At 53.6% G+C, this 57671-nt stretch carries 47 protein-coding genes and 1 pseudogene (1 of these 48 running past the window's edge); 31 read left to right on the plus strand and 17 right to left on the minus strand.

The window, feature by feature from the left end:
- Positions 1-30: 30 nt before the first annotated feature.
- Together tssI and N5C09_RS15730 are read right to left on the minus strand one after the other, a co-directional pair.
- Positions 31-2115, minus strand: coding sequence for a type VI secretion system tip protein TssI/VgrG (gene tssI, locus N5C09_RS15725; protein ID WP_279749388.1), 2085 nt, complete (start codon positions 2113-2115; stop codon positions 31-33).
- A gap of 69 nt (positions 2116-2184) precedes the next feature.
- A complete protein-coding gene (locus tag N5C09_RS15730) occupies positions 2185-2703 on the minus strand; it encodes an Hcp family type VI secretion system effector (RefSeq protein ID WP_063451218.1) in 519 nt (172 codons plus the stop codon).
- A 619-nt stretch (positions 2704-3322) separates the two neighbouring features.
- Between N5C09_RS15730 and tssB the strand changes: the two genes are divergently transcribed.
- The 16 genes from tssB to N5C09_RS15810 are packed head-to-tail and all read left to right on the plus strand — an operon-like array spanning position 3323 to position 23157.
- Positions 3323-3817: a type VI secretion system contractile sheath small subunit gene (gene tssB, locus N5C09_RS15735; protein WP_063451217.1), complete on the plus strand. Its 495-nt coding sequence runs from the start codon at positions 3323-3325 to the stop codon at positions 3815-3817.
- 23 nt (positions 3818-3840) lie between these two features.
- Complete coding sequence (tssC, locus tag N5C09_RS15740) at positions 3841-5328, plus strand: type VI secretion system contractile sheath large subunit (protein WP_107533754.1); 1488 nt, start codon at positions 3841-3843, stop codon at positions 5326-5328.
- Complete coding sequence (gene tssE, locus N5C09_RS15745) at positions 5325-5759, plus strand: type VI secretion system baseplate subunit TssE (protein ID WP_279749389.1); 435 nt, start codon at positions 5325-5327, stop codon at positions 5757-5759. Before tssC ends, tssE begins: the two co-directional genes overlap by 4 nt.
- A gap of 5 nt (positions 5760-5764) precedes the next feature.
- Positions 5765-7642, plus strand: coding sequence for a type VI secretion system baseplate subunit TssF (tssF, locus tag N5C09_RS15750; protein WP_279749390.1), 1878 nt, complete (start codon positions 5765-5767; stop codon positions 7640-7642).
- On the plus strand, positions 7606-8652 hold the full coding sequence (gene tssG / locus N5C09_RS15755) for a type VI secretion system baseplate subunit TssG (protein WP_107533759.1): 1047 nt from the start codon (positions 7606-7608) through the stop codon (positions 8650-8652). Before tssF ends, tssG begins: the two co-directional genes overlap by 37 nt.
- A gap of 24 nt (positions 8653-8676) precedes the next feature.
- Complete coding sequence (tagH, locus tag N5C09_RS15760; protein ID WP_279749391.1) at positions 8677-9969, plus strand: type VI secretion system-associated FHA domain protein TagH; 1293 nt, start codon at positions 8677-8679, stop codon at positions 9967-9969.
- A complete protein-coding gene (gene tssJ / locus N5C09_RS15765) occupies positions 9966-10499 on the plus strand; it encodes a type VI secretion system lipoprotein TssJ (RefSeq protein ID WP_279749392.1) in 534 nt (177 codons plus the stop codon). The genes tagH and tssJ overlap by 4 nt, the downstream gene beginning before the upstream one ends.
- A gap of 2 nt (positions 10500-10501) precedes the next feature.
- On the plus strand, positions 10502-11845 hold the full coding sequence (tssK, locus tag N5C09_RS15770) for a type VI secretion system baseplate subunit TssK (protein WP_107533763.1): 1344 nt from the start codon (positions 10502-10504) through the stop codon (positions 11843-11845).
- A 39-nt stretch (positions 11846-11884) separates the two neighbouring features.
- On the plus strand, positions 11885-12604 hold the full coding sequence (gene icmH, locus N5C09_RS15775) for a type IVB secretion system protein IcmH/DotU (protein ID WP_245167754.1): 720 nt from the start codon (positions 11885-11887) through the stop codon (positions 12602-12604).
- Positions 12605-12613: 9 nt separating this feature from the next.
- On the plus strand, positions 12614-15316 hold the full coding sequence (gene tssH / locus N5C09_RS15780) for a type VI secretion system ATPase TssH (protein WP_279749393.1): 2703 nt from the start codon (positions 12614-12616) through the stop codon (positions 15314-15316).
- A gap of 26 nt (positions 15317-15342) precedes the next feature.
- On the plus strand, positions 15343-15984 hold the full coding sequence (vasI, locus tag N5C09_RS15785; RefSeq protein ID WP_279749450.1) for a type VI secretion system-associated protein VasI: 642 nt from the start codon (positions 15343-15345) through the stop codon (positions 15982-15984).
- Positions 15985-16003: 19 nt separating this feature from the next.
- Positions 16004-17410: a type VI secretion system protein TssA gene (gene tssA / locus N5C09_RS15790; RefSeq protein ID WP_279749394.1), complete on the plus strand. Its 1407-nt coding sequence runs from the start codon at positions 16004-16006 to the stop codon at positions 17408-17410.
- A 19-nt stretch (positions 17411-17429) separates the two neighbouring features.
- Positions 17430-20969, plus strand: a complete 3540-nt coding sequence (tssM, locus tag N5C09_RS15795) for a type VI secretion system membrane subunit TssM (protein ID WP_279749396.1) — start codon at positions 17430-17432, stop codon at positions 20967-20969.
- 43 nt (positions 20970-21012) lie between these two features.
- Positions 21013-22365 (plus strand): VasL domain-containing protein, encoded by a 1353-nt coding sequence (locus N5C09_RS15800; protein ID WP_279749451.1) that lies wholly within the window; start codon positions 21013-21015, stop codon positions 22363-22365.
- Between the two features lie 18 nt (positions 22366-22383).
- A complete protein-coding gene (locus tag N5C09_RS15805; protein ID WP_107533775.1) occupies positions 22384-22863 on the plus strand; it encodes an Hcp family type VI secretion system effector in 480 nt (159 codons plus the stop codon).
- A 15-nt stretch (positions 22864-22878) separates the two neighbouring features.
- Entirely contained in the window at positions 22879-23157 is a 279-nt protein-coding gene (locus N5C09_RS15810; protein ID WP_279749397.1) for a hypothetical protein, read from the plus strand.
- A 139-nt stretch (positions 23158-23296) separates the two neighbouring features.
- Here the strand turns inward: N5C09_RS15810 and N5C09_RS15815 are convergent, their stop codons facing one another.
- The 4 genes and pseudogenes from N5C09_RS15815 to N5C09_RS15830 all read right to left on the minus strand — a co-directional run bounded on the left by N5C09_RS15815 (position 23297) and on the right by N5C09_RS15830 (position 27000).
- Positions 23297-24028, minus strand: a complete 732-nt coding sequence (locus N5C09_RS15815) for a hypothetical protein (RefSeq protein WP_279749452.1) — start codon at positions 24026-24028, stop codon at positions 23297-23299.
- A 202-nt stretch (positions 24029-24230) separates the two neighbouring features.
- A pseudogene (locus N5C09_RS15820) lies at positions 24231-24359 on the minus strand (GNAT family N-acetyltransferase); the annotation flags it as partial.
- A 227-nt stretch (positions 24360-24586) separates the two neighbouring features.
- Positions 24587-26371 carry a hybrid sensor histidine kinase/response regulator gene (locus N5C09_RS15825; protein WP_279749398.1) on the minus strand — a complete coding sequence of 595 codons (1785 nt, stop codon included), beginning with the start codon at positions 26369-26371 and terminating at the stop codon, positions 24587-24589.
- The gene (locus tag N5C09_RS15830) at positions 26368-27000 is read right to left on the minus strand and encodes a response regulator transcription factor (RefSeq protein ID WP_112793091.1); all 633 of its coding nucleotides are present in this window, start codon (positions 26998-27000) and stop codon (positions 26368-26370) included. Before N5C09_RS15830 ends, N5C09_RS15825 begins: the two co-directional genes overlap by 4 nt.
- A 175-nt stretch (positions 27001-27175) precedes the next feature.
- Between N5C09_RS15830 and N5C09_RS15835 the strand changes: the two genes are divergently transcribed.
- Positions 27176-27490: a lipoprotein gene (locus N5C09_RS15835; protein ID WP_063451200.1), complete on the plus strand. Its 315-nt coding sequence runs from the start codon at positions 27176-27178 to the stop codon at positions 27488-27490.
- Positions 27491-27606: 116 nt separating this feature from the next.
- A complete protein-coding gene (locus N5C09_RS15840; RefSeq protein ID WP_279749400.1) occupies positions 27607-30654 on the plus strand; it encodes an autotransporter outer membrane beta-barrel domain-containing protein in 3048 nt (1015 codons plus the stop codon).
- Positions 30655-30715: 61 nt separating this feature from the next.
- Here N5C09_RS15840 and N5C09_RS15845 read toward each other — a convergent pair whose 3' ends face one another.
- Complete coding sequence (locus N5C09_RS15845) at positions 30716-31243, minus strand: LuxR C-terminal-related transcriptional regulator (RefSeq protein ID WP_063451244.1); 528 nt, start codon at positions 31241-31243, stop codon at positions 30716-30718.
- Between the two features lie 669 nt (positions 31244-31912).
- Here N5C09_RS15845 and pgaA point away from each other — a divergent pair.
- From pgaA to pgaD, 4 genes are read left to right on the plus strand one after another with little or no spacing between them, the layout of a single operon-like run.
- Entirely contained in the window at positions 31913-34351 is a 2439-nt protein-coding gene (gene pgaA / locus N5C09_RS15850; protein ID WP_279749401.1) for a poly-beta-1,6 N-acetyl-D-glucosamine export porin PgaA, read from the plus strand.
- Between the two features lie 8 nt (positions 34352-34359).
- Positions 34360-36297 (plus strand): poly-beta-1,6-N-acetyl-D-glucosamine N-deacetylase PgaB, encoded by a 1938-nt coding sequence (gene pgaB, locus N5C09_RS15855; RefSeq protein WP_279749402.1) that lies wholly within the window; start codon positions 34360-34362, stop codon positions 36295-36297.
- Complete coding sequence (pgaC, locus tag N5C09_RS15860; protein ID WP_279749403.1) at positions 36290-37621, plus strand: poly-beta-1,6-N-acetyl-D-glucosamine synthase; 1332 nt, start codon at positions 36290-36292, stop codon at positions 37619-37621. The genes pgaB and pgaC overlap by 8 nt, the downstream gene beginning before the upstream one ends.
- Positions 37618-38052, plus strand: coding sequence for a poly-beta-1,6-N-acetyl-D-glucosamine biosynthesis protein PgaD (gene pgaD / locus N5C09_RS15865; protein WP_279749404.1), 435 nt, complete (start codon positions 37618-37620; stop codon positions 38050-38052). Before pgaC ends, pgaD begins: the two co-directional genes overlap by 4 nt.
- Positions 38053-38103: 51 nt before the next feature.
- Here the strand turns inward: pgaD and gss are convergent, their stop codons facing one another.
- Positions 38104-39966: a bifunctional glutathionylspermidine amidase/synthase gene (gene gss, locus N5C09_RS15870; RefSeq protein ID WP_279749406.1), complete on the minus strand. Its 1863-nt coding sequence runs from the start codon at positions 39964-39966 to the stop codon at positions 38104-38106.
- 182 nt (positions 39967-40148) lie between these two features.
- Here gss and yghU point away from each other — a divergent pair, with 182 nt between their 5' ends.
- Both yghU and fucR read left to right on the plus strand, forming a co-directional pair.
- Complete coding sequence (yghU, locus tag N5C09_RS15875) at positions 40149-41015, plus strand: glutathione-dependent disulfide-bond oxidoreductase (RefSeq protein WP_279749407.1); 867 nt, start codon at positions 40149-40151, stop codon at positions 41013-41015.
- 91 nt (positions 41016-41106) lie between these two features.
- Complete coding sequence (gene fucR / locus N5C09_RS15880; RefSeq protein ID WP_063867940.1) at positions 41107-41841, plus strand: L-fucose operon activator; 735 nt, start codon at positions 41107-41109, stop codon at positions 41839-41841.
- 2 nt (positions 41842-41843) lie between these two features.
- Here fucR and N5C09_RS15885 read toward each other — a convergent pair whose 3' ends face one another.
- Complete coding sequence (locus N5C09_RS15885; RefSeq protein WP_064909947.1) at positions 41844-43391, minus strand: methyl-accepting chemotaxis protein; 1548 nt, start codon at positions 43389-43391, stop codon at positions 41844-41846.
- A 330-nt stretch (positions 43392-43721) separates the two neighbouring features.
- Here N5C09_RS15885 and N5C09_RS15890 point away from each other — a divergent pair, with 330 nt between their 5' ends.
- Positions 43722-44762: an aldo/keto reductase gene (locus tag N5C09_RS15890; RefSeq protein ID WP_063867782.1), complete on the plus strand. Its 1041-nt coding sequence runs from the start codon at positions 43722-43724 to the stop codon at positions 44760-44762.
- Between the two features lie 67 nt (positions 44763-44829).
- Here N5C09_RS15890 and N5C09_RS15895 read toward each other — a convergent pair whose 3' ends face one another.
- Positions 44830-45318: a TIGR00645 family protein gene (locus N5C09_RS15895; RefSeq protein ID WP_003862473.1), complete on the minus strand. Its 489-nt coding sequence runs from the start codon at positions 45316-45318 to the stop codon at positions 44830-44832.
- A gap of 43 nt (positions 45319-45361) precedes the next feature.
- On the minus strand, positions 45362-45865 hold the full coding sequence (locus N5C09_RS15900) for an RNA helicase (RefSeq protein WP_131636393.1): 504 nt from the start codon (positions 45863-45865) through the stop codon (positions 45362-45364).
- A 102-nt stretch (positions 45866-45967) separates the two neighbouring features.
- On the opposite strand from N5C09_RS15900, the gene N5C09_RS15905 reads away from it, so the two are divergent.
- Positions 45968-46372, plus strand: coding sequence for a hypothetical protein (locus tag N5C09_RS15905; RefSeq protein ID WP_063867777.1), 405 nt, complete (start codon positions 45968-45970; stop codon positions 46370-46372).
- A gap of 1 nt (position 46373) precedes the next feature.
- A complete protein-coding gene (locus tag N5C09_RS15910) occupies positions 46374-46802 on the plus strand; it encodes a cytoplasmic protein (protein WP_279749408.1) in 429 nt (142 codons plus the stop codon).
- Between the two features lie 92 nt (positions 46803-46894).
- Here the strand turns inward: N5C09_RS15910 and exbD are convergent, their stop codons facing one another.
- Positions 46895-47320, minus strand: a complete 426-nt coding sequence (gene exbD, locus N5C09_RS15915) for a TonB system transport protein ExbD (RefSeq protein ID WP_001251472.1) — start codon at positions 47318-47320, stop codon at positions 46895-46897.
- Between the two features lie 4 nt (positions 47321-47324).
- Entirely contained in the window at positions 47325-48056 is a 732-nt protein-coding gene (gene exbB / locus N5C09_RS15920; protein WP_063451187.1) for a tol-pal system-associated acyl-CoA thioesterase, read from the minus strand.
- Between the two features lie 250 nt (positions 48057-48306).
- On the opposite strand from exbB, the gene metC reads away from it, so the two are divergent.
- Positions 48307-49494, plus strand: coding sequence for a cystathionine beta-lyase (gene metC, locus N5C09_RS15925; protein ID WP_063867770.1), 1188 nt, complete (start codon positions 48307-48309; stop codon positions 49492-49494).
- Positions 49495-49636: 142 nt separating this feature from the next.
- Positions 49637-50296: a DedA family general envelope maintenance protein YghB gene (yghB, locus tag N5C09_RS15930; protein ID WP_023323743.1), complete on the plus strand. Its 660-nt coding sequence runs from the start codon at positions 49637-49639 to the stop codon at positions 50294-50296.
- Positions 50297-50341: 45 nt separating this feature from the next.
- On the opposite strand, the gene N5C09_RS15935 is transcribed toward yghB, so the two are convergent.
- Positions 50342-51241 (minus strand): AraC family transcriptional regulator, encoded by a 900-nt coding sequence (locus tag N5C09_RS15935; protein ID WP_112793100.1) that lies wholly within the window; start codon positions 51239-51241, stop codon positions 50342-50344.
- A gap of 195 nt (positions 51242-51436) precedes the next feature.
- On the opposite strand from N5C09_RS15935, the gene yqhD reads away from it, so the two are divergent.
- On the plus strand, positions 51437-52600 hold the full coding sequence (gene yqhD / locus N5C09_RS15940) for an alcohol dehydrogenase (RefSeq protein ID WP_279749409.1): 1164 nt from the start codon (positions 51437-51439) through the stop codon (positions 52598-52600).
- A gap of 105 nt (positions 52601-52705) precedes the next feature.
- The gene (gene dkgA, locus N5C09_RS15945; protein ID WP_063451183.1) at positions 52706-53533 is read left to right on the plus strand and encodes a 2,5-didehydrogluconate reductase DkgA; all 828 of its coding nucleotides are present in this window, start codon (positions 52706-52708) and stop codon (positions 53531-53533) included.
- Between the two features lie 32 nt (positions 53534-53565).
- On the opposite strand, the gene N5C09_RS15950 is transcribed toward dkgA, so the two are convergent.
- From N5C09_RS15950 to plsC, 3 genes are all read right to left on the minus strand, one after another.
- Positions 53566-55737: a YgiQ family radical SAM protein gene (locus N5C09_RS15950; protein WP_063867763.1), complete on the minus strand. Its 2172-nt coding sequence runs from the start codon at positions 55735-55737 to the stop codon at positions 53566-53568.
- 151 nt (positions 55738-55888) lie between these two features.
- Complete coding sequence (gene ftsP, locus N5C09_RS15955) at positions 55889-57301, minus strand: cell division protein FtsP (RefSeq protein ID WP_063867761.1); 1413 nt, start codon at positions 57299-57301, stop codon at positions 55889-55891.
- 60 nt (positions 57302-57361) lie between these two features.
- Positions 57362-57671, minus strand: the 3' end of a protein-coding gene (gene plsC, locus N5C09_RS15960) for a 1-acylglycerol-3-phosphate O-acyltransferase (protein ID WP_063451180.1). It continues 428 nt past the right edge of the window; only the last 310 of its 738 coding nucleotides appear in the window; its start codon lies off the right edge, out of view; the stop codon is at positions 57362-57364.

Consider the following 57671-nt stretch of genomic DNA (forward strand, 5'->3'; position numbering starts at 1 on the left):
TGGTTTTTATGTTCTGGTCCTGTCAGGGCTTCACGACTCCGGCGCGTCCGGTGGCGTTTTTGCCGCCCCGCAGTTCCAGTTAATCACCGGCCCGTCGCCGCTGATGGTCTGTGCCCCCTGAAGGTTTATCGCCGTACCGTTCAGGAAGATGCCGCCGTCCTGCGTCAGTACCAGCCTGGCCTGGCCACAGACCAGCTCAAGATGTTCTCCGGCGCTGTAGACCGCCACTTTCCCAGCACTTTCCCTACGAGTTTTTCCCACCGTGAAGTTGACGTTTTCCCCCACGCTGACGTCATACCCTTTACCAACCAGAAGGGATTTCTGAATACCGACCTGCGAGGACTGCATCAGCGCCACGGAGGTATTCATCACCCCCCCTACAGTGGTCTGATATGCCACCCCTACGCTCAGGGCGCGGACGATACCCACCGTTTCTGCTTGATTCAGCCCGACGGTGACAGACTGGTTCTGCCCGATGGTTTCCTGCTGGTTCTGTACCACCGTCTGGGTCTGATTCTGCTTAACGGTAATCACCTGATTGGCACCGATAGTTTCGGTATGATTCACCTTCACATCGGTGGTGCGGTTGTTCAGCACCTCGGTGTCCATATTTTTCTGCGCATGGATATAGACCTGCTCATTGTCTGTCGCATCCTCAAACCGCAGTTCATTAAACCCGCTGCCTTTATAGGTTTTCGAGCGGATGGTCATCTGTGTTTTCGTGCCCGGCAGACGTCCCGGGGAGCGGTTATTCTCGTGGTAAGCGCGACCCATAATAATGGGCTGGTCCGGGTCGCCGTTGAGAAAGTCGACAATCACTTCCTGACCCACTCGCGGAATGGCAAGATTGCCGAAGCCCGTTCCCGCCCATGCCTGCGACACTCGCACCCAGCACGAACTGTCCTGGTTCGCATTGTTATAGCGGTCCCAGGCGAACTTCACCCGCACGCGACCGTATTCATCGCAGAAAATTTCCTCGCCTTCCGGCCCCGTTACCGTCGCGGACTGAGGACCATCCACCCGGGGTTTAGGCAGCGGCGCAGAATGCCATGTTCTGTCTGCCGGTATCACATGAACCTGATTTTTGAGCGTGGTGCCTTCACCCGTGGAACCCGGCACAGCCTGTGGCTGTTCGCCGCGCATATCGCAGCTCACTACCTGCCATGTGGTATTCAGGCTTTCCAGCGGATGCCCCGTCATCGTAAAGCGCATCCCCGGCCATAACTTCGGTGAACCTGTATTGCACAGGGCTGTCTCAGCACCGTTACGCAGACCTGCCACCTGCCTGCGGACAAATTCCTGACCGTGCTGCTCATCCTTGAAACGCCCCGGATAGTCAAAGATTTCGTACTGGTCACGCTGCCAGCCGATATTTTCTCCGGCATGATCAAATCGCCCGCGCCATTTTGGTCGTTTAAACGTGTAATCCTGCGAGACCACAGAGGAAGGACGAACCTGGAAACTGTGACTGAACTGGTCAATATGGTCGGTGGTCGTCCCGGAAGACTTATCCGGGTTATACGGGATTTCTATAGGATCAGGGAGGTATGCCACGTTATCAGCAAGAATAAGCCACTGACTGACACCATCGTCAGCATACTCTTCATAAAAAAAGATACCCTCCTCCGCCATCAGCCGGAGCAGGAAATCATAATCCGTTTCGCCATACTGGACACAGAATTCACGCGACGGATGGGCATCTCCCAGCAGAGGGCTGTACTCGGTCACGCCATTCTCGCCCAGCAGCGTGGTGATAATGGTTTCGATATCCTGATTCTGGAAACTGCGAAAATTCTGCCGCAGGGCGCTGCGCCAGAACGGGGGGTGAATTTCCAGCCAGTAATCGGTCCGCTGACCGTCTGACTCTCCCCGGCTGAAGCCGGTAACAATACCTTTCACGTGGCGAAGAAGAGATTCTCCTTCCCAGATTTTCAGGCTGGCGGTTTTTTCCGTCACCATCTCATGACTCAGGGAGGTGAAGTATTCACTGGATACGCTCACGTCAAGGCGAAAAAGGGAAGATAGCGACTCGTTCAAGCAAAAATCGACCACCGGGAACATATTCGATGGGAGCCCTTCAATATCCAGCGTAAAACGCAGTCCTTGTGACGACATAGCAACCTTCCTGATCCTACAAAATATTAAGGCACTCCATAAAACGAAGTGCCTTTCCTGCTAAAAAGATTACGCTTCCAGCGGGGCCCGCCAGTCGTCAGCACCGGAAGTACCCGCAGTAACGTGCTCCCATTCGATCTTACGATAAGCTAAAGACACTTTAATTAGTTGGGTGAATTCACGCTTTTCCGCATCCTGGCAGTGCGGCATAGTGCAGTCGATATCCACAATAGTGGAGTCAGTAAGGCGGGTGGTGAAGAAGTGCTCCTGCTTCCCTTCAACAGACGTTCTGTACCAGTGCAATTCTGTCTTTGGCAACATTTCTCCAGAAGCCAGCGCGTTATATAACAACGGAACTGATTTATTCAGTGCAACGGTGAAAATAAACGGCTTATGTGCGCGCTGCCCAGCAGGCTGACCGGATTGAGGATCGGTTGGTACTGTGACAGTATGCTGAAATTCCTGTACCAGCATCTCATCTTCATGCCCCTGAACGTAGATATTACCCACAGATTCCGCAGTAAACGCGCCCTGTGTAATATTTCCCTGGGTCTTGCCGGTAATAGAGATATAGCACGGTGTTGGCATTTGTAAACTCCTTTACAATTTTGATTACATATAAATAACAGTTATTTGCTGAAGAACACATCATCAGTATCAATTAATCACTCAACTCATTAACACCTGACAAATATTATCCAGCACCCATAATCACTGTATGATCGCAAAAATAAGACACAAGTATCACCCGAGTAATACTAATAACTCACTTGATGCCCCGCAATAGTAGGGAATCGGACCTATAAAAAACAAACCATCGCATAAGCAAGAATCCACACCTTCCATGCGTCGCAGCCTGAAAATCATTGAAAAAGAGAAAGGCAAGTCTCTAAAAAACGCACGCCCTTTACTCAAAGCTCTCCTTTAAAATTCATTTGAGTATCTAACAACAGCCAAGTAATATACATGATATGGATCACGCAAAATTATTTTCAATGATCTATCTTTGGAAAGACATCACAAACAAAAACAGTGCGCACACCAAAGATATCAATCATAATTTACTGAAAAACAAACAATTAAGAGTTGTTATCGCAGTTTTCTCTTATTTATTATCATTGAAATGAATTAATCGAAGCAATTAAATAATGGGAATCTATTATACCACTCGGTTTGCCAATATATTATTCACAAGGATTATATTCATATGAATAGCAAAAAAAACGATGGAAGCGTTGCCCCAAAAGAGAGAATTAATATCCGTTACGTACCCAAAACGGATGGTCAGCAATCCGAAATCGAACTTCCGCTCAACCTGTTAATCACGGGCGACACGGGAAAATCGGACAACTCATCTTTAGATGAGAGACATGCTGTCTCCGTTAACAAAAACAATTTCAATTCGGTTATTTCCGAGACAGGAATAAATCTGAATTTTAATGTCAAAAACCGGCTCAGCGAAACACCTGATGACGAGCTATGTGTCCACATGGATTTGAAATCGCTGGATGATTTTTCTCCCGACAGCATCGCAAAGCAAGTGCCCGAATTGAAGAAGCTTCTGGATCTGCGTGAAGCGCTGGTCGCACTTAAAGGTCCGATGGGAAATATCCCGCAGTTCCGCGCGCAGCTTCAGGCATTGCTGGAGAACGAAGAAACTCGCGAACAGCTTCTCAAAGAACTGGATATTGTTAACAAGTAAATCTAAACAGGGAGGTATTTAGTATGTCTTTACAGGAAGAAACTCTCGTTGCCGACCATGCAAAACAGCACAGCGAGTCTACCTCACTGCTGGACCAAATCATGGCGCAGACTCGTATTCAGCCGGAATCAGAAAGCTATGATATCGCCAGACAGGGCGTAACCGCATTTATTGCCAGTATTTTGCAGGGAAACCATCAGGAAGAACCCATTAACCGGTTTGCCATCGACAGTATGATTACTGAAATCGATGAAAAGATGAGCAACCAGATGAATGAAATAGTTCATTCAGATAAATTTCAGCGCGTGGAATCCTTCTGGCGTTCTCTGAAACTGCTGGTTGACCGCACCGATTTCCGTGAAAACATTAAAATCCATGTACTGCATGCAACGGAAGAAGAGCTGCTGGACGATTTTGAATTTGCACCAGAAATCACACAGTCTGGCTACTACAAACATGTCTATTCTTCTGGTTTCGGACAATTTGGCGGAGAGCCAGTGGCGGCGGTGATTGGCGCTTATGCGTTCAAAAACACCACGCCCCATCAGAAACTGATGCAATACGTTACAGCGGTCGGAGCTATGGCGCATGCGCCTTTTATTTCTGCTGTATCCCCAGAGTTTTTCGGTCTCAACTCATATACAGAACTGCCGAATATCAAGGATCTTTATGCCATTTTTGAGGGGCCAGCCTATTCAAAATGGCGTTCTTTGCGTGAATCCGATGATTCACGCTACCTGGGGTTGACTACCGTTCGAACCCTGCTCCGCCAGCCTTACTCCGCGACTGAAAACCCAACGAAGTTATTCAATTACAGAGAGGATGTTAGTCAGTCCCATGAACACTTCCTCTGGGGAAACAGTGCGTTTGCGCTTGCTTGCAACATCACGGACAGCTTTGCTAAGTACCGCTGGTGTCCGAACATTATCGGGCCGCAAAGCGGTGGTGCGGTAAGAGACCTGCCGGTACATTTGTTTGAAGCTATGGGACAAATTCAGTCCAAAATCCCGACAGAAGTACTGATTACTGACAGGCGTGAATACGAACTTGCTGAAGAGGGCTTTATCACCCTCACCATGCGTAAGGGCAGCGATAACGCGGCGTTTTTCTCCGCAAGTTCGGTTCAGAAAGCCAAAAAGTTTCCTAATACGCCGGAAGGCAAAGCTGCGGAGACAAACTTCAGGCTGGGTACGCAGTTACCATACCTGTTTATCATCTCCCGCCTGGCGCACTATATCAAGGTTCTGCAACGTGAGCAGATCGGCTCATGGAAAGAACGCGGCGATCTGGAAAGAGAACTGAACACATGGATCCGTCAGTACGTTGCCGACCAGGAAAATCCGCCGGCAGAAGTTCGCAGTCGTAAGCCGCTCCGCGCTGTCAAAATTGAAGTTCAAGATGTGGAAGGCGAACCAGGCTGGTATCAGGTGGCCCTCTCTGCACGCCCCCATTTTAAATACATGGGTGCCAGCATCGATCTGTCGCTTGTCGGACGGTTGGATAAGGAATGACCGTAATGTTACCGGGCCGGGGAATATATGCAGGTACGCTGTTTGAGCGTATCCGTAACGCTCATGCTGGGATGGAGCGCAAAACCAGCGCGACAACGCTCAGGCAGTCTATTTTCAAGAATCTGCAAAATATACTTAATACCCGGCACGGTAACTGTCAGGGCACGCCTGGCTTAGGCATCGTTGATTTCAATGACGCGGTCACCCTCACCACCGATTTTTATCAGGTAATCACGAACACGATCCGTGACTGTATTCTGCATTATGAACCTCGGATCTCCGCCGTCGAAGTATCCGCGGTCATGGCAGAGAGTAACACCCCGCTGGATTTGCGTTTTCATGTTGTAGCCACGGTGAACTTCGGGGGTATTAGAGATGCGATGGAATTCGACATGTCTATGAGTACTCACCAGCATTTCAAAATGGACTGACTGCTATGGCATTTGATGAAAGTTATTTCCGGCAGGAACTGGATTATCTTCGACAGCTGGGCAAAATGCTGGCAAAGGAAAAGCCGCAACTGGCCAGTTTTCTCGCAGAGAAAGAGGCCGACCCGGACATTGAGCGCCTTCTGGAAGGTTTTTCACTTCTGTCAGGAAAACTGAGACAAAAAATTGAGGACGAATTCCCGGAATTCACCTACAGCCTCATAAATCTGCTGTTGCCCAATTATCTCCGTCCGGTTCCCAGCATGACGGTGATAGAGTACACGCCGGATGTCCATAACCTGACCACAGAGATTCTGATCCCCCGGAATGAGACGGTGCTGTCCGCACCGGATAAAGACCATTCTTTTAACAATGTATTTACCCACGGGAACGAAGAGCAGGATCTATCTCTTTCGTGTACGTTTACCCTATGCCGTGACGTATGGCTGCTGCCCGTCAGCATCAGCAATGTGGAAAATCATAGCAGCCATAAATATGGCGTAATTGATATAACTTTTGCAGTCAACCCGAACGCCGATCTAAGCAAAATAGACCTCAACAAGCTGCGCTTTTGGCTGGGAAATGATGATAACTATACCCGATATCAGCTTTATCTGTGGCTAAACGAGTACCTGCTGGATGCTGAAATCCTTGTCAATGAACAGCATATCGCTTTGCCTGATTTCATGCCGATACCTGTCGGATTTGAAAAACAGGATACCCTTCTGCCGTGGCCGAAAAATACCTATAGCGGTTATCGTATCTTGCTGGAATATTTTTGTTTTCCGGAAGGTTTTTTCTTTTTTGACATCAAGGGGATCCGGCCTCTTCCAGCTAATTTGTCGGCCTCTGCTTTTACGCTGCGGTTGCGTTTTTCCCGTCCTTTGCCACTGGATATCAAGCTCCGTAATGATTCACTGCGCCTGTTCTGTACGCCGGCAGTTAATCTCTTCAGCCATCAGGCAGAACCCATCTCTCTTGATGAAACCAATCGTGAATATCCGCTACGCGCCAGCCGCAGATTCCCTGACGCTTACGATATTTTTTCTGTTTGCGATGTCTACAGTCAGAGCAAAGAGTCCCGCAGAGGCTCGCATAAGACAAAGGGAGATTTTTCTGTCAGCACACGTCCTGAACTGGCACAAGGCGTTTACCACTGGCCCAACTTTGAAAGTTATAACCACCAGGCGGAATATGGCCAGCATAATGAGGTCGTTTATTACCACCACAGGACAAAATCATCGCTGTTCCGGAAGGGGATGGATCATTCTCTTTCTTTTGTTCATGCGGACGGTAGCCAGCCGGAAAGCACATTACTAAAAAATGAAACTGTCTCAGTTTCCCTACTTTGCACGAATCGGGAACTCCCCACACATTTGCGCGTGGGAGACATTAATACCGCTACGGGGAAAAATGCAGCGGTGGCATCCCTTCGTAACGTGACACACCCGACACAGCCTCTTCCCCCCGTAGAGAATGGGAAGCTGCACTGGGCGCTTATATCCAGCGTCAGTCTGAACTATTTCTCACTGCTGGATAAGAACGCACTGGTTCAGGTTTTAAGAACTTATGACCGCCACGGAGCAGGAAGTCCTCAAAAAGCCCGTTTATCCCAGCTGAAACTGGATGCAATTCAACGTCTGGAGACTCATCCGGCAGACAGTCTTTTCAATGGCGTACCTGTGCGCGGACTGACATCAACCCTCTGGATCGATCCACAACCTTTTACCTGTGCAGGAGAAGTGTATTTGCTGGGTTCGGTACTGTCGCATTTCTTTTCTTTGTATGCCAGCGTCAATTCATTCCATGAACTGACCGTCGTTAATACTGAAAATCAGGAGACCTGGGAATGGCAGGAAAAAATGGGCCAGCACCCACTGATCTGAGCGAACCAGAAGCGTTTTCTTCAGCAAATATCCGCCGGTATAACTTCTTTACGCTGGCAGAAATACTGCGCAGGAAAAAATCGATTCCGGATCCCAACTTTCCTCTGCGGACAGAGCCCTCGCAGGAAGCGATTCTGTTTCATTCTGACAGCAGCATCGCGTTTCCTGGAAGTGACGTTAATCATCTGACTAAAAATCAGAATGATCAGTATGTGGTGACAACAGCATTTCTTGGACTCACTGGAAGCCAGTCGCCCCTGCCGGGCTATTACCTGGAAGATATGGCTTACGAAGCCGCACATGAAGGCAGCCCTGTTGCAGAACTTCTTGATCTGTTCAGCCATCGCTGGACGCAGTTTGTATGGCAGATCTGGCGTAAATATCGCTATCACATCTGTTTTCGACATGGCGGCGTAGATGTTTTTTCCCAACGCATGTTCGCTCTGCTCGGTCTGGGAAGCCAGGAAGAGCGAAGTAAACTAACTGTTAATCACTGCAAAATGCTGGCCTATGCCAGCATACTGGCCAGTCCCGGACGTTCGCCAGAAGTGATCTGCAATCTCATCGCACACTGTTTCGATTTGCCCGACGTGACGTTACAGAGCTGGCAGTTACGCAAAATGGATATTCCCTCTGGTAAACAAAATCGTCTGGGTATGGTGGTAAAAAAAGGCCACCGCATTTCCGGGCAGAAATCCACGCTGGGCCGCAACTTCACTCTTGGGGCACGAGTACCTGACCGGAGCGGAAAATTTCTCTTATGTATCAATAACCTCTCACGGGAGCGCTTTCTTTCTTTCCTTCCGTCAGGTGAAAATTTTGAACCGTTATCCATGTTTGTTGCGTTCATCCTGCGCGACCAGCTTGCATGGGATCTCCGGCTGGGTCTGGCACCGGATCAGGCCGAAGGAATGCGGCTCGGGGACAAGAAAAGCGCGCGCCTGGGCTGGACAAGTTTTATAGGCAAACCAGAAGCACAACCCTTCATAACGATTAAAGGCCGGGGATAAATAAACATTCATATGGAGCAGAGAATGCAGGAAGGAAAACAACAACACTCCCCAACCCTGTCCCTACAGGTCATTAATGGTAATGAGCTGGAGAGTGGACGTGCGGTATCGGCCCTGTTCACCACCGATGGAGGTAGCGTCGGGCATGCTGAAAGCTGCCGCTGGTCGGTCCAGGATCGTAGAAACACTGTCAGCGAACAGGCATTTACCGTCATCTGGCACGACGGCGCATTCTGCATAAAGAGTCACTCGTCAGACATCGCTATTAACCAGGCGCCGGTGCCTGTCAACTCAGGTCTGGTACGCCTGCGTCAGGGCGACGAGATCCTGTTGGGATCTCTGACGCTAAAAGCTTTTTTGCATCAGGGAGAAATCATCAGTTATGACAAACAGATGGCAACCCCGGAAACCATTGTGATGAATCGCGATAACCTGGTGAATACCCTGCTTACAACTGACGGCCAGCCGCACTATCCAGGAATGTCCATACGACATGATATTGCCCAAACCGTCGCGCACGCATTTTCAACCGATCCCTTGCAGGTGCTACAGACCGAGTCACTGACTAATATGCCTGGAGCATACAATACCTCTCCCTCCAGCACGCCGCCAATGTCGGATGTAACCGAATCAGGGGGCATCGAGCATCGTTTTATGGATCTGCCGGCATCCGATGCTCAACAAAATACCGATGAACCAGGTGATGAATTTTTTCATGAGAATATGAACCATCGTCACCTTGCTCTTTCGCCGCTAATGAGAGGACTGGGCTGTTCGCTGTCCATCCGCAATTCACAGGAGGCCGATGACTTTCTGGAAGAAGTTGGACGCGCCCTGCAAAAAGCCATCAAAGGTCTTCTCAACCTGCAACATCAGCAAAATAGCCTGTCGGATAAGCATCTGCGTCCTCTGGAAGATAACCCGCTACGCCTCAACCTTGATTACGATACGGCACTCAGCGTGATGTTTGCCGAAAATAAAAGTCCGGTACATCTTGCAGCGCCTTCCGCGATTGAAGAGAGCCTGCGCAATATTCATCACCATGAGCAGGCTAATCAGGCAGCCATAACCGAAGCATTACGTATCATGCTGGATGCCTTTTCTCCCGCCAGCCTGATGCGCCGTTTCGTCCAGTATCGCCGCAGCAATGAACAGCGCCAGGAAATGGACGACGCTTGGGCATGGCGCATGTACAGCAGTTATTACGAAGAGCTGGCATCCAGCCGTCAGCAGGGATTCGAAATGTTGTTCAGCGAAGTCTATGCCCAGGTTTACGATCGCGTACTACGTGACAAGCAACGAGCATTAGAAGAATGAGATGGCGTAACGCAGTGTTTTACGCCGCTATGTCGTTACTGTTCGGGGCGATAACAGGTTGTGAAATGACGAAGAAAATCGGAAAAGTCATCACCGATCCAGGAATCCAGGTCGGCAGCCTGGCTACCCAACCTTCAGAGCTAACAATAACGCTGTTAACTGAGCCGGACACCAATCTCAACGGTAGCGGTGAAGCGACGCCGATAGATCTCCAGTTAATTTATATGAGCGACGATTCGAAGTTACAGGCTGCCGATTACGATCTGGTCGCCACTTCACCACTTCCTGATGTGTTGGGAAAAAACTATATCGACCATCAGGATTTCACGTTGTTGCCAGACACCATCAAAACGCTGCAACCAATACAACTGGATGAAAAAACGCAGTTTATTGGAATCGTCGCCTATTTTTCAAGCGATCAGACAACTGAATGGAAGCAACTCGAAGCGGTAGAGAGTACCGGTCACCGTTACCGCATGCTGGTACACGTACGCCAGAGCAATATTGAGATAAAGAAGGAGGATTACTGATTATGGCGACAATGAAAAATAAAGTGGTCTGGCAGGAAGGGACGTTTGTCCAGCCCCAGCATTTTCAGCAGCAGCAACGTTATAACGACTATGTGCTCACGCATCGACTAAATGCGCAGGTTGAATTTGCATGGGGGTTTACCGAACTGTCGATTAACACTGAACTCCTGGCCCAGGGCAAGATCGCCCTCGACAGAGCCGAAGGCTGTATGGCTGATGGCACAGTATTCAGTCTTCCGGAACAGGATTATCTGCCTCAGCCATACCAGCCTGGCGATCTGTCCCGTCCGGGAAGCCATGACATTTTCCTGGCGCTTCCCGTTATCAGTGATGTGATTAATGAAATTGAAGGCCACTATAGTTCAGGGCAAACACAAGGACGCTATCGCCTGAACCGCGCAGACGTACGCGATTTGCATACCGATGGTGGTGAATCGCGACAGCTTGAGCTGGCTCAGCTTGCTCCCAGAATCATGAGTGGAGCAGAGGATCTGAGCGCATATACAGTACTACCGTTGTGCCGAATCCGTGAAAGGCTGGCGAATGGTGAACTGGATGTTGATTCTCATTTTATTCCTACCTGTCAGGCTATTCGCGTCAGCCCGGTGCTACAGAACGTCATCGGTGAGTTCCAGGGACTTATCAGTAATCGCGCCGACGATCTGGCAAAACGTATCGGTTCTCCAGAACAGAGCGGTATCGCCGATATTGCCGAATTTATGATGTTACAACTGCTCAACCGCAGCCGGATGCGCTTCACCCATCGTTCGTATCTCCACACTCTGCATCCGGAAACGGTTTACCTCGATCTGGCTATGTTACTGGGCGAACTGATGACATTTACAGATTCCAGCCGCCAGCCTTGTCCGCTGGAGGTTTACAATCACCGTGATTTAACGACCACATTCAAAACAGTGATCCCAGAACTACGCCGGGCGCTGAATACGGTATTGACGCCGCGCGCACAGAACCTGCCTCTGAGGTTCAACGATGGTATTTGGATGGCCACGGTCAACGATCCTTCATTGCTACAGACCGCCACGTTTATTCTTGCCGTTCGGGCCCGGATACCACATGACAAACTGCGGGTTCAGTTTATTCAGCAGTCAAAAGTTTCATCATCCTCCCACATTCGTAATGTCGTTAGCGTACAGGTTCCGGGGATTCCTCTTCGTTCACTGACAGCGGCCCCTCGCCAGTTACCCTACCATGAGGGTTACGTTTACTTTGAACTGGATAAAGCAACGCCAGCCTGGCAGGACGTTATTAAAGCCGGTGCTTTCGCATTACATATTTCCGGACAGTTCCCGGATTTAGATCTCCAGCTCTGGGCGGTCAGAGGATAAGCCATGAGCGATTTATCCCTTACTTCGCTGGAAAACGAGATGGACAGTTCTGGTCGTCAGTATCGCCTGTCGCTACGTGGCAACAGCCTAAATCCGATGGTCGACGCCGCTACACCACTGCTGGGGATGGTAATGCGCCTGCAAAATATGCACAGCCAGACGATGCCGGAACATCTGTTCACTCAGGTCGTCGCCGATATACAGGCGGTTGAGCAGTCACTTCAGGAACAGGGGTACGAGCCCGGCGTTATCGTCTCGTTTCGTTACATCCTATGTACGTTTATTGACGAAGCAGCGCTGGGCAATGGCTGGTCGAACAAGAACGAATGGATCAAACAATCGCTGTTAGTGCATTTCCATAATGAAACCTGGGGCGGAGAGAAGATATTTATCCTGTTGGAACGCCTGATTCGTGAGCCAAAGCGCTATCAGGATCTGCTTGAGTTTCTTTACCTGTGCTTTTCATTAGGTTTTCGTGGTCGTTACAAGGTTGCGGCCTCAAATCAGGACGAATTTGAGCAGGTTTACCGGCGTCTGCACCATGTCCTGCACCCAATGCGTGGCGAGGCGCCATTCCCGTTACTGCATCAGGACAAAAAACATCAAGGCGGACTCTACAGACTGAACCAGCGTCTGACCATCAAACACGTATTTTTTGGCGGGCTAGCCGTCCTGGTGCTTTTTTATCTCTTTTATCTACTGCGCCTTGACGCCCAGACGCAGGACATCCTGCAACAGTTAAATAAGTTACTCCGATAAGGATATCCCATGATCCAGATTGATTTGTCCACGCTGGTAAAAAGACTGAACGCCTTTTCAAAACAGGCGCTGGAGGCGGCTGCGCTGGAGTGCATGAACCAGCAGGCGTCTGAAATCACCACCAGCCACGTACTGCTGCAAATGCTGGGCACCCCACGTAGCGACCTGCGGGTCATAACAGAACGCGCAGGTATAAACCATGATGAGCTTCGCAAAGCGTTGACGGCTGAAAACTGGCCTCAGACACGTACGTCCGACAGCTACCCGGCGTTTTCTCCCATGTTAGTCGAATGGCTGAAGGAGAGCTGGCTGCTGGCCTCTGCTGACATGCAAGAGACAGAGCTGCGGGGCGGTACTCTTCTGCTCGCCCTGCTTCATTCTCCTTTGCGCTACATACCGGCGACGGCTGCCCGCCTGCTAACCAATATTAATCGCGACCATTTGAGACAGAATTTTACGCAGTGGACCAGTGAATCAGCAGAATCGATAGCGCTGCGCGATGCAGGTTTCTCACCTACCAGCGAAGCAAATTTAACTGACAGCGGGCTTGCACGCTATACGAAGAACATGACCGAAGACGCCCGTAACGGCAGACTCGATCCCGTACTGTGCCGTGATAATGAAATTGACCTGATGCTCGATATTCTTTGTCGCCGTCGCAAGAATAACCCTGTAGTCGTAGGTGAAGCAGGCGTTGGCAAAAGCGCGCTGATTGAAGGACTGGCGTTACGCATCGTTGCCGGCCAGGTACCGGAAAAGCTGCGCCACTGCGAAATCATGACGCTGGATCTCGGTGCATTGCAGGCAGGCGCATCGGTAAAAGGGGAATTCGAAAAACGCTTTAAAGGGTTAATGGCAGAGGTTCTACAGTTCCCAAAACCCATCATCCTGTTTATTGATGAAGCCCATACGCTGATAGGTGCAGGTAACCAGCAAGGCGGGCTGGATATTTCCAATCTGCTTAAACCCGCTCTGGCTCGCGGCGAACTGAAAACCATCGCGGCCACCACCTGGAGCGAATACAAAAAATACTTTGAAAAAGACGCTGCGCTATCGCGACGTTTTCAGCTTGTAAAGGTCAGTGAGCCGACGGCGACAGAAGCTACCATCATTTTGCGTGGCCTGGCGACGGTGTATGAGCAGTCGCACGGTGTACTCATTGATGATGACGCACTACAGGCGGCAGCAACCCTGAGTGAGCGTTATCTTTCCGGACGCCAGTTGCCGGATAAGGCCATCGACGTACTGGATACCGCCTGCGCCCGCGTGGCGATTAACCTCTCTTCACCACCGAAGCAAATCTCGGCGCTGACGACACTATGCCACCAATATGAAGCGGAAATTCGCCAGCTCGAGCGGGAGATTCGTATCGGCCTGCGTACGGACAGCGCGCGAATAGATGAGGTCCATACGCAGTACGAAACGGCACAGGCAGAACTTCTGGCGCTTGAAGACGCATGGCGTCAGCAACAAACGCTGGTACAGGAAATTATCGCTCTGCGTCAGGCGCTGCTGACGAAAGTTGCAGTAGCGGATGACAACGATGTACAGCCGGAAACTCAGGCAAATGCCGATGAGGGCGAAAAAAATGACGCGGTTTCAACGTCTCCAGTAGAACGCCTTATCGCCCTAAGCGAAGAGCTGGATGCCCTGCACCATACACAGCTGCTGGTCTCACCTCATGTGGACAAAAAACAGATTGCCTCCGTTATTGCCGAATGGACAGGCGTTCCCCTCAACCGTCTGTCGCAGAATGAAATATCCGTCATCGCCGATCTGCCTTACTGGTTGGGTGACACGATTAAAGGACAGGAACTGGCCATTAAGCATTTGCATAAACATCTGCTGACCGCACGGGCAGACTTGCGTCGACCCGGACGACCACTCGGCGCGTTTCTGCTGGCAGGCCCCAGCGGCGTTGGCAAAACCGAGACCGTGTTGCAACTGGCAGAGCTTCTCTATGGAGGGCGTCAGTATCTCACCACCATCAATATGTCGGAGTTTCAGGAGAAACACACCGTTTCGCGTCTGATTGGCTCACCGCCGGGCTATATCGGCTATGGCGAGGGTGGTGTACTGACCGAAGCTATCCGTCAGAAACCGTACTCTGTCGTGTTGCTGGATGAGGTAGAAAAAGCCCATCCAGATGTACTCAATCTGTTTTATCAGGCATTCGATAAGGGTGAATTGGCCGATGGTGAAGGCCGGATTATTGACTGCAAAAACATTGTGTTCTTCCTGACCTCCAACCTTGGCTACCAGGTTATTGTCGAACACGCTAATGATCCGGAAAGCATGCACGAAGCCCTGTATCCGGTGCTGGCGGACTTTTTCAAACCGGCGCTGCTGGCACGAATCGAGGTCGTTCCTTATCTTCCACTGTCGCGAGAAACGCTGGCCACCATTATTGCCGGAAAACTTGGCCGTCTGGAGAGAGTACTGCGCTCACGCTTTGATGCAGAAGTTGTCATTGAACCGGAAGTGACGAACGAAATTATGAGCCGCATCACCCGCGCTGAAAACGGAGCCCGCATGCTGGAGTCGATCATCGATGGTGAAATGTTGCCTCCGCTCTCTCTGCTGTTGCTACAGAAAATGGCGGCAAACATAACCATTACACACATCACGCTCAATGCGAAGGATGGCGTATTTGTTGCAGATGTCAGAGATGCTCCGGATAGCACCTTCATGAAGGATGAAGATGCCGTATGAGTATTCCGCTGAACAGGCTGTTATTTATGCTGTTGTTGGCATCATCTGCGCATGCCAGTGATGTACCGGATGCGCAAAGTACGCTTTCCTCCATGGGCGCCTGTCGTCGTGAACCCGCTGCGCTGGAAAGGCTTGACTGTTACGACCGCATTCTGACGCCGCAAACGTCCGGCTTTGAAGGGGCGCTGGTCAAAGCCCGTTATGAAGGTGAAGCGTGGAAACGCGCCTTTGAGCAGGAAAAGCAGCGGGTAGATAACTCAACATCGCTAATGATGACCCGCATGGAGGGTGAAAATCCTACTGTCATTATTACCACTCCAGCGCTGGGTAACATACCTCCACGCCCGGTGCTGATGTTCAGTTGCGTGGATAACATCACCCGGATGCAGGTCGCGCTGACGCATTCACTTAAAAAAAACGACCTACCTGTGACGCTCAGTACGGATACTGCTCAGCTCCGTTCACACTGGTTCATTCGTGAAAACGGAATGCTGCTAGAAGCCAGCCGGGGATTGTCCGGCATCGACGAGATCAAGTGGCTTTTCGGTGCCAGTAAGCTGACTGTCGATATGGGAACCGAAAGCGTCACCGGAAAACTGAACTTTAATATCAGCAGGCTGGCGCAGACCATTGCCCCATTGCGGGAAGCCTGCCACTGGGCTGGATAATAATAAGGAGCACGTCAAAATGGATTTGCATAACCCGGAAACCTGGCTGGCAGCACTTCTGGCTCCGCTGTCGCAAGAAAAGCTGGCGGAAGGCCTGCGCGATGATGACCCACAATGGGAATACATCGATACAGAGATCGCCAGACTGGGATCGTTGGCGCACGGCCAGGTTGATATTGCAGCTCTTCAGCAACAGGGGCTGGAACTACTGGCAACCCGCAGTAAAGATTTTCGTCTGATGGCCCATCTTCTCAGAACCCTGCAACACGCGGGGGATCACCTGCTGGCAATAACGCTGTTGGTACATTACGTATCCAGCTATTGGGCTACGGCATGGCCACAAAATCTGGCGCATAAAAAACGCTTCGCCACGCAGGTAATTAAACGTTTTGAACCCGGCATCAACAGCGTTGCGAAACAGGCTGACAGTACAATGAATAATTCGCTGTCCGGAGAGCTGGCGCATCTTGCTCAACTCTGGCACGAAAATAATCTCCCCGAGCTGGCTACGGCAACGGACAACCTGTCCTACCTGTACCAGCAAGCATTCCGTGATATTACCCCGCCAATTGCTGCTCCCGAATCCATACCCTCTCAGGATTCACTGATGCAGGGGGTCAGTAATTCCACCCAATCCCGGACGATAAACGCTGCGCCGGTTGTCAATATTGACAGTCACGACGATAAAGCATGGCGTGATACGTTGATGAATGTTGCTAGCATTTTATGTGACCGTCAGCCGGACAGCCCGGCGGGTTACCGCCTGCGCCGCCATGCCCTGTGGCAAAGCATCACCAGCGCGCCGCTGGCTGAAAGCGATGGTCGCACGCCTCTGGCGGCATTCTCCGCCGATATCATGGCGGACTACCAGAACCGCGCAAACAACGCGGATATTGCGCTATTGAAACAGGTGGAACAGAGCCTGATTCTGGCCCCGTACTGGTTTGAAGGACATGCTCTTTCCGCACAAATTGCCGCACGTCTCGGTTACAGCCAGATAGCAAACGCCATCAGGGACGAAATAAACACCTTTCTGGCGCGACTACCTCAACTGCGTTCAATGCTGTTCAGCGACCATTCACCTTTCATTTCTGAGCAGACGCTTCGCTGGCTAAAGCAGGGAGAAGGCGTTCAGCCCGCCAGTCAGTTAATCCAGTCGGACAGTTCGCCCGACGTCTGGCAACGATTCCATGAACAAGGGCTCGAAGCCGCACTCCAGTGCCTCGAAGACCTTCCAGCAGGCGAGCCCCGCGATCGTTTCCTCCGGCTATATCTCGGCGCGCAGTTAATGGAAAAGGCGGGAATGGTGCAGCTTGCGCAGCAACACTACCGGACGTTGTTTAAAACGGGACTTCAGACAACGCTGTCCGAGTGGGAACCCGCGTTGCTGGAACAACTCGAAGAAAAGTTCACGGCAGAACAGTAAAATTATACAGGAGTTTTTTGTGTTCAGATTACCCACTTCCCGGTTTCTCAGTGGAATGAAGTCCACTCTCAGACCGGCAATGCCTCGGTTTAAAGTCTCCGTCATATGGCTTGCAGCTATTGCCTGGATAGTATTGCTGGTATGGATCTGGTGGAAAGGCCCGGCATGGACTTTGTATGAACAACACTGGCTAGAGCCTCTCACCAGTCGCTGGCTGGCAACGGCTGTATGGGGCCTCATTACCCTGGGCTGGATCATCTTGCGGGTAATGAAACGCCTGCAACAACTGGAGACACAGCAAAAGCAACAGCGCAAAGAAGAACAGGATCCAGTCAGCGTGGAGATCCATCAGCAGCAGCGTTATCTTGACCGCTGGCTGCTGCGCCTGCATCGTCATCTGGACACCCGCCGCTTCCTCTGGCACCTGCCGTGGTATATGGTCTTGGGCCCCGTCGAAAGCGGGAAGACATCGTTGTTGCGTGAGGGGTTCCCTTCCGATGTGATTTACGAGCCGGTTGATACGCGAGGCACAGCGGAATACCCGGTACGGATCACCCCCCGCGTGGGCAAACAGGCGGTTATCTTTGACGTGGATGGTTCACTCATAGATTCGGATAAAGGCGGCAATGATGTGCTCTGCCGCCGCCTGCGGGAGCACTGGCTGGGATGGCTGGTCAATAACCGAATGCGCCAGCCGCTGAACGGCCTGATCCTGACGCTGGATCTGCCCGATCTGTTGACTGCGACAAAATCCCGCCGCGAACAATTGTTACAATCGCTACGTCAGAATTTACAGGAAATTCGTCTGCAACTGCATTGCCAGTTGCCAGTGTATGTAGTACTGACAAAACTGGATCTGCTGCATGGTTTCGCCTCTTTGTTTCAGTCACTGGATAAAAAGAGCCGGGACAGTATCCTGGGTGTAACCTTCGCCCGAAATGCGCATGCAGATAGCAGTTGGCGCGCCGAACTCCGCGCTTTCTGGCAGGAGTGGGGGTCGCGACTTAATTTGGCCCTCCCCGATTTAATGCTAACTCAGGCGGGTACGCCATGTAGAAGCGCATTATTCAGCTTTAGCCGCCAGATGCAGGGGGTCGATAATCCGCTGGGTGCCTTACTGGACGGCCTGCTAGACGGCGAAAATATGGATGTGATGCTGCGCGGTGTCTATCTCACATCATCTTTGCAACGCGGTCAGGTGGACGATCTCTTTACTCAGTCCGCAGCACATCAGTATCGGCTTGAAAACAGTTCGCGGGCCACATGGCCTATGGTAGAAACTGTTCCCTATTTCACACGAACGCTTTTTCCGTCTGCCCTGCTGGCAGAGCCAAATCTCGCCGGTGAAAATAGTCTCTGGCTGGGGAACACCCGGCGCAGGTTACTGGTATTTTCAGCATGCAGTGCGTCGCTCATCGCGCTGCTCATTGGCGGCTGGCATCACTACTACAATAAAAACTGGCAGTCCGGCATTAAGGTCCTTGCGCAGGCAGAATCCTTTATGAGCGTTCCTCCACCGCAGGGAATTGACGAATACGGCAATCTGCAACTGCCATTGCTTAATCCCGTCCGCGACGCCACTCTCGCTTACGGGGATTATCGCGAACATAACGTTCTCACCGATCTGGGGCTGTACCAGGGAACTTATATCGGCCCGTATGTGGAGCAGACCTACCTTCAGTTACTGGAACAGCGCTATCTTCCCGCGCTGTTTAATGGCCTGATTAAAGAGATGAATAACGCGCCGCCATCATCTGAAGAAAAGCTGGCGGTACTGCGCGTCATACGAATGCTGGATGATAAAAGCGGGCGTAATAATGCAGTCGTGAAACAGTTTATGGCGAAGCGCTGGAGTGAGAAATTCCACGGGCAGCGCGATATTCAGGCGCAATTAATGGGGCATCTGGATTATGCACTGTCGCATACCGACTGGCACGCAAAGCGTGAGCAGGGTGACAGCGATGCCATCAGCCGATATGTTCCCTATGAAAAACGTGTTACGGCAGCACAACAGGAACTGAGTAAACTCCCTATTTATCAGCGAGTTTATCAAAGTCTGCGCACCAGAGCATTCAGCGTACTGCCCTCTGACCTGAACCTGCGGGATCAGATCGGCCCAAGTTTCGATAAAGTTTTTGTCGCTGGGGATGACAGTAAGCTGATCGTCCCACAGTTTCTCACCCGCTATGGCCTGCAAAGTTACTTTGTAAAACAGCGCGATGAACTGGTGAAACTGACGGCGATGGATTCATGGGTGCTGAACCTGACCCGTAATGTCACATACAGTGAAGCCGATCGTAGAGAAATCCAGCGTCATATCACTGAACAGTATGTCAGTGACTATACTGCCACCTGGCGTGCCGGAATGGATAACCTTAACGTTCGCCATTATGAGGCACTACCAGAACTCACCGATGCGCTGGAGCAAGTTATTAGCGGCGACCAGCCTTTCCAGAGGGCGCTGAATACGCTGCGGGATAACACCCAACCCGCCACCCTTTCCGCCAGACTGGACGATAAAGCACGTGAAGCCGCTCAGGCAGAACTTGACTATCAGTTGCTGATACGTCTGGGGCGTGAATTTGCTCCGGAAAACAGCGCGCTGACCGAATACAAAGATAAAACCAGTCTGTTGCAGACCGTTTATCAGCAACTTACAGAACTGCACCGTTACCTGCTGGCGATCCAGAACTCACCCGTACCAGGTAAATCAGCGCTGAAAGCCGTACAGCTCAGGCTCGATCAGAACAACAGCGATCCTATCTTCGCCACGCGACAAATGGCCAAAACGTTACCAGTACCGCTTAACCGATGGGTTGGCGTACTGGCAGACCAGGCATGGCACGTCGTCATGGTGGAAGCGGTACATCACATGGAGCTGGAATGGAATAACACCATAGTTAAACCCTTTAACACTCAGCTTGGCGATAAATATCCTTTCAATCCGCATTCTCCTCAGGATGCATCCCTGGACGCCTTCGAGCGGTTCTTCCGGCCTGATGGCCTGCTTGATAACTTTTATCAAGAAAAACTGAAGCTGTTCATTGAAAACGAACTGACGTGGGGTGAGGACGGTAATGTACTGATCCGTGAAGATATCCAGCAACAACTGAACACTGCACAGAAGATCCGCAACACCTTTTTCAGCCAGCAGAACGGGTTGGGAACTCAGTTTGCCATTGAAACCGTGGAACTGTCTGCAAACAAACGCCGGAGCGTGCTGAATCTCGACGGGCAACTGGTCGACTACAGTCAGGGTCGGAATTATACCGCTCACCTGGTATGGCCAAATTCCATGCGTGAAGGTAATGAAAGCAAATTGACACTGGTCAGTGCCGCCAGCAACAAAGCACCACGCAGCGTTACTTTCAGCGGTCCATGGGCGCAATTCCGATTGCTGGAGGCGGGCCAGTTAACCAATGTGAAGGAGAATACCTTCGATCTGCGCTTTAACGTTGACGGTGGCTACATGATCTACAGGGTACATGTGGACACGGAAGATAACCCGTTTACTGGCGGATTGTTCAGCCAGTTCAGGCTCCCCGATACACTTTACTGAGAGATACCCGGCAGAGGATTGCCGGGTACATAAGGACATGATGATGAGTAATAATGAACTCAGCGAGATTATCATCACAGGCGAAGATCCGCGTGGTTTGCCGGAGTTCAGCGCCATACGAGAAGAGATCAATAAGGCCAGCCATCCTTCCCGGCCAGTGATGGACTGGAAGCGGGTTGAATCGCTGGCGCTGGTAATTTTCAAAAAAAGCGGTGTGGATCTGCATTCCGCCACCTACTATACGCTGGCACGCACCCGTCTTCACGGACTGGCAGGGTTCTGCGAGGGTACAGAGTTGCTGGCGGCACTCATCAGCCGTGAGTGGGATAAATTCTGGCCGCTGAATCCTCAGGCACGAACAGAAATGCTCGACTGGTTCAATGCCCGAACCAGCACTGTTCTGCGACAGCAGTTAGCGTTCTCCACCGCTGACCTGCCATTGTTATACCGTGCCGAGCGGGCATTGCAGGTGATCTGCGACGCACTCCAGCAAAAGGCTGAACTGAAACGCCTGCCGCGTATGGAAAACCTGCTGTGGTTTATGCAAAACAGCCGCAAACAGCAGGAGGGAAATCGGTCAGGCAACGTTGCCGCACAATCCAGAGTAAGGACGCTGGTTTATACGCCGGATACACCGCAGACGCTAACATCCGAAGCCACATTATCACCTCTGCCGGAAATACCGGAACTGTCCGAAATCCGGGTTGCGGTACCTGAAAACCGGGGTGTGAACGCACTACCCACAAAGAAAGCCGGTTTTCAGCTACGTGGATTTATCGCCGGTATAATGTTAGCCGGGATGGTAGCCCTTCTTCTCTGGTGGTGGCAGGTTCGCCCACTACAGCAACAGATAGCGCAGGTGCGTGACACAGCACTGGGTGCCGCCGCTATCTGGCTTGCATCACCACAACTAAGCGACTATGAACAACGGCTTAAGCCATTACTCAGCATATCTCCTCTCCATCCTCTGGAAAGCGGAGTCAGGATGACTCGTGTCGCAGACAGCCAATGGCCCGAAAGTCTGCTACAGCAGCAGACCACAACGCAGTGGAATAGTGCGCTGAAGGCCCATGCTGATGGCAGCCCCAAAATGAAAGGATGGGAGCAAACAAGACAGGATTTACGGACGTTCGCAGAACTGCTAGTGAAACGGGAACAGAATAAAGAAGGGTTCACACTTTCCTATATCAAGACGGTAATTTATCAAGCTGAAAGAGCGCTGAATCAGGACGTTCCCTTAGAATACTTGCTCACGCAATATGAGGCATCAAAGATTCAGGGGCAGGATACTAGCGTACAGGAAAAAGAAATTCGAGAACGAATAGATGGCATATTAAGCCGCTGGCTGTTACTGCAAGAAAGCATTAACACAGAAACAAACAGCAATCAAAACTAATTATTTCGGAGATATTTCATGGCTAACCTTACCTATTTAACACTGAACGGACAAATGCAAGGCCTGATTTCTGCCGGCTGCTGCTCTCAGGATTCAATTGGCAATAAAGCGCAAACCGCTCACAAAGATCAAATTATGGTCCAGGAACTGACGCACGGTATTTCCCGCCAGCAAAACGTTAATCACCAGATGCTGACAATAAGAAAACCTGTCGATAAGTCTTCACCTTTACTAAATAAAGCCATCAGTGAGAACGAAGTCTTGTCATGCGAGATTAACTTATTCCGAACCAGTCGCGCAGGAGTCAATGAATTGTACTACAAAATAAAGCTGACAAATGCCCGAATCATCGACATCCAGCTGGATGTAGCGCATGCTATTAATGATAACGACGCCCAACCCGAGGAATCCGTTTCGTTTATTTATGAAAGTATTAGCTGGGATCACTGTATTGCAGGTACCAGCGCATACAGCCTGTGGAGCGAGCGGATGTTTTAAGTGGAGCCAAAGCGCATGACTACTCCGATCATTAATTCCCTCTGCATATCAGACAGCTTTTGTAAAAAACATTTGGAAGCAGTAGCTAAAACCGAGCAAATCCGGCTGATGAAAGGCCGGGAGTTACCCTACTGGCCTTACTGGTGCTTTTTGCCAGTATCCCACTGGATGAGGTTGTTTATGAGTCATCAGCAGCATCATTTTACCAAAGAACTATACCTGGAAATGCAAAAACGTCCGATACCGGGAACCTGGCATTACAGCAAAGGGGTTTATTCCCGCACCCGGCACTGATGCGTGCACTGACGGACACCCCTATGGCATGGTTTCTGGTCAGGGAAAAAAGATAACCCGGAAGAGAGAAATTTCTTATATAAATGTCTGCCGCCACAAATCATCGGCGGCAGACGGTAAAAACAGGCATAAAGCATGACTAGTTAAATCTATTCACAAAATCCGCAACTACCCGCTCATATGTTTTTGCTTTGAGCTGAATAAGCTGTTGTTCGGTAATTCCATTAAAATCTGTAAATGATACTTGCTTGCTATACTCATAGTTTGTCGGGGAATAAGTTGCCCATTCCCCGGTAGCGACATCCACCACAGCAAACCGTAACAGATAGCGGTATATAGTATCTCCTCGTGTGAGTTTTTCATTCTTATATTCCGACCACAAAACGCCCTTAGTTACAGGATCGAATTTTCCTGTTTCCAGCCTACCCCAATAAACTAAAATCGCCCTCTGTTTCCCTTTCGCTGCAATATAACGAAGAGCCTGCATATAATTCATATTTTCTGTATCAACAGCATCTTTGTTGCAAAGTGCTACGTTCTTCTTAGCCGGTATACCGGGAAATGTTGATACAGTATAATATTTACTCATTTCCTGTTGCATGACAGCTTCAGGAGCCTGATTTCCCGACTGGACCAGAATGACAGATGAATGCACAGGAACGACGATTTGCTCACCACCAAGCGCATCCTGAATGTCTTCTTCAGAGATATTCAGCGTGGCCTCATTACCAAAGACATCCTGTTCTGTTAATTGTGAGGTTGTAACTACTGGAATAGTTCTTTTTTCATTTTTCTTTGCATCAATTGAAGAAACCTTACACCCTGACAATCCCCCCGCGAGAGCCAATGCAATTACAAGTCTGAAAATCATATCTTTTCCTTTTTTCCATTCAATAGTGACCATTCAATAAACCAGCCCCCTCATTATATCCTTATAAAACGTTGAGAAAAATAATATTACAGACTCATTAAAGCGAAGGCGACCATTATATAAGCACAACAAATAGAACACTAACAGAATATAGAATAACTGTATGCAAACTTAAGAATTCACATGCTTTTTATTGAATGATTCAGTCATACACTATCGACGATGGCTCAAATCCCACACACAAGTAAAGCTCCCGCGCTTCATCAGACAATGCGTAAACTAACATCCCGCGAATGCCGGGAGACTCAGCCACCTCAATTATTCGCAATCCAACATAGTGAATCAGTGTCTGTTTAACTAGCGCACCTTAATCTACAGACAGAAAAAGGGGTCAACTCTCGGCTCCTGAATTTTAGCCAGTCATAATTTTAATGTGAAAATCAGTTCAACAATCAACTGAATATTCCCGAGTCCGGGCACCAAATTCATATTAACGGACCTCCACGGAGGTCCGTTTTTGCATTCAAAGCCCGCCAGAATCAACCCTTCTGCATTCCCTTAACGACATCCTGACCACTGCGTAAGCAGCGCATGTAGCTTAGCCGGCTCAAGAGGCTTGCGGAGTACCAGGTACCCTTCCTGCTCTGCCTCCAGCAGAACCGGTGAATTAAATTCGCCGCTGACTATCGCGCCGCTCATATCCGGCAGGCGTTCAAAAAGCGCTTTCAGGATATCAAAGCCGCTTTCGCCGGATCGCAGGCGCTGGTCGCACAGCACGGCAAACGGCGTAAAGCCATCGTCGATGATGGCAAACGCTTCTTCAGCGGAGGCCGCACAGCGTACGTTGATTCCCCAGACGCTCATCAGGCTCTCCCAGGCAGACGTCACCAGCGGATCGTCATCGACGACCAGGCAGGAACCGTGCAGTGGCGCATAGCATACCGGCGTAGCGGTGTTGTCAGAGGCGGGCGGGATATCCGGCGCGATGTCTTCGCCAGCGTATTGGGTGAAGCGCATCCAGAAGCGTGAGCCTTTACCTTCAATGGATTGCATCCCGTATTTCACCTTCATCAGCTTGGCACAACGGGCAACGACGGCCAGCCCCAGCCCGTGCCCGGCGCTATCGATCTTCCATGCCAGCTCGGGGCGGTAGTAAGGTGAGAAGATTTTGCCTTTCTCATCATCGGCGATACCGACCCCCGTGTCCCACACTTCCACCATACACTCGTCACCGCGCGGTCGGATGGCGACCAGCACGCCGCCCTGGAGCGTGTAGCGAAGGGCATTTTGAATCAGGTTAATCAGGGACTGTCGCACCAGCAGCGGATCGCCCATCACGTAGATGCGGCGTTTAGGTCGCCGGGTGCCCAGCCTAAGCGCGCGGCTGTTGGCTTCTTCGCGAAACAGCGTGATGACCGAGTCGAGCAGAGCGCCGATATCCACTTTGCCAGGGGCAGAAAGTATATTCCCGGATTCTATTTTGCTGAGATCGAGCAGAGAATTGAGCATCAAATGTACCGAGCGAACGCTCTGCTGTAGGTCAAGAAGCTGCGGCGTCAGGCTGTCGTCCCGGTTTCGGTGGAGGATGGCTTCGATCAGAAAGCCCATAGCGTGAACGGGCTGGCGCAGATCGTGGCTGGCGGTTGTCAGAAACTGGTTTTTGTCCAGCAGCGCCTGCTCCGCGTCCTCTTTGGCCTGACGAAACTGTTCCGCCAGGCGCGAGCTTTTTTCCTCAAGCAGCGCTTGCTGAATAAAGAACGCATGTGACGTTAACGCATGGCGATAAATCGCGAAGCCGTAAAGCAGATTCAGCATGAGCACGATGAACATCAACTCATCGAGCCGCCAGATAATACCGAGGTTCAGCGCCCCCCATGAGGCGAAGAAAAAGCGCGTAAAGGTGCTGATGACCGGCGTCAGATGCGTCGCATTGGCGGCGACGATAGCGGCGATGCTGATATTAAGTAACAGGAAAAAGTCAAAGTTCTGCGTCTGTGGCGTAATTAAATAGAGTGATGAAATGCCCAGCCCGTGAATAAAGGCAATATTATTAATACGCGGAAGCCAGCGTCGCAGGACGTCCCTTTCATCGTTTTCTTTCGCTTCGCGCTGATAGCGTCGGTGCAATATTCGTATCGCCACGGCACATAGCAGATAAATGATTATCCAGATAATCGTTGGGCCGAGTTTGTCCCCAAGCATATAAATCCAGATGGCGAAAGGAATACCAACAAAGGGCACCGCGCTAAAGCTGAATACCAGCCGCAGAAACGTGTTGTTTAGCAAACGGATCTGCGCCGGAGCAGAGATACCCTCGTTTTGTAAGCTCTGGAAAAACCTCATTCCGACGGTTCCTGCTTGCCATGCAAAAGCGTGATGGCTTCGACCCGACTGTTAACGCCTATTTTTTTCAAAATATTGCTGATGTGTTCTTTGACCGTGGGTTCAGAAATTGAAAGCTGGGCGGCGATGCGTTTATTTGGCAGACCGCGCATAATCATATTTAATACGTCAATTTGTCGCGGCGTTAAGTTAAATTTACTTAACCGCTCATTATTCGACTTAACGGAAATTTCGTTACCCTCAGGAAACCAGGTCAGATTATCAGTGAGGGCAAAAACGGCCCGTGAGAACATTTCTGGTGGCTCGCTTTTCAATACAAATCCGTGCCCCCCGGCGGCATGAACTTTCCGCCAGATATCATTATTGTCATCCCCGCTGACCACCAGGAGTCGAACCTGGGGGTAAAGTTCTTTTACTTCTTTGAGTAATTTCAAGGCCGTACCGGACGAGAGCCAAAAATCGATTACCAGCAAACGTGGCGGGCCATGGTCCCTAATTTGACGGTAGCAATCATCCTCATTCGTCACCACATACGCCTGCTTAAATTGGCAATGTGTAATCAGAAAATTGGCGATGCCGCTTGCTACCAATGGATGGTCATCAACGACTAACGCATAATTCTGTCCCAAAGGATCCTCCTTTTACCTTCGCATATCTTAGAGTACGGATGAATTATTCTCTACCTACCCTACTTTAGGAGGGTTTTTTCGATTAGGAAAGAGAAATATATTATTCGCTGGTTTGGGTAAAAGAAAACATAAATACAATCAGCAAAATTAACTGATTGGATATCAAGGATAATTTATGAAAAAGCCACTAATCGTTATAACCGTTACGTTGATGCTGGCGGGTTGTTCCACGTTGAAAACCGATCAGGCTATTCCACTTCTACAGGCAGAGACCGCTAAAATGCTGGGGCTGGGCTCATCAGATGAAATAACCGTGACCAACGTTAACGGCGCCCAGCCGGACGCACTGGGAGGACAAAAACTGACTTATCGCGCTACGACGGAAAAAGGGCGCATTTTTGATTGTTCATCAATGATGATGCCGGGAATTTTAGGATCCGCACCGACGCTGAGCGCGCCAACCTGTACACCTGTTGTCACTCATAAATAATTAACGCCACATCAAAAGGCGTACATAAATAACGCCTTTTACATTATTCGACGTATCTGAGTTGTCATATAAAAACGATTTTCCTGACATCACGCTAATGAGTACGGAGATAGCCCGTGAATAACTCTACATCGCATTCTTTAGCGGTTAAGACGCCGCTTTCCAGACTTTACCTCGCTCTTTTTTCCGCACCGCTGCTACTGCTTTTACCTGTCGATGTCGCGCGTGCGGCTGATGCCATTTTTGATGGCGACTCGCGTATTACCGAAACGCTGGGTTACACCGGAGATGTTTATGTTGGACGTAACCAACGCGGAAACCTGCTGATCGATAACGGCAAAATCACCGCCTATAACATCAATATCGGTCGGCTGTTCGACGGCCAAATTTATGAAAGCGTGGTCACGGTCCGCGGGCCAAACGCTGAGCTTAACGCGGTGAACGATCGGTACGTCCTGCGCGGCGACCTGAATCTTGGTCTCGGCACCCTGCGGGTCGAAGAAGGCGCACTGGCGAGCGCAAAGGAGATCGTTGTCGGCACCACCCGCGGCTACGACAGCCACCTTATCGCCACGGGTGCCGGCTCTCGTGTGACCAGTAATTTTCTTAGCGTAGGCACCGATCTGGGCGCACGCTCCACGCTGGCGATTGAGGACGGCGCGGCGCTCAGCACCGCCTACGATGCGCGCATCGGCAACGGTACCGGGCCGGGTGAAACCGACACGCTAAGCCCGAAAGCCACCGTCACGGGGAGCGGCTCACAGTGGAACGTTGGCCGTACGTTGACGCTTTATGGCGACCTGGACGTGCTGAACGGCGGGGCGGTTAACGTGGGCGGCGTACAGGTGGCGGGCGTCTCCGGGGCAGGTAAAACGGCCGAGCTGGTTATTGCGGGCAAAGACTCGCGCTTTACCAGCGGCAGCAGCGTGAGCGTGGGCGATTATGGCAATGGCGTGCTGTCGGTGACTGACGGCGGTTCATTTTCCGCAGGCAGCAATGCGCTGATCGTGGGGACATCGGGTTCCGGCTCGAACCGGGGAGCGCTCATCATCGGCAGCCGCGGCAATATGGACACCGGCACGGGTTTAACTGAGCCAACGCTTGGCACGGCGGGCGGCGCAGGTACCCTTGATGCGAAGACGGCAATCAGCCTGCGTGGCGGACTGTTCGGCAGCTATGTCTACTTCAACCATACCGACGCAAATTACGTCTTCAGCAACAAGATGAGCGGCGAAGGTGAGGTGATCAACACCTCCGGGCAGACGACGCTGAACGGCGATCTTTCCGGACTCAAGGCGAACGTAACCGCGCGGGGCGGTAAAGTCATCATTGCCAGCAATATTAACACCCAGCCAGAAGACGATATTTTTGATATTCAGACGCTTAGCGCGGAGAACGGCGGCACGCTGATCCTCAACGCGACGGCGGGTTCAGACGTCAGCAACGGGGCGGGTTACAGCAGCGCCGCGTCAATCAAGGCCGGCGGCACGCTGGGCGGCAACGGCACGCTGGGCCAGACCGAGATCTTGTCCGGGGGGCATATCTCGCCCGGTGACGGCACTATCGGTACGTTGACGCTGAAACGCTATCTGAACTTTATCGGCGAATCCTTCTATGACGTAGATATCGCGGGAGATGGCAGCAGCGACCAACTGCTGGTATCGGGCAAAACCACCATTAGCGATAAGGCTAAGGTACAGGTCACCGCGCTGGACCCGCAAACCAGCTATAAAACGGGCCAAAGCTACCGCATTTTAACCTCCGAGGGAGGGATTGACGGTGAGTTCGCCGGAGCGATTTCCAAATCCGCCTTCCTGGACGTGGCGCTCAAGCAAGGCACCAACGCCGTGGATCTGACCATCGCGCAGAAAGAGACCGGCGGTGAAAATCCTGGAGGCGAAAACCCGGGAGGTGAGAATCCGGGAGGTGAGAATCCGGGAGGAGAAAACCCCGGAGGCGAAAATCCGGGAGGTGAGAATCCAGGAGGGGAAAACCCTGGCGGTGAGAATCCTGGCGGTGAAAACCCGGGCAGCGGCAAGCCGGGGATTTTCCAGACCGTGGCCAAAAGCAGCAACCAGTGGAATACCGCCGGCGCGCTCTCCACGCTGACGCAAAGCGGCCCGTCGCTGGCGCTGTATAACTCGCTGCTGCTGCTCAGCGCACCGGAAGCGCGCGAGGCGTTCAACCAGCTGTCTGGCGAAGTTTATCCGTCAATGCAGTCCAACCTGATCGCCAGCAGCACGCAGGTTTTCAACGTGTTAAACCAGCGTATGCAGCGCGCGTTTGATAACGACAGCCTGCCGATACCACCGTTAGCAATGTCGCTGGTGCAGCAGCCGGAGCCGCAAAATAATGGCGTCTGGGGCCAGACCTTCAGCTCCTGGAGTAAAAACAGCGGCGACGGCAATGTGGGCAAGCTGGACGGCAACACCACCGGCTTCCTGCTGGGGGCAGATCGCAAGCTGGCGGATCATAACGTGCGTGTCGGTGGCTATTTCGGCTACAGCCGGGGTGATTACGACGTCGACAGCCGTCGTTCCTCAGCGGATACCGACAACTACCATCTTGGCCTGTATGCGGCGGGTCAACAGGATGCGTTCTCCCTTCGCGGCGCGCTGGGTTACACCTGGCACAAGATCGAAGGCGAGCGCAATGTTGATTTCAGCGGCTTCTCGGATCGGCTGAAGTCGGATTACGACGCCAACTCGCTTCTGGCGTTCACCGAAGCGGGCTACCGTTTCGGCCAGCCTGATATGAATATTGAGCCGTTCGTCAATTTATCGTACATCCGGCTGCATACCGACAGCTTCAGGGAAGACGGCGGTGCCGCTGCGCTGAGCGTACGTAACGAAACGATGAACACCTTCTATTCCACACTCGGGGTTCGCGGTGTGACCGAGCTGCCGAAGAACGTTAACCTCTACGGTTCGCTGGGCTGGCAGCACGCTTATGGCGATAAGAATACCTCTTCGCGCATGGCGTTTGCGGGCAGCGACGCGTTCATTACTCAGGGCCAGGCCGTCGATGAGGACGTAATGGTGGGTGATATCGGCGTGAGCGTACAGCTGTCGCGTGCTGCGACGCTGGATGTGGGTTATCAGGGACAATATGGTGCGGATACCCGCGTCAACTCGGTTAACGCCAATCTGCGCTGGTCGTTCTGAATTATGTCCATTAAAAGAACCCGCCCTCGTGGCGGGTTTGTGCTTTTGGCTTCTGACTAAGCTAGGGATCGTTCCCAACCGCGTCCAGCAGTTTGTTTTTGAAGATGAACAAACACGCCTCGTTGAAGTTCCCCGCCCCTAACCGCTCCGACAGCACCGTTCGCTTGCGATAGAGGCTTTTGACCGACATATTTAGCTTATCTGCAATCTCTTCCATTGACCTCCCTGCCTTCAGCAACCGGATCATTACCGCTTCGTGTCGACTCAGGCGTAAGTTAAGCAGCCATTTGGTTGTCAGACGCCTGCCTTTCATATCGAGCACCAGATTGAATAACGACGCCATATCCGGCGCCGTAAGCGACGTGTTCATAAACAGCTTCATACTGAGAAGGTCCTCCTCTCGAGGGTGCATATCCAGCATAACGCAGCAGATCGTTTTTCTCGTTCTGGCCGGATGGCGTATCAGGTAATCATATAAACGGAGCGGCGTACGGCTATCAATCAGTACAGTATATTCATCTGCACCGGTATCAAATATGTTTCTGTCAATCGAACTGAGGCAAATTATATCCGGGAAAAATAGCCGCATCCCCCTGACAAGGAAACAATCCTGAGTCACTAACACAATTGAAGTCGCCACTAACCATCCCTTTTAGATTAAAGCAAGCCCGCCTCTTAAGAAAGAAGAACGCTTTCGCTTATAGCGCTTTACATTAACGGCAAATGTTTTCTGGCTTTGATCATCCCTCAATATGCACATTGGTGAGCTAGACTTTTCGTAGACTATCACTCAATGGCTGACGTTAATTATAAATAAAAAAGAATTTCAGAAAAGTCACTTCCCTGAACATTAAGAATTTTTGTCATGAAACTTCCCAAACACGCACCGGAAAGTACTTTAATTAACTGAGCAGAACTTCATTTCGAATATAACAAAAAGAAAAACAAACGAATAAAAAATCAATATTATCAACAAGTTAAAAACAAACGCCGCAAATTAAATTATCTAAAAAACCGTCATCTTCCAGAATTATCTCAAAACACCCCACCCGCTTTTCAACTTATTTATCCCCCAACACATCGGGTGTACATTACCCCCAACTGAATCACCGAGATGAGGGCTCATAATTACCTTTAAGTAAGTATCCCGTAACGTAGCACCATTCAGATTTAATGTTCTCCTTTATGGCCTTTAACGCTGAGTTAAAAGGCGGCCGTGTTATGCAATGGATTCATGATAAACAAATGGCAAATAGATATGGAAAGATCGCTTCGCTTCACTACGTTATTCTTTTATCGCACCACTATATTATTACTCCTGCCTTTACTCTTTCCTGTTCTGGTTCAGGCTGATGAATCCGCTTATGCGCATCAGATTCAACAGGCACGTAACGGTAATTACGCTCAGTTTCTTGATTATCTACAGCGCTATGAGCAACAACATGCTTTAACGCCCGAACAGGTTGCGGACTGGTTACAGGTTGCCTCCTGGGCAGGGCGCGATGATGAGGTTATCCAGGTCTGGCAGCGTTATGGCATCTATATGCCGCTGCCCGCTCGCGCCATCGCTGCTGTCGCGCAATCCAGGAGAAACCAAAAGGCCTGGCCATCTGCCCTGTCGCTGTGGAAAGAGGCGCGCAGCCTTGCGCCGGATAACGACGATTACCGCATCGGCTATGTGAAGACCCTGGCCGATGCCCGCATGGATCGTCTCGCGCTATCGGAAGCCCGGCAACTGGTAAAGGAAGAGCCTTCTTCCGCGCACCTTGAGACGCTCTCCTATGTCTGGATGCGCCAGGGAAAAAACAGGGATCGGCTGCTGGCGGACATGCGGGCGCTGAGCGCCGCGCCAGGGAATGAGGCCCTTCTTCGCGAGACGATCGATGCGCTAACGGATAACCGGGTAAGCACGCCCGCACTCTGGCTGTCACAAAACGCGGCGCTCTCTCCTGCGGAGCGCCGCCGCCTTGAGCGTAACGCCGCGGCTGAACGGGTACGCCTGGCGGATGTGCCGGGCAGAACGGAGAAAGAGCGCCTGCGGCTGGCACAAAGCGCATTAGATCGTTACCAGGCCCTGCTTTCCCGCTGGCAAAACGACCCGCAGGCGGCTGAAGACATCGTCCTTGCCCGTATCGATCGGCTTGGTGCGCTGTATGCGCAGGGTGATTACCGGCAGGTCATTAGCGAATATCAGGCGCTGACAGCCGCACAGCATCCGGTGCCGGAGTGGGCCATCGGCTGGGTGATCTCTGCATATTTGCAGGAGAAAAACGCCGTCGCCGCCTTCTCGCTTGTGCAACGCTATCCACAATACGCCTCCGATCCGCAGGACGAGGAACATGCGCTTTTCTACGCCTGGCTGGATACGGGGCAGTATCAGGCCGCCCGCCGCTACGTTGAGCGCGAGACCCGCAGCGTTCCCTGGACCCGCTACGATTTCGGGTCCCCCACCGCCCAGCCAAACGATCGGTGGCTTACCGGACAGTCACTCAACTTTAACTATTTGCTGGCGACCAACGCCCTGCCGGAGGCCGAAAAGCTGGCGCATCGTCTGGCGTCAACGGCTCCGGGCAATCAGGGGCTACAGATTGATTATGCCGCCCTGCTTCAGGCGCGGGGCCTGCCGCGCGCGGCCGAGCAAAAGCTTAAGCAAGCAGAGACGCTTGAACCGTCGAATCTGGAGCTTGAAAAACAGCAGGCTTACGTCGCAATGGACCTTCAGGAGTGGCGACAGATGGATTTACTGGCTGAGGACGTGCTGTCTCGCGCGCCCGCCGATCGCAGCGCCCGCCGCCTGGACCGGCTCAGGGCGGTCCACCATATGTCTGAACTGCGTCTGAACGCGGGTAAAGGATTGCACTCAGATAACCCCGTCAGCGGTACCCACGACATGAGCTGGGACGCCACGCTCTATGGCCCGCCCGTGGCGGATAGCTGGCGGCTGTTTGCCGGCGCCCGCTATGCACAGGGCAATTTTGACGAAGGCAAAGGCATCAGCCGCCACCTGTTGGGCGGCGTTGAGTGGCGGCCCCGTGACCTGACGCTCGAAGCCGAGATCTCCAGCAACCGCTATCACGGTGAAAACAAGCCGGGTGCCCGGCTCTCAACGACTTACAGCCTCAGTGACAGCTGGCAGTTCAGCGGTAGCCTCGAACGGTTTTCCCGCACCACGCCCTTACGGGCGCTACGCAATGGCATAAGCGCGAACCGTGGCGAAGGCGGAGTGCGCTGGTATCAAAACGAGCGCCGGGAGTATCAGCTTAGCGCCGCCGTCAGCCGCTTCTCAGACCATAACCGCCGTCAGGAATATGTCCTCACGGGGAAAGAACGCCTCTGGCAGACCCCGTCCCTGACGCTGGATCTCGAACCGGGGATCGCCGCCAGTAAAAACAGCCTACGGGATACGCTTTATTACAACCCGGCGCGGGATCTGTCCGTCACGGCCGCCCTGTCCGTTGACCATGAGATGTACCACCACTACGACACCCTCTGGAGCCAGCAGATTGTCGCCGGCGGCGGCAGATACTGGCAGAAAAATCAATCACCTGGCGCCATTACCCTGCTGGGTTACGGGCAACGCATTCAGTGGAATAACGTCGTGGATACCGGGGTGATGCTGAACTGGGATAAACGCCCTTACGACGGCAAACGCGAAAGCAATCTCTCCGTCTCGTTTGATGCGACTTTACGCTTTTAAGGATGACTATGCTGAACACACGTTTTTCAGTGAGACTGTTACTCACCGCCTGTCTCTGCCTCAGTGCGAGCGTTTACGCGCAGGCGATCTCGTTTATTGCGCCCAAAGAAAGGCCGCAGCAGGAGGCAAGCAAACCCTGGCCGAAAAACCAGTTTCTGGTGCTCGCCTATCACGACGTTGAAGATGATGCCGCCGATCAGCGCTACCTCTCCGTTCGCACCAGCGCGTTAAACGAGCAGATTAGCTGGCTTTTGCATAACGGCTATCACGCCATCAGCGTGCAGGACATTCTTGATGCCCATGACGGAAAGAAAACGCTGCCGCAGAAAGCCGTTTTGCTCAGCTTTGACGATGGCTACAGCAGCTTTTATACCCGCGTCTGGCCGCTGCTTCAGGCATGGAACGTTCCTGCGCTGTGGGCGCCGGTGGGCAGCTGGGTGGATACGCCGTCAAATCAAAAGGTTAACTTCGGCGGTCTGATGACGCCCCGCGATCGGTTCGCGACGTGGGATATGGTGCGCGAGTTAAGCCGCTCCCCGCTGGTTGAAATCGGCGCGCATACCTGGGCCTCACATTACGGCATTCCGGCCAACCCACAGGGCAGCCGTGAACCGGCCATCGCCAGCCGCTTTTATGATAAAGCGACGGGGCGCTATGAAACTGACGCACAGTTCAGCCAGCGGATCGGCGATGACGTGCGCAAGGTGACGGATAAAATAACTCAGGTAACCGGAAAAGCGCCGCGCGCCTGGGTCTGGCCGTACGGAGCAGCCAACGGCACGTCACTGTCTATTGCCAAAAAAGAGGGCTACCGGCTGGCCTTTACTCTGGAGGACGGACTGGGCGACGTGGGCAATCTCAGCAGCATTCCCCGCCTGCTGATTTCCGGGAATCCCTCGCTCAAAACCTTCGCCAGTACGGTCAGCCAGATCCAGGAGCACGATCCCGTGCGCGTCATGCACGTCGATCTCGACTACGTTTACGATCCCGACCCGGCTCAGCAGGCCCAGAATATCAACAAGCTGGTCCAGCGGGTCTACGACATGAAAATAAGCCATGTTTTCCTCCAGGCCTTTGCCGACCCGCAGGGCGACGGCAAAATCAAAGCGCTCTATTTCCCCAACCGCCGGCTTCCGGTTCGGACCGATCTCTTTAATTTTGTCTCCTGGCAGCTTCAGACCCGGGCGGGCGTGAAGGTCTTCGCGTGGATGCCGGTGCTCTCGTTCGATCTCGATCCTTCCCTGCCGCGCGTTCAGCGTCGGGATCGTCAGACAGGCGCATTGCACGAGGCCACCGATCCCTATATCAGGCTTTCGCCATGGAACCCGCAGGTTCGCCAGCAGGTGACGGAAATCTATGAAGATTTAGCCCGGCATGCCAGCTTCAACGGGATTGTGTTCCATGACGATGCGGTGCTGACGGACGTTGACGATGCCGGGCAGGATACCGCGCGCCAGAGGAGCCAGCTGCTTATTGGGTTCACCCAGGCCTTAAGCCAGGCGGTAAAGGACATTCGTGGTCCGCAAATTAAAACCGCGCGGAATATGTTCGTCTTGCCCATTCTGCAACCCGAAAGCGAAGCGTGGTTTGCGCAGAATCTTGATGATTTTCTGGCGGCCTATGACTGGACGGTACCGATGGCAATGCCCCTGATGGAGTCCGTCCCGGTAGAGGAGAGCAATGCATGGCTTACGCGTTTGGTTAAAGCCGTCGCCGCGCGGCCCGGCGCGCTCAATAAGACCATTTTTGAACTCCAGGCGAGAGACTGGTCGCAAACACCGCAACGCCCCGTTCCCGACGAACGTCTGGTGGAGTGGATGCGCGTGCTCCAGCTGAACGGCGTCAAAAACTACGGTTACTACCCCGACGATTTCATTAACAACCAGCCTGCTATGTCCCGCATCAGGCCTGAATTATCTTCCTACTGGTATCCTGACAATGACTGATCGCATTATCGCATTCTCTATTTTATGTCTGGTGTTCGGGCTGCCATTAGGCGTTGCCGCCCTGTTTACAGGCGAGCTGATCCTGGATTTTGTGTTCTTCTGGCCGCTGTTCATGTCCGTATTGTGGATAACCGGCGGTCTCTACTTCTGGTTTCAGCTCGAACGACGCTGGCCGTGGGGCAAAGAAACGCCAGCCCCGATGCTCGCCGGTGAGCCGTTAATTTCCATCCTTATTCCCTGTTTCAACGAGGAAAGGAATGCCAGAGAGACCATCAGCGCAGCGCTGGCTCAACGGTATGAAAATATTGAAGTTATCGCCATTAACGACGGTTCTTCCGACAACACCGCCCGGGAGCTGCACCAGCTCGCGCTGGAGCAGCCGCGCTTGCGGGTGATTAACCTCGCGGAGAACCAGGGGAAAGCCGTTGCGCTCAAGGCCGGGGCAGCGGCGGCCCGTGGCGATCTGCTGGTCTGCATTGACGGCGACGCCCTGCTTGACCGCGACACGGCGGCGTATCTGGTGGCGCCGCTGATCCAGTATCCGCACGTTGGGGCCGTCACCGGGAACCCGCGCATTCGCACGCGCTCGACGCTGATTGGCCGTATTCAGGTGGGCGAGTTCTCATCCATCATTGGGCTTATCAAACGGACGCAGCGGATTTATGGCCGGGTCTTTACCGTCTCGGGCGTGATCGCCGCCTTTCGCCGCCAGGCGCTGGCGGACGTCGGGTACTGGAGTCCGGACATGATCACGGAAGACATCGACATCAGCTGGAAGCTCCAGCTGCGCCACTGGGATATTTTTTTCGAGCCGCGGGCGCTGTGCTGGATCCTGATGCCGGAGACCCTCAAAGGCCTGTGGAAACAGCGTCTGCGCTGGGCGCAGGGCGGCGCGGAGGTGTTTCTGGTCAACCTTCGCAGAATAGTGCGCTGGGAGCACCATCGCATGTGGCCCCTGTTTATGGAGTACGCGCTGTCAACGCTGTGGGCGTTTGCTTACGCGGTGACGGTACTGTTATTCCTCATCAGCCATGTCACGCCGGTGCCCGCCAACCTGACCGTTGAAACCCTCTTTCCACCGGCGTTTACCGGGCTATTGCTGGGCGTTATGTGCCTGATGCAGTTCCTTGTCAGCCTGTACATCGAGCGGCGGTATGAGCGAAAAGTGGCGAGCTCGCTTTTCTGGGTGATTTGGTTCCCGATGGTCTACTGGATGATTGGCCTGTTCACCACCCTTGTTGCATTTCCAAAAGTTATGCTTAAGCGCCAGCGCGCACGCGCACGCTGGATCAGCCCGGACCGGGGAAAAGGACGTCTTCAATGAACGAAAATACCTTAATTTTGACTGAACACCGGCTGCTCCCACGCCTTTTCGATACCGCGTTAACGCTGCTGGCGTGGGGAGGATTTCTGTTTTTTCTGTATGCCCGGCTGTGGATGCAGTTAACTGAAGAGAGCGATTACCGGTGGGGAGACATCATTGCTTCCTTTAACACGGTGCTAATTTATTTGCTGCTCGCCGTGCTCAACGGCTGGCTGCTGATTTTATGGTATCAGTACAATCGTCGACGTACCCACGTAAGACGCCGTCGTGCGGGCTATTTGCACCATGACGAGCTTGCCAGAAGCTTTGACGTCTCACCGCAGCTTATCTCGGAGATGAGCCAGTACAACCTGCTGACGGTCTATCATGACCAGATCGGCCGCATCATTGATCTCAAGATTAGCGAACAGCAGGACGAGGAAGAAGCGTAAGAAAAAGCCCCCGCAGGTTATCCGACGGGGGCTTTTTGTCGCGGGTATGAATTACTTATCTTTCACCACAATCAGCGGTTCAATATCGCTCTCTTTTTTCACCACCAGCGAGTCATCCCCGCGCAGACAGGTTCCGCCATAGTTCCCGCCCACGGTAAAGGTGCAGACCTGAATGTATTTGCCGTCAACCTTCGGCAGGCACCACAGCTGCTGATAGATATTTTTACGATCGACAAACTTGCCGCTGGATTTATCCAGCAACTCATCCTGAGCGCTGATGAGGTCGATGTTGCTCCCGCAGCGCCCGGCAATAGGCTTAATGGCGTAACCGGTCTGCTTCAGCAGGTCGTTCACCTCAAAGTCGGTATCCAGCAGATAGCGGTGGTGCGGGAACAGCTGCCACAGCACCGGCAGAATCGCCTTGTTACCGGGGATCACCGTCCACAGCGGTTCGAAGACCAGCACTTCCGGGCGCAGAAGGACGTCGATCAGGCGTACTTCACCCTGCGGGTGTCCGGTGCGGATAGGCACGGCGGCGTACTCGGTTTCGCTCACCTCGCGGATCTGCTCAATCGCCGTTTCCCACGCCCAGGTTTTCCATACGCAGTTGACGTGACGGCCTTCATCATCAATCAGTTGCCCGGCGGCATCCCAGCTCAGCGCGCCCAGGCCATGGAGGATTTTGGTTTCAAACCCGGCCTGGATCAGCGAGCGCTGAATAAAGAGCGCGTGGTAATCCTCTTCAGTATCGTTGTCCTGCATGATATGCACGAACGGCCGCGCGTGGCTGTGCTTCCACGCGCCGGTCAGCTCCTCCAGCAAGCCTTCCGCCGGATTGTGGCCGGTGCCGCGATAGCCGTTTTTCACCCACTCTTCGAGAATGAGCCCGCCCTCGGTATGGCAGGAGGCGGAATCCGCGTTGTACTCGTAAACCTTGATGCCGCGCTCATCCATGCAGAAATCCATACGACCGGTGATCATATGGTGACGACGCCACTGCCAGGAGAGGCGCAGGCGCGGCCAGAGGATTTTCGGGATGTCGAAAAGCGCGAGGAGATTGTCGTCTTTCAGCACCTTGTCGGTGGCGTGGAGGTACATCAGGTGCAATTCGTTGGTGGCTTTGATCAGCTCCTGCTCGGCGCTTTCGGTAATGGTGAAGTACTGGCAGGGATCTTTGTTGATAACGTGGCCGTTGGCGCGAACGTACGCCTGTTGCAGGGCGTCGTTTTCATTGAGCCATTTCCCGTCAAACTGACGGCTGTTCTTCAGCCGCGCGCCGCTGATTTTCAGCAGCTCACCGTCGATCTCCGGCTGAGGAATGCTGTGTTCAGTCTCCTCCGTCTGGATCATCCAGCCGAGGATCTCGGTATCGCTGAACGTGTCATGAAGCGTATAGCAGCCGTTTTCAACGCTCAGACGCAGCTCGCGCGTCCACTGCTGCCCCAGCGGCAGCGGAGCATGGATCACGTTCTGCTCCGCAATGCGCACCCTGTCGTCCAGCAGCTGGGTGATGACGGCCACGTGTCCGGTCTCCTGAAACTCACCGCCCTTTTGCCAGATAAGCAGCGCCCCGGCCTGCGGCGCGCGCTTCGAGCCATTGGCAAAGGCCTGTAACGGCAGAATGTTGTCGTTCACCACCTGGCGTAAAAAACGAAGAGAGAAGATCTCCCACGCCATCCCGACGTCGGTAAAGACAAACCCGTGGTTGAGAAACAGGAAGCGGCGCGCAAACTCAACGCACTGCCATTTATGGCCCATGTATTCGTTGCCGATATAGCTGCGAAACTCCGCGTCTTCCGGGTAGTGGCGCGGATCGAGACTGCCATAATTTGAAGAGTAAATCGCCACGCCACCCGGCGCATAACCTAATAACGTCCCGAAGGGTGCGTCACTGCTTAACGTTCCTTTACGCATGTGTCCAACCTAAAACAGGCAGGCGGCAATTTTTTGTGGGGTTGTCGTCGTCTGCACGTTGTAATTAACTGACAGAGGTGGCGTTATCATACACCCGGCCTGACCATTACGCTCGCATCGTTAAACGGTTCCTATATCTCCTGCTACACTGCCTCAACACAACACCAAAAAGGCAGGCCAACATGTCCGAAAATACCTATCAGCCACCGAAAGTGTGGGAATGGAAACAGAATAACGGCGGCGCGTTCGCCAATATCAACCGTCCCGTCTCGGGCGCCACGCACGAGAAAGAGCTCCCCGTGGGCGCGCACCCGCTCCAGCTGTACTCTCTGGGTACGCCGAATGGACAGAAAGTTACCATCATGCTGGAAGAGCTGCTGGCGCTGGGCGTGACGGGTGCGGAATACGACGCATGGCTAATCCGCATCGGTGAGGGCGATCAGTTCTCCAGCGGGTTTGTCGACGTGAACCCGAACTCGAAGATCCCGGCGCTGCGTGACCACTCCACCACCCCGCCGACGCGCGTCTTTGAATCCGGCAATATCCTGCTCTATCTGGCCGAAAAGTTTGGTCACTTCCTGCCAAAAGATCCGGCTGGTCGAACGGAAACCCTGAACTGGCTGTTCTGGTTACAGGGCGCGGCCCCGTTCCTCGGCGGCGGTTTCGGCCACTTCTACAACTATGCGCCGGTGAAGATTGAGTACGCTATCGATCGCTTCACCATGGAAGCTAAACGCCTGTTCGACGTGCTGGACAAACAGCTGGCGCGCGGCCGCTACGTGGCAGGCGAAGAGTACACCATCGCCGATATGGCGATCTGGCCGTGGTTTGGCTGCGTGGCGCTGGGCAGCGTTTACAACGCCGCCGAGTTCCTCGACGCCGGGAAGTACACCAACGTGCAGCGCTGGGCAAAAGATATGGCGAATCGCCCTGGGGTTAAACGCGGGCGCATCGTTAACCGCACTAACGGCGAGCTGAGCGAGCAGTTGCATGAGCGCCATTCAGCGAGCGACTTCGATACCCAGACGGAAGATAAACGTCAGGCCTGACGGATGGCCGGGCGGTTCGCCGCCCTTCTTCTGCGATGAGAAAAGTGAGTCAGCACGCGTGCGCAAGGAACCTCGTATGTCAGACCAGACGCTGAAAGCAACCCGACAGCAGCGCCTTATCGCTTTGCTGAGTAAAAGCGACTGGCTGACCACCGATGTGCTGGCTGAGAAGCTCTCCGTCAGTAAAGAGACAATCCGCCGGGATCTGAAGTCGTTGCAGCAGCAGGGGAAGCTGCTGCGTCAGCACGGACGGGCGCGTCTGATTCATCCCGATAGCCGCGACAGCGGTGAACCCTTTGGCGCACGGCTGAAAAGCCATTATGCCGACAAAGCCGATATTGCCCGCCACGCGCTAGGCTGGATCAGCGAAGGGATGACCATTGCCCTTGATGCCAGTTCGACCTGCTTTCATCTGGCGCGCCAGCTTCCGGATATCGAACTCACCGTGTTTACCAATAGCCTGCCTATCTGCCACGAGATGGCGAAGCGCGAGCGGATCACGCTTATCTGTTCCGGCGGAACGCTTGAGCGTAAGTATCGCTGCTATGTTAATCCGGCGCTGGTGACGCAGCTAAAAGGGCTGGAGATCGATCTGTTTATCTTCTCGTGTGAAGGGGTCGATGAGCATGGCGTCCTTTGGGATCCTTCCGAGCACAACGCGGGCTTTAAGGCGCTGCTGTTAAGCCGCGCCAGCCAGTCGCTGCTGCTGATCGATAAAAGTAAACTTATGCGGGCAAGCGAAGTGAAAATCGGCCAGCTGTCGCAGGTGACACAGATGATTCAGAGCGATAAACGTCAGGCCGCCAGTGACGGCCTGACGCGATGATGTTACGCGGAGAGACGGAACTTCTGCACTGAGCGCTGAAGCTCTTCAGTCTGCCGCTCCAGTGCGGCGGCGGCGGCGGAAACCTGCTCCACCAGCGAGGCGTTCTGCTGGGTCACGCCGTCCATCTGGGTGATGGCCACGCCCACCTGCGAAATGCCTTTACTCTGCTCCTCTGACGCGGTGGCGATCTGCTTCATAATGACGGTCACCTCCGTCACGTCCCGCAGGATGGCTTCCATCGTCGTGCCGGTATCGTTCACCAGCTGCGCCCCCTGCGCCACGCGGGAAACGGAATCTGCAATCAGCCCTTCGATCTCCTTTGCCGCGTTCGCGCTGCGGCTGGCCAGATTACGCACCTCACCCGCAACGACCGCAAAGCCACGCCCCTGCTCCCCTGCCCGGGCCGCCTCGACCGCGGCGTTAAGCGCCAGAATGTTGGTCTGGAAGGCGATACTGTTAATCACGGAGGTGATTTCAGCAATCTTCTTCGAGCTGGCTGAGATGCCGCTCATGGTGGTGACGACCTCGTCGACCAGCGAACCGCCGCGGCTGGCCGTGCCGGAGGCAATGTCCGCCAGCTGGCTGGCCTGGCGTGCGCTTTCGGCGTTCAGCTTCACGGTTGCGGTAAGCTGCTCCATGCTCGCCGCCGTCTCTTCCAGCGCAGCAGCCTGCTCTTCGGTACGCGAAGAGAGATCGTTATTCCCGCTGGAGATCTCCGTTGCCCCGCGCCAGATATTCTCGCTGCCGGAACGGATGGTGCTGACCGCCTCACGCAGGCTGTCCTGCATGGCGCTCAGCAGCGGCACCAGCTGGCCCACGCAGTTGCGGCCAATGGGCTCAATCGGCTGGCTAAGATCGCCCTGCGCAATCTGACGGAACTGCTGGCGGATGCGTTCCAGCGGCTTCACCAGCAGCGCCACCAGGTAGCGGTCGGTGAAGAGCAGGATCAGCAGACCGACGATCGTGGCGGTAACGATCACCGTCCGGGTTATGCTGGTGAGGCTGTCGACCACCACGCGCGTACTGTCGAGCGCCGTCACCGCAGAATTGTTAAAGTTCTCAACCGCGGCGCCAAACGCGCGGCTCAGCGGCGGCGTGACGTTGTTGGCCTGCTGACGATAGCCTTCGAGCGTCGCCTGCTTCGCCTGCGCCATCTGCGGCGTAACGCCCCGATCGAGCAGCGCTTGCCAGGTGGAAATGACCTGCGCAGAGACCTTTTCATCCATCGGGCCCGGGGAGATGGCCTTCATCTCCGCCAGCTTTTTGCTCATGTTATCCAGAGCCTGCTGGGCGGAAGCCAGGTCCGGCGTGCCGCCCGCCGCTTTAACGTCCATCGCGCGGCTCAGGCGGGTGACAAAGCGAAAATACTGATCGTTACCCTGGCTCAATACCGTCATTTGCCGGACCAGCTGACGGTCAACGTCGTTACCATCAGAAACGCGGGACAGAGACCAGGTGCTGTAAAGCCCTACGCCCGCCCACATGACACAAAAGATCCCCAGTATCGTCAGCATGACGAAACGGATGGTGAAATTACGAAGCATGTTCATTGAGTGTTCCTTGCCGTGAGGGTGAATTCGCCCAGAGGCGAGTGCTATCCTCGTTATCGGCAGGGACAGGGGAAAAGATAACCCCTTGTGATGATTTATTTAAGCAGTGCTTATTATTCCATATGCTTTTTAAACCAGCTTAACGTTCTCGACCAGCCAGCTAGGCTTCGGGCTGGTCATAGCGTGGGCATAATAGTCATCATAATCAATCAGCTCGTGCGGAAAATTCTTGCTAGTCAGGCGCGTCGTCGCTTATCTCCACGATTTATGATTTGATAGGCTTAGAATAAAACGCTGTTTCGAAAATTCACCGATAAGAAAGGAGACATCATGTCCTGGCACCCTTACTCCGGCCGATACGAAAATATGCAGTACCGATACTGCGGCAAAAGTGGCCTGCGCTTACCGGCGCTGTCGCTGGGCCTGTGGCACAGCTTCGGTCACGTTCAGGCGCTCGATTCCCAGCGTACGCTGCTGCGTAAAGCCTTCGATCTCGGCATTACCCATTTTGACCTTGCCAATAACTACGGCCCTCCTGCGGGCAGCGCTGAAGAGAATTTTGGCCGCCTGCTGCGGGAAGATTTTGCCGGTTATCGCGACGAGCTGATTATCTCCACCAAAGCGGGCTACGACATGTGGCCAGGGCCGTATGGTTCGGGCGGTTCACGTAAATATCTGCTCGCCAGCCTCGACCAGAGCCTGAAACGCATGGGCGTGGAGTATGTGGATATTTTCTATTCTCACCGCGTTGACGAACACACGCCGATGGAAGAGACCGCCGCCGCGCTGGCACACGCGGTGCAGAGCGGAAAAGCGCTGTATGTCGGCATTTCGTCTTACTCCACGGAACGCACGACGGCGATGGCCGAATTGCTGCGCGAGTGGAAGATCCCGCTTTTGATCCACCAGCCGTCTTACAACCTGCTTAACCGCTGGGTCGACAAAACTGGCCTGCTGGACGCGCTGGAGAAAAACGGAACGGGCTGTATCGCCTTTACCCCGCTGGCGCAGGGCCTGCTGACCGGTAAATACCTGAATGGTATTCCGGACGGTTCACGCATGCAGCGGGAAGGGAAGAAAGTGCGCGGCCTGACGGAGAACATGCTGACGGAAGCTAACCTGAGTAGCCTTCGTCTGCTGAATGAAATGGCGCACGCACGCGGGCAGACGATGGCGCAGATGGCGCTAAGCTGGCTGTTGAAAGACGCGCGCGTAACGTCGGTGCTCATTGGTGCGAGCCGCCCGGAGCAGCTGGAAGAGAACGTGCAGGCGCTGAATAACCTGCGCTTTACCGAAGATGAACTGACGCGGATTGACCAGCACGTGGCGGACGGTGAACTGAATTTGTGGCAGGCGTCGTCGGATAAATAGCGCGCCTGCTGCCCTCACCCCGGCCCTCTCCCACAGGAAGAGGGTTAGGGTGAGGGGCGTGGTAAAATTATTTCTTACTGATCTTATCCAGATACCCCATCACAAACGCCGACAGCACAAACGTCAGGTGGATAATGACATACCACATTAGCTTATTGTCCGGGACGTTCTTCGCGTCCATAAAAACGCGTAACAGGTGAATAGACGAAATCGCCACAATTGACGCCGCGACTTTATTTTTCAGCGAGGAGGCGTCCATTTTCCCCAGCCAGCTGAGCTTTTCTTTATGCTCGGCGATATCAAGCTGAGAGACGAAATTCTCATAACCGGAGAACATCACCATCACCAGTAATCCCCCCACCAGCGTCATATCCACCAGCGACAGCAGAACCAGAATCAAATCGGCTTCTGCCACGGAGAAAATGTTTGGCAGGACGTGGAAAATCTCCTGGAAGAACTTGATCGTCAGAGCGACCAGCGCCAGGGAAAGACCAAAATAGACGGGTGCGAGCAGCCAGCGAGAGGCATACATTGCGTTTTCAAAAAAGCGTTCCATAAAATCCTGTCTGCAAACGAAACCAGCGCTCAGTATATCTCAACTACACATCGTTGGGATCTACATCCGGGCGCGCATACTCCGGCCAGACCAGCGCAACCAGTTCCGGGTAGGCTTCCAGGCTAAACTCGCGAAAACACTGGCGCAAATTTAATACGTCCAAATCGGAGTACGACACCTTCTCACCATTCAGACAGCGCTTTTTGATATTGTCATAATATTTATAGACGGCTGAATTAAGGTCGCTACAGCGGCGCTGCGCATCGAACAGGCCGGGCGTGTCATTAATGTCGGACATTTTCATCCGCTTAATTGTCGCATGAAGAAAATCGATATATTCGTGATTCACCCGCCAGTACCACACCGGCGTTACGGCGTTCATCAATACGGAGAAATGATCTTCCCCCTCCTCTTTGGACATCAATTCAGGCTGCGGCGGTTCACTGACGTCTTTTGACACTTTCGTTTTATTGAACTCTTGCATCAATAAAAGCACGCCAGCGGTCAGTAATAGTAACGTTATGACCGTAAAGAAAATGCTGTTCATGGGTAGGCTCCATTTTTTTTGATTTTAAAATTGCCTCATGTTATTGTCAACGAATCTCACCCTTTTTCCAACCCCACCCTTTTGAAATTAAAGGAAATTAAAATGCTGCCCGACAATATTGTCCCGGCAAAGTACCACATTACGCCTGTGGAACAGCCTTCGACGGAAGCAGATAAAGAGGCGAATTTCACTCAAGGAAAAAGAAAACTCTCCGACTACGAAGCCGACATATTAATTGGTGTTTCGCGCACCGGCAAATCTCGTAATATGGTGCTGGAAGAGCACGATCGCCATTTAAAAGAACGTTTATTTCGGGCCATCAAGATTGAAGCTCTGGTTCATCTGCTGAATGATTTACAGGCCGAAGGGGAAATAGATGCCCAGACTTTAAGTCAAATAATGGCCGAGAAAACGCAGCAAATAAATGAAGCAGGCAATGAAATTTGGCTTAATTTAATTACGCGTGAAAAAAACAATCCCATTTTTTATCAGCTGGGGGAAGATTAACGTGAATGATGATACCGGTAATAACGTTTATTTGACTTTAGATGATAAGAAAAGCGATGAATTTATCTTAAAGCAAAATCTCGACGCCCTCAAAAAGATAAAAAATGACGAGATGACGCGAATTACGCAGGATTTAATTTCAATTCCGGCCACGCTGGTACGCCTGAAATGGCAGAACCGCCGGGAGATTTATGCCTTGCAGGTCAAAGAGGAAATTTACGGCGCGGTGATGAACGCCATTATTGAACAGCGCCCTGAGCTGAAGGAGAAGATCCTCGGGCGGCTGGAGGCGAGCTATCAGTACCTGCTGGCACGCGAAACCGCTACCCTGCGCCTGACCCGTAAACTCTCGGAAGGCAACTATCGCACATCAAACGTCACCTGCGTGGCGCTCGATGAAGAGGCGCCGACAACATCTTCCGACTGCTGACAACGTGGTTCGCCCGGCAGCGCTAGCCTGAGATTGTAGGCCGGGTAAGGCGAAGCCGCCACCCGGCACGGAAGGCGGCAAAAGCCTTCGTTTTACTTCGCGGCCGCTTTCTCTTCGCCGACCAGACCAATCTTCAGGTAACCCGCCTGATGCAGCGTGTCCATTACCTTCATCATGGTTTCGTAATCGACGGTTTTATCCGCGCGGAAGAAGACGGTGGTGTCTTTCTTGCCGCCGGTCAGCTGGTCCAGCGCCGGAATAACCGAGGCATCCGTCACCGGGTCGTTGCCCAGGAACATGGACTTGTCAGCCTTCACCGACAGGTAGATAGGCTTTTCCGGACGCGGCTGCGGCTGGCTGGAGGACGCAGGCAGATTCACCTTCACGTCCACCGTCGCCAGCGGCGCAGCAACCATAAAGATAATCAGCAGAACCAGCATGACGTCGATAAACGGCGTCACGTTGATTTCATGCATTTCACCGTTATCGTCCAGATTTTCATTAAGACGCATTGCCATAGAATCAACCTACGCGCAGTTTGGAGGCCGCATGCACCGGCTTAACGGCGCTGGCGTTCAGGTCCAGGTCGCGGCTTTGCAGCAGCAGAACCTGCGCGGCAACGTCGCCCAGCGTGGCTTTGTAACTGCCAATCATGCGCGCAAAGATGTTATAGATAACCACCGCCGGGATAGCGGCAACCAGACCGATAGCCGTTGCCAGCAGCGCTTCTGCGATACCCGGCGCGACGACCGCAAGGTTAGTGGTCTGCGTCTGGGCGATACCGATAAAGCTGTTCATGATGCCCCAGACGGTACCAAACAGGCCGACAAACGGGGAGATGGCGCCGATAGTCGCCAGGTAGCCGTTACCGCGGCCCATATGACGGCCTACGGCTGCAACGCGACGCTCCAGACGGAACCCGGTACGCTCTTTAATGCCTTCGTTATCTTCACTGCCTGCGGAGAGTTCCAGCTCGTTCTGAGCTTCATTCACTAACAGGGTGGTCAGGCTTTTCGCATGGAAGGATGAGGTGATATCAGAAGCCTGATCCAGAGAGCGGGCTTCTGCCAGCTGCTTCTGCTCACGCTTGAGGCGACGTTTTTGTGAAAGAAGTTCGGCGCTCTTGCTGAAGAAGATAGCCCAGGTGATCACGGACGCCAGAATCAGGCCGATCATCACAATCTTAACTACGATGTCAGCATGATGGTACATGCCCCAAACGGAGAGATCCGTCTGCATCAAATTATTACCCACTCTGTATCTCCAGGACGCAAATCACAAATCTGAACGTAATAATATCAAAACGTCGTCGAATTGATAGTAGTTCTCATTAGTATTTACATAGTGCCGTAATTTTCGCTCACTTTCCTTGCGCTTACGCAGTAAAAATTTTTTATGCGTATTTTTAATAATATTTTCTGCTTATTCGATAAGCATCCGGATGCACATTCTGACAATCATGGTAGTCTGGACGTCCAGACGTATAAAAATAGGGTTAGCGAACATGACTAAAAAGCAGCTTGAGACCACGCTGGTGCAGGCAGGACGCAGTAAGAAATACACCCAGGGCTCCGTCAACAGCGTGATCCAGCGCGCCTCCTCGCTGGTGTTTGATACCGTCGAGGATAAAAAAATCGCCACGCGTAATCGCGCGAAGGGCGGGCTGTTTTACGGTCGTCGCGGCACGCTAACCCATTTCTCGTTGCAGGAAGCCATGTGCGAACTGGAGGGCGGCGCGGGCTGCGCGCTGTTCCCGTGCGGCGCGGCGGCGGTCGCCAATACCATTCTGGCGTTTGTGGAACAGGGCGACCACGTCCTGATGACCAATACCGCCTACGAGCCAAGCCAGGACTTCTGCACCAAAATTCTCAGCAAGCTCGGCGTCACCACCAGCTGGTTCGATCCGCTGATTGGGTCAGGCATTGCCGGGCTTGTTCAGCCCAACACGCGCGTGGTGTTCCTGGAATCTCCCGGCTCCATCACCATGGAAGTGCATGACGTCCCGGCCATCGTGAACGCGGTGCGCAGTATCGCGCCGGAAGCGATTATCATGATCGACAATACCTGGGCGGCAGGCGTGCTGTTTAAAGCGCTGGACTTTGATATTGATATCTCCATACAGGCGGCGACCAAATATCTGATTGGCCATTCCGACGGCATGATCGGTACGGCGGTAGCTAACGCCCGCTGCTGGGATCAACTGCGTGAAAACGCCTACCTGATGGGTCAGATGGTGGATGCCGATACCGCCTACATGACCAGCCGGGGCATCCGTACGCTCGGCGTGCGTCTGCGTCAGCACCACGAAAGCAGCCTGCAAATTGCCCAGTGGCTGGCACTGCATCCGCAGGTGGAGCGCGTTAACCATCCGGCGCTGCCGGGCAGCAAAGGCCACGAATACTGGCAACGTGACTTTACGGGCAGCAGCGGGCTGTTCTCATTTGTTCTTAAAAAGCGCCTGAATGACGCCGAGCTGGCGCGCTATCTGGATCACTTTACCCTCTTCAGCATGGCCTATTCCTGGGGTGGATTTGAATCGCTGATCCTGCCTAACCAGCCGGAGCAGATTGCGGCGCTGCGCCCGGGCGGCGAGGTGGACTTTGAGGGGACCTTAATCCGCCTGCATATCGGGCTGGAAAATGTGGACGATTTAATTGCGGATTTATCGGCAGGGTTTGAGCGCATCGTGTAAAGTGCTGGCTGAAATGTACTCCCCGGAAGCCATTCTGAACACCGCAAGCGGAAAAGTCTGTATGAGATGCGCCTGCGATCAACCCCGACAGGCAAATTTGGGAGTACAATAGCGTTATATCTGCTGTTCCACAGGAAAGTCCATGGCTGTTATTCAAAATATCATCACGGCGCTCTGGCAACACGATTTTGCCGCGCTGGCGGACCCGCATGTCGTCGGGATTGTCTATTTCGTGATGTTCGCGACGCTGTTTCTGGAAAATGGACTACTGCCAGCCTCATTTTTACCCGGAGACAGCCTGCTTCTGCTCGCAGGAGCGTTAATCGGCAAGGGCGTGATGGACTTCGCACCGACAATGGTGATCCTCACCTCGGCGGCCAGTCTCGGCTGCTGGCTGAGCTATTTGCAGGGGCGCTGGCTTGGAAACACCCGCGTGGTGAAGGGCTGGCTGGCGCAGCTGCCGCATAAATACCACCAGCGTGCGACCTGCATGTTTGATCGCCACGGCCTGCTGGCGCTGCTCGCCGGGCGTTTTCTGGCGTTTGTGCGTACCCTGCTGCCAACCATGGCGGGAATTTCAGGCCTGTCTAACCGCCGCTTCCAGTTCTTCAACTGGCTGAGTGCCCTGCTCTGGGTGGGCGTGGTCACCACGCTCGGCTACGCGCTGAATATGATCCCCTTTGTTAAGCGCCATGAAGACCAGGTGATGACGTTCCTGATGGTGCTGCCGATCTTCCTGCTGGTTGCTGGGCTGGTGGGTACCATTGCGGTGGTGATTAAGAAAAAGTATTGCAGTGCATAACCAAAAGCCGGGTGGCGCTACCGCTTACCCGGCCTACGTTTCCCCTCAGGCTCCCTGCATGGTTCGGATGCGCGACGCATCTTCCCCCGGCGTAACGCCGAAGTAACGCTTAAACTCCCGACTAAACTGCGACGCGCTTTCATATCCAACCCGCATCGCCGCCGCGCTGGCTTTCATGCCATCGTGGATCATCAGCATCCGCGCCTTGTGCAGACGGTAGGTTTTGAGGTACTGCAACGGCGACGTGCTGGTGACGGATTTAAAGTTATGGTGAAACGCCGAGACGCTCATATTGGCTTCCGCCGCCAGCTGGTCAACGCTGAGGTTTTCGGTGTACTGGCTCTCAATGCGCTTCAGCACGCGGCTAATCAGGCTGAAGTGCGTTTGCCGGCTTACCAGCGCCAGCAGCGCCCCGCCGCCCGGCCCCAGCAGCACGTGATAAAGAATTTCGCGGATAATCTGCTTTCCGAGAATACGGGCGTCCAGCGGCCTTTCCATCACATCTAACAGGCGTTCGATCGCGCAAAGAATTTCATCCGTTAAGGTCGCGGAGTTGATACCGCTTGCCGCCATCGACGGCCGGAACAGTTCGTCCTCCCCAATCTCCATCAGCAGCTCCTGCAACTGGAGGATATCGACGTTGACGCGGATCCCGGCCAGGGGCACATCCTCTGTCGCGAAGGTTTCACATTCGAAGGGTAAAGGTACTGTCAGAAGCAGATATTCATTGGGATCGTAACGGAAAACGCGCTCGTTGATATAGCCAATCTTATGGCCAGAAAAGAGAAAAACGATGCCGGGCTGATACATCACCGGGGTGCGTGTCCCGGGCTGGGTTCCGTAGAGCAGCCGAATATCCGGCAATAGCCCGGACACATTATTTCCATTATCTGTCAGTCTCTTAATCTGCGACGTTAGCTGATGGCAGATGGCATCACGGTTCATTTTCAGTTACTCCGGGTACGATTTCCGACGTTAACAGTGTGCGCATTTTCTTACCGTTTCTCCAGCGCGCTGTAGAAATGGGCAAGACATCGGCAGGAATGTGCATTGAGAGGATAGCGCCTGCCCGCCACAATGTGCAGCATCAGGTTGCCTTCTGCGCCACCACGATTTTTTACCCACTACAGGGAACAAGCCATGAACAACTTTAACCTTCACACCCCAACCCGCATTCTGTTTGGTAAAGACACTATCGCTGACCTGCGTGCACAAATCCCGACGGACGCCCGCGTCCTGATTACCTACGGCGGCGGCAGCGTGAAAAAAACCGGCGTACTGGATCAGGTTTACAGCGCGCTGGAAGGACTGGACGTGCGCGAGTTCGGCGGGATCGAGCCTAACCCGTCTTATGAAACGCTGATGAACGCGGTGAAAATCGCCCGCGAGGAGCAGATCACCTTCCTGCTGGCGGTGGGCGGCGGCTCCGTGCTGGACGGCACCAAATTCATCGCGGCGGCAGCGCATTACGCTGACGGCATCGACCCGTGGCATATTCTGGAAACGGGCGGCAGCGACATTAGCAGTGCCATCCCGATGGGTTCCGTGCTGACGCTGCCGGCCACCGGCTCTGAGTCCAACAAAGGCGCGGTCATCTCCCGTAAAACCACCGGTGACAAGCAGGCCTTTATGAACGAACACGTTCAGCCCGTGTTCGCGATCCTCGATCCGGTTTACACCTATACCCTGCCAGCGCGTCAGGTGGCGAACGGCGTGGTCGACGCCTTTGTTCACACCGTTGAGCAGTACGTGACTTATCCTGTTAATGCCAAAATTCAGGATCGCTTTGCGGAAGGCATTCTGCTGACGCTGATTGAGGAAGGTCCGAAAGCGCTGAAAGAGCCTGAAAACTACGACGTGCGTGCCAACGTCATGTGGGCCGCCACCCAGGCGCTGAACGGCCTGATCGGCGCAGGCGTGCCGCAGGACTGGGCTACCCATATGCTCGGCCACGAGCTGACGGCGATGCACGGTCTGGATCACGCCCAGACGCTGGCGGTGGTTCTGCCTGCGCTGTGGAACGAAAAACGTGACGTTAAACGCGCCAAGCTGCTCCAGTACGCCGAACGCGTGTGGAACATCACCGAGGGTTCCGACGATGCGCGTATTGATGCCGCGATTACAGCCACCCGTCAGTTCTTTGAAAGCCTGGGTGTGCCAACGCGTCTCTCTGACTACGGCCTGGACGGCAGCTCCATCCCTGCCCTGCTGGCGAAACTGGAAGCACACGGCATGACGCACATCGGCGAGCATGGCGACATCACCCTGGACGTCAGCCGTCGCATTTACGAAGCGGCACGCTAAGCGTTTTTAGGATCCTGACTTTCGTTTTTTGACATTTCGTCCAGACTTAATGCACATCACATCGTCGGAGGTCCCCTCCGGCGATGAGCACCTGAAGGAGGAAAAATGGCAAACCAAACCGTAATCAAGCTACAGGACGGCAACGTGATGCCCCAACTGGGGCTAGGTGTATGGAAAGCCGGTAACGACGAGGTCGTCTCCGCCATTCATAAAGCCCTGGAAGTCGGCTATCGGTCCATCGATACTGCCGCCGCCTATAAAAACGAGGACGGCGTGGGGACCGCGCTTGCCAGCGCTGGCGTTCCCCGCGATGAGTTATTCATCACCACCAAGCTGTGGAACGACGATCAAAAGCGTCCCCGTGAAGCGTTGCAGGAGAGCCTGGAGAAACTCCAGCTCGATTTTGTCGATCTCTATCTGATGCACTGGCCGGTTCCGGCTATCGATCATTACGTTGATGCCTGGAAAGGGATGATTGACCTGCAAAAAGAGGGGCTGATTAAAAGCATCGGCGTCTGTAATTTCCAGGTTCATCACCTGCAACGCCTGATTGATGAAACGGGCGTCGCGCCGGTGATTAACCAGATTGAGCTGCACCCGCTGATGCAGCAGCGCCAGCTTCATTCGTGGAACGCCACGCACAAGATCCAGACCGAATCCTGGAGCCCGCTGGCTCAGGGTGGCGAAGGGGTGTTTGATCAGAAAATTATCCGCGAGCTGGCGGATAAGTACGGCAAAACGCCGGCGCAGATTGTCATCCGCTGGCATCTGGACAGCGGTCTGGTAGTGATCCCGAAATCGGTCACGCCGTCGCGTATCGCCGAGAACTTCGACGTCTGGGATTTCCGCCTGGATAAAGACGAACTGGGTGAGATTGCGAAGCTGGATCAGGGTAAGCGCCTTGGGCCAGACCCGGACCAGTTTGGCGGTTAATAAAAAACCCCGGCTTGCCGGGGTTTTTCTTTTTACGCTTTGCGCTTCACAGGCTTCTTCGCGCTGGAATTACCATTCGAACGCTGATGCACAATCGGCGTGTGCTTCGTCAACGCCGGGCGCGTATTGCGGTTCTGGCGGCGCGCTTCGCGCATCTCTTCCAGCGTTGGCGCAGGCACCAGACAATCACGACGCGAGCCAATGAGGTGCTTTTTGCCCATCTCTTCCAGCGCCTGACGGATCAGCGGCCAGTTTTTCGGGTCGTGATAGCGCAGCAGCGCTTTGTGCAGACGGCGCTGTTTATCCCCTTTCGGCACCACCACGTCTTCACTCTTATAGCCAATCTTACTCAGCGGGTTCTTGCCGGTGTAATACATGGTCGTCGAGTTAGCGAGCGGCGACGGATAGAAGTTCTGCACCTGATCCAGACGGAACCGACGCTGCTTCAGCCACAGCGCCAGGTTCACCATGTCTTCATCACGCGTGCCAGGGTGCGCGGAGATGAAGTAAGGGATCAGATACTGCTCTTTCCCCGCCTGTTTTGAGTAGGTGTCGAAGAGCTGTTTAAAGCGGTCGTAGCTGCCCATGCCCGGCTTCATCATTTTGGACAGCGGGCCTTCTTCGGTGTGCTCCGGGGCGATCTTCAGATACCCGCCCACGTGGTGCGTCGCCAGCTCTTTAATGTAGCGCGGATCTTCCACAGCGATGTCGTAACGCACGCCAGAGGCGATCAGGATCTTCTTGATGCCTTTGAGATCGCGCGCGCGGCGGTAGAGGTTGATCGTCGGCTCGTGGTTGGTGTCCATATGCTCGCAAATGCTCGGATAGACACAGGAGAGACGGCGGCAGGTCTGTTCGGCGCGCGGCGATTTACAGCGCAGCATATACATGTTCGCCGTCGGGCCACCCAGATCGGAGATCACGCCGGTAAAGCCCGGCACCGAGTCGCGAATCGCTTCGATCTCGTTAACAATCGACTCTTCGGAGCGGCTCTGGATAATACGGCCTTCGTGTTCGGTGATCGAACAGAAGGAGCACCCGCCAAAGCAGCCGCGCATGATATTGACCGAGAAGCGGATCATCTCGTACGCCGGAATACGGCTGTTGCCGTATGACGGATGCGGCACGCGCTTGTACGGCAGGGCAAAGACGCTGTCCATCTCTTCGGTAGAAAGCGGGATCGCCGGCGGGTTAACCCAGATGTAGCGCTCACCGTGCTTTTGCATCAGCGCACGGGCGCAGCCCGGGTTGGTTTCGTGGTGCAGAATACGCGACGCGTGGGCGTAGAGCACCTTATCGCTTTTCACCTTCTCGTAAGACGGCAGCAGCACGTAGGTCTTCTCCCACGGCTTCGGACGCGGCGGCTGCACCACCACGGCCTTTGCTTCGGCTTTCTTCGGTTCAACCGGTTTGTTATCCGCGCACGGCAGATCGTCACCGTACGGATGTGGGATAGGGTCGATTTTGCCCGGCATATCGATAATGCGGGAATCCACCCCGCTCCAGCCCGGCAGCGCCTCTTTCACCATGATCGCGGTGTTGCGCACGTCGCGGATCTCGCTGACCGCTTCGCCCTGCGCCAGACGGTGCGCCACTTCCACCAGCGGACGCTCACCGTTACCGAAGATCAGCATATCGGCTTTCGAATCCACCAGCACCGAGCGGCGCACGGTGTCAGACCAGTAGTCGTAGTGCGCGGTACGTCGCAGGCTCGCCTCGATGCCGCCCAGGATCACCGGCACGTCTTTCCATGCTTCTTTGCATCGCTGGGTGTAAACGAGGGTCGCGCGATCGGGACGTTTACCCGCCACGTTGTCTGCCGTATAAGCATCGTCATGGCGCAGCTTACGATCAGCGGTATAGCGGTTGATCATCGAGTCCATGTTGCCCGCGGTCACGCCGAAGAACAGGTTTGGCTTGCCCAGACGCATGAAGTCGTCTTTGCTGTTCCAGTCAGGCTGGGAGATGATCCCCACGCGGAAGCCCTGGGCTTCAAGCATACGGCCACAGATCGCCATGCCGAAGCTCGGGTGATCGACATACGCATCACCCGTTACCAGAATGATATCGCAGCTGTCCCAGCCCAGTTGATCCATCTCTTCCCGGGACATCGGCAGAAACGGCGCCGGTCCAAAGCAGGCCGCCCAGTACTGGGGCCAGGAGAAGAGGTCGCGATCCGGCTGGATCAGGGAAATAGCGCTCATAATGCTTCCGAAGAAAAAATAGACAAAAGGAGCGGGATTATACGCTGGAACATTGTGGGAAATGAAGGGGTATTTATTGCCCGGTGGCGCTACGCTTACCGGGCCTGCGCGCCTGTAGGTCGGGTAAGGCGAAGCCGCCACCCGACACGTTTTACGGCGCCGGATTGACCAGCATCTGCCCTACCGAGCCCCTGTCCATCATCTCCAGCGTCTGGCTGTGGAACAGGAACGGGAAGTGCGGCCACGACGGTTGACCATAGTAGACCAGCAGTTCTACCTGTCCATCCACCCAGACGGTATCTTTCCAGCCTCTGTCTTCCGGGAACGGCATCGCCCCGTTGACGTTGCGGATCAGGAACGACACCCCTTCAATATGGAACGACTGCGGCATCTCCGAGCGAACGGTCCAGCGCTCCCAGGTTCCCTGCTGGGCGGTGATATCAATGCGGTTAACGTCCCACAGCGCGCCGTTGATGCCCGGGTCATCGCCCAGGCTGATATCGCGACTGCGCACTGCCGGCCCGGTCACAATCTCCTGCGGCAGCAGGCGCATCGGCAGGCTATCGGTCACCAGCGGCAGCAGGCCGGTCGGGCGCAGCGTCAGCACCAGCGTGGAGACCAGAACGCTCGACGGTTCAAAGAACCCGCGTATGCGGTCAACAATGCTTGCCGCTTCGCCGCAGGTCACGGACACTTCATCCCCGTTGGTCATATCAACGAGGATTTCACGACGTTCGCCCGGCGCCAGCGCCAGCTGTTTCACCGATACCGGCGCGGGTAATAATCCCTGATCGCCTGAAATAACATGCAGCGCACGGCCGTCGCTCATCTGCAACTGGTAACGGCGCGAGTTGGAGGCGTTTAGCAGACGCAGGCGCACCCAGCCACGTGACACTTCCACAAACGGGCTTTGCGCACCGTTAACCAGCAGCGTATCGCCCACAAAGCCACCGCTGCCCGGCTCGCTGTACTCCGGCGTGCCAAAGTTATCCAGGCGCTTGTCCTGGATGATGACCGGGAAATCGTCCACGCCGTAGTGATTTGGGATCGGCAGCGTTTTACTGACCTCATCCTCAATCAGCCACATCCCGGCCAGGCCGTTGTAGACCTGCTGGGCGGTGCGGTTCGGGGTATTGGCGTGATACCACAGTGTCGCCGCGCTCTGACGAATCGGGAGCACGGGCGCCCAGTCGGCATTCGGCGACATCATGCGCGCCGCGCCGCCAATCAGCGGCCCCGGCACCTGCAATCCACTGACGGTCATCGCGACATTTTCAGTCGTCCGGTTACTGTAGATGAGCTTAACGTCATCGCCATTCCACACGCGAATGGTCGGCCCAAGATAGCGTCCGTTAATGCCCCATACCTGCGCGCGCGTTCCCTGGGTAAAGGACCAGTGGCTACGCTGAAGCGTGAGGAATAGCGGTTGCCCGCGACGGGATTCAATCAACGGCGGAATGGGCAGCGGCTGTTGCTGCCCGGCGGCGCTGGCTGTCCTCGGCATCGCACCCGCACAAAGGGCGATACCCGAAGCCTGAATAAACTGACGCCGACTGAGTGACATATAAGCTCCATCTGAAACGACTAACAACGCGGGAATTCGTTTTCCCTTAAACGACGCCGGTTAAATCTTACCGGCGGCTTCTCGCTCTGCAACTTCTTTATCGAGCTGCGCAATATGCTGAGCCATCAGCTCACGACAGTGCGTGGCCAGCTCGCGCACCTGGTCTTTACCGTATTTAGAGGTATCCACCGGCGGCAGCATTTCGACAATCACCAGTCCGTTATTCAGACGGTTAAGATTAATCTTATTCGATGTATTGGAAACACACACGGGAATAATTGGAACACCCGCCGCAATTGCAGCATGAAACGCGCCGGTCTTGAACGGCAGCAGGCCGCGACCGCGGCTGCGCGTCCCTTCCGGGAACATC

Source organism: Enterobacter sp. GD03975 (assembly GCF_029838645.1).
Classification (GTDB): Bacteria; Pseudomonadota; Gammaproteobacteria; order Enterobacterales; family Enterobacteriaceae; genus Enterobacter; species Enterobacter quasihormaechei.

Coding starts and splice junctions, on each gene's coding strand:
- yghU (WP_279749407.1), top strand. CDS start 40,149: ATGTCCGAAAATACCTATCAGCCACCGAAAGTGTGGGAATGGAAACAG.
- dkgA (WP_063451183.1), top strand. CDS start 52,706: ATGGCAAACCAAACCGTAATCAAGCTACAGGACGGCAACGTGATGCCC.
- ftsP (WP_063867761.1), bottom strand. CDS start 57,301: ATGTCACTCAGTCGGCGTCAGTTTATTCAGGCTTCGGGTATCGCCCTT.
- N5C09_RS15805 (WP_107533775.1), top strand. CDS start 22,384: ATGGCTAACCTTACCTATTTAACACTGAACGGACAAATGCAAGGCCTG.
- N5C09_RS15905 (WP_063867777.1), top strand. CDS start 45,968: ATGCTGCCCGACAATATTGTCCCGGCAAAGTACCACATTACGCCTGTG.
- N5C09_RS15845 (WP_063451244.1), bottom strand. CDS start 31,243: ATGCGGCTATTTTTCCCGGATATAATTTGCCTCAGTTCGATTGACAGA.
- vasI (WP_279749450.1), top strand. CDS start 15,343: ATGCTGTTGTTGGCATCATCTGCGCATGCCAGTGATGTACCGGATGCG.
- N5C09_RS15900 (WP_131636393.1), bottom strand. CDS start 45,865: ATGAACAGCATTTTCTTTACGGTCATAACGTTACTATTACTGACCGCT.
- gss (WP_279749406.1), bottom strand. CDS start 39,966: ATGCGTAAAGGAACGTTAAGCAGTGACGCACCCTTCGGGACGTTATTA.
- tssK (WP_107533763.1), top strand. CDS start 10,502: ATGGCGACAATGAAAAATAAAGTGGTCTGGCAGGAAGGGACGTTTGTC.
- icmH (WP_245167754.1), top strand. CDS start 11,885: ATGGACAGTTCTGGTCGTCAGTATCGCCTGTCGCTACGTGGCAACAGC.
- N5C09_RS15815 (WP_279749452.1), bottom strand. CDS start 24,028: ATGATTTTCAGACTTGTAATTGCATTGGCTCTCGCGGGGGGATTGTCA.
- N5C09_RS15885 (WP_064909947.1), bottom strand. CDS start 43,391: ATGAACATGCTTCGTAATTTCACCATCCGTTTCGTCATGCTGACGATA.
- tssJ (WP_279749392.1), top strand. CDS start 9,966: ATGAGATGGCGTAACGCAGTGTTTTACGCCGCTATGTCGTTACTGTTC.
- N5C09_RS15895 (WP_003862473.1), bottom strand. CDS start 45,318: ATGGAACGCTTTTTTGAAAACGCAATGTATGCCTCTCGCTGGCTGCTC.
- N5C09_RS15730 (WP_063451218.1), bottom strand. CDS start 2,703: ATGCCAACACCGTGCTATATCTCTATTACCGGCAAGACCCAGGGAAAT.
- tagH (WP_279749391.1), top strand. CDS start 8,677: ATGCAGGAAGGAAAACAACAACACTCCCCAACCCTGTCCCTACAGGTC.
- N5C09_RS15835 (WP_063451200.1), top strand. CDS start 27,176: ATGAAAAAGCCACTAATCGTTATAACCGTTACGTTGATGCTGGCGGGT.
- tssI (WP_279749388.1), bottom strand. CDS start 2,115: ATGTCGTCACAAGGACTGCGTTTTACGCTGGATATTGAAGGGCTCCCA.
- pgaD (WP_279749404.1), top strand. CDS start 37,618: ATGAACGAAAATACCTTAATTTTGACTGAACACCGGCTGCTCCCACGC.
- tssC (WP_107533754.1), top strand. CDS start 3,841: ATGTCTTTACAGGAAGAAACTCTCGTTGCCGACCATGCAAAACAGCAC.
- tssE (WP_279749389.1), top strand. CDS start 5,325: ATGACCGTAATGTTACCGGGCCGGGGAATATATGCAGGTACGCTGTTT.
- metC (WP_063867770.1), top strand. CDS start 48,307: ATGACTAAAAAGCAGCTTGAGACCACGCTGGTGCAGGCAGGACGCAGT.
- tssG (WP_107533759.1), top strand. CDS start 7,606: ATGGCAGGAAAAAATGGGCCAGCACCCACTGATCTGAGCGAACCAGAA.
- N5C09_RS15810 (WP_279749397.1), top strand. CDS start 22,879: ATGACTACTCCGATCATTAATTCCCTCTGCATATCAGACAGCTTTTGT.
- pgaB (WP_279749402.1), top strand. CDS start 34,360: ATGCTGAACACACGTTTTTCAGTGAGACTGTTACTCACCGCCTGTCTC.
- exbD (WP_001251472.1), bottom strand. CDS start 47,320: ATGGCAATGCGTCTTAATGAAAATCTGGACGATAACGGTGAAATGCAT.
- yqhD (WP_279749409.1), top strand. CDS start 51,437: ATGAACAACTTTAACCTTCACACCCCAACCCGCATTCTGTTTGGTAAA.
- tssF (WP_279749390.1), top strand. CDS start 5,765: ATGGCATTTGATGAAAGTTATTTCCGGCAGGAACTGGATTATCTTCGA.
- N5C09_RS15825 (WP_279749398.1), bottom strand. CDS start 26,371: ATGAGGTTTTTCCAGAGCTTACAAAACGAGGGTATCTCTGCTCCGGCG.
- N5C09_RS15800 (WP_279749451.1), top strand. CDS start 21,013: ATGAGTAATAATGAACTCAGCGAGATTATCATCACAGGCGAAGATCCG.
- N5C09_RS15950 (WP_063867763.1), bottom strand. CDS start 55,737: ATGAGCGCTATTTCCCTGATCCAGCCGGATCGCGACCTCTTCTCCTGG.
- tssB (WP_063451217.1), top strand. CDS start 3,323: ATGAATAGCAAAAAAAACGATGGAAGCGTTGCCCCAAAAGAGAGAATT.
- N5C09_RS15935 (WP_112793100.1), bottom strand. CDS start 51,241: ATGAACCGTGATGCCATCTGCCATCAGCTAACGTCGCAGATTAAGAGA.
- pgaA (WP_279749401.1), top strand. CDS start 31,913: ATGGAAAGATCGCTTCGCTTCACTACGTTATTCTTTTATCGCACCACT.
- pgaC (WP_279749403.1), top strand. CDS start 36,290: ATGACTGATCGCATTATCGCATTCTCTATTTTATGTCTGGTGTTCGGG.
- N5C09_RS15890 (WP_063867782.1), top strand. CDS start 43,722: ATGTCCTGGCACCCTTACTCCGGCCGATACGAAAATATGCAGTACCGA.
- tssH (WP_279749393.1), top strand. CDS start 12,614: ATGATCCAGATTGATTTGTCCACGCTGGTAAAAAGACTGAACGCCTTT.
- yghB (WP_023323743.1), top strand. CDS start 49,637: ATGGCTGTTATTCAAAATATCATCACGGCGCTCTGGCAACACGATTTT.
- tssA (WP_279749394.1), top strand. CDS start 16,004: ATGGATTTGCATAACCCGGAAACCTGGCTGGCAGCACTTCTGGCTCCG.